This is a genomic window from Rhizobium sp. UGM030330-04, from assembly GCF_003208455.1.
Classification (GTDB): domain Bacteria; phylum Pseudomonadota; class Alphaproteobacteria; order Rhizobiales; family Rhizobiaceae; genus Agrobacterium; species Agrobacterium rhizogenes_A.
Map to the genome: position 1 here is coordinate 1 of NZ_QKML01000007.1, position 57,671 is coordinate 57,671.

Sequence of the window (57,671 nt, forward strand, 5' to 3'; positions counted from 1 at the left end):
CGGGCGATGCCGCCTACCGTCAGGCGCGTGCCTATCGCGACGCCATCCTGCTTGCCATTGCGCCCGCCACCAACCACGAGCAGGCCGTGCTTCTGCGCAAGAACAACCGAAGCGGCATCTCCGGTGTCAGACGTGTAGAGACGGCCGAAGGTGATGTCTGGCAAGCAACGCTGACGACCCGTGAAGGCCAGAAGAAGGAGAACTTCTCCATCGCCAGATTTGGCGAGGAAGCGGCAAAGTCGATGGCGATCACACGACGCCACAAATCGTTGACGGCGCTGCCGGTAACCTATCTCGCCTATGCCCATCACGCCGCGGAAGTGGCCGCCATCAATTTGGCCAAGAACTCACACCCGCTGACGATATAAGCCGGACGCGCATCACGGCGATACGGAAATTGAAGCACGCATCAGGGCGATCAACGACCAATTTGATGCGTCCCGCCCGAAGCGACTGCGGGTCCGGGTCAAAAGCTAACCGCAGCATTGGTCGCGTCCCTAAACACCCCAAGGTTTTCGCGTGTCGTGTCTAATGCTCTTGCCCTGACCGAGAAAATCCTCTCGATACCGTCCACTGTAGGCTTCAGTTTTGTAGTCGTGTCATAGTGGGAGGACGACACGAGTGAAAGTTGGATATAGCCACCTGGTGCGATGGTGAAGCTCGCCGTCCCTGCATTTCGCACCGAAGCGTAGTTCCGGTCGATGCAGCGCTTGCGGTGCAGATGTAATGTAGACGGTGCCGTAGTTGTCGGCCGGTACGCCTTCGAGCCTCTTGAGAGTCGGCGTCGTTGTGTCCGTGATCCCGGTGACCTGGGCTATGACGGACCGGACGCGAACACTGTGTTCGCGTTCTATTATCGTAGCGAATGCGACGAGGTTAACCGGAACAGTGTTGGTTGGACGTGTCCGTACCGTCCGGGGCAAGTCTTGGTCGTTGATGGTGAGGCCAAGGGTTGCGGGGTGTCGAACGAGGATGCCGACGTTGCTACCAGCTTGACATAGTCGCCGTTTGAGATGCTCCGCAGCGTAGTCGTTGTGACCGCTACCTTGTAGTTGGCTTGGCAATTGGCCGATGCCCCGGACAGGCACACATGGGCGTGTTGCAAAGAAATCCCAATAGCAGACATTGCGAGAGACGTGCATTATCAGAGAAGACAATCGTCGTAGCGACAAACCTACGGAGCGCATCACCTGCTCGGAACAGCCAAAACCTTCCGGACCGACATGGCCTGTCCGAAAGGTCGATTTCCAGCGCAGTCCGCTGCGCGTCTACACCGCCACCGGCGTGATCCAGCGCGGATCGGTGCTTTCGGCGCTGTCCACCACCGCTTCCACAAAGGCCACGCCTTTCAGCCCGTCATAGGCAAGCGGGATGTTGCGGCCGATTGCACCGGGCTCGCGGCCCGCCTTGCGGGCACGGATGGCTTCCGCGAAACCGGCATAGAGGTTGGCGAAGGCCTCCAGATATCCCTCCGGATGGCCGGGCGGAGTGCGGGTTCGAACCTTCGCATCTTCGGAAAGATCATCCGCGCCCCGCTTGATGGTCTGCACACGCCCGTTAAGCGGCGTATAGACGAGTTCGTTCGGCTGTTCCTGAAACCATTGCAGCGAACCGGTCGCGCCGAAAACCCGCAGACGCACGCCGTTGGAATTGCCGAGCGCCACCTGCGACGACCACAGGAGCCCCCGCGCGCCGCCCTCATAACGCATCATCACATGGGCATTGTCATCCAGCGCCCGCCCCACCACGAAAGTGGCGAGATCGGCGGTGAGCGACTGCAGTTTCAGCCCGGTCACGAAGCCAGCCAAATGATAGGCATGGGTGCCGATATCGCCGATGGAGCCGCCGCGGCCGTTCTTTTTCGGGTCGGTACGCCATGCCGCCTGGGCATTGCCCTGCTGTTCGATGGCCGTCGCCATCCATTCCAGCGGATATTCCACCTGCACGGTTCGAACCTCGCCGATCTCACCCGCCGCGACGCGCGCACGCGCTTCGTGCACCATCGGGTATCCGGAATAGGTATAGGTCACCCCAACGAAGCGGCCGCTTTCCCGCGACAGTTTTTCCAGCGCGATGGCGTCTTCCAGCGTCGCGGTCAGCGGTTTTTCGCAGATCACGTCGAAACCTGCCTCGATCAGCGCCTTCGCTATCGGATAGTGGGTGAAATTCGGTGTGCAGATTGCAACCGCATCGACACGATCCTCTCGGGCAGCCTCGCCGGCGATCAGGTCCTGATAGCTGCCATAGCTGCGGGCCGGGTCGAGTCCCTCATTGATGGCGAAGGCGCGGCCTCTTTCGGGATCGACATCGAAGGCCCCGGCCACAAGCAGCCATTTGCCGTCAAGGCGTGCGGCAAGACGGTGGATGTTGCCGATATAGGCTCCCTGACCGCCACCGATCATGCCCAGACGAAGTGGTCTTTCGATAGTCATTGTTCCTCCAGCCCCAGCATGGCGCGGTTGGCATTGCGGTTCGCGCCGGATTTGACGAAATCGTCAAAGGCGCGGTCCGAAACGCGGATGATGTGATCGGCGATGAAACGCGCGCCTTCAGACGCGCCGTCCTCCGGATTTTTGACGAAGCATTCCCACTCCAGCACCGCCCAGCCATCGAAGCCGTAGGTCGTCAGCTTGGTGAAGATCGCCCCGAAATCGACCTGCCCGTCGCCGGGGCTGCGGAAGCGGCCGGCCCTTTTGGACCAGGGCTGATAACCGCCATAGGCGCCTGATTTTCCGTCTGGACGAAACTCGGCATCCTTGACGTGGAAGGCTTTTATCCGCTCGTGGTAATGGTCGATGAAGGCGAGATAATCCATTCCCTGCAGAACCAGATGCGAGGGATCATACATCAGGTTCGCCCGCGGATGCTCCTTGACCTTGTCGAGAAACATCTCCCAGCTGTGGCCGTCATGCAGGTCTTCGCTGGGATGGATTTCATAACAGACGTCCACGCCATGGGCGTCGAAGTCATCGAGAATCGGTGTCCAGCGGCGCGCAAGCTCGTCAAAGCCTTCTTCCACCAGCCCTTCGGGCCATTGCGGATAGGGATAAAGATAGGGCCATAAAAGCGCCCCGGGAAAAGTCACATGGCGGTCGATGCCGAGACGCTTTGAGGCGCGGGCGGCAAAGCGCAGCTGTTCCTCGGCCCATGCCCGACGCTTTGCGGGATAGCCGCGCACATGCTCCGGCGCAAAACTGTCCATGATCGCGTCATGGGCAGGGTGCACCGCCACAAGCTGCCCGGTGATGTGGGAGGCGAGTTCGGTGATCTCCAGCCCATGCTCGCCGAGCATGCCCTTCAGATCATCACAATAGGCATCGCTTTCCGCCGCCTGTTTCATGTCGATCAGGCGCGTATCCCAGGTGGGAATCTGCACGCCCTTGAAGCCCTTGGCCGAGGCCCACGCCGCCAGCGAGGCAAGCGAATTATAGGGCGCCTCATCCGCGGCGAACTGCGCCAGGAAGACGCCTGGCCCCTTGATGGTCCGCATCATCTTATTCCTCCAGCTTTTTCGCCGGCACCGGCGCGTCGTCGTAACCGCCATAGACCGACTGATCGAAGGGGATAACCGCGCCCGTCATCATGCCGCTGTCGTCGGAGGACATCCACAGGATAGCGCGGGCCACTTCGAGCGGATCGAGGATGCGCCCGAACGGCTTGGCCGCCGCCGCACGGTCGATGAAATCGGGATCGCCGGTCTCGGAAAGGACAAGCTTGCGCTCGTGATCGGAATTCATCCAGCCGATATCGAGCTGGTTCACATGGATACGGTGGCGCATCAGCGAAAAGCCGGCATGGCGGGTGACGGTGGCAAGCGCGCCCTTGGACGCCGCATAGGGCGCAAGGAAAGGCTGGCCTGTCAGACCCGACATTGATCCGACATTAACGACACGACCCTCGATCCCCTCGCGGATCATCACCTTTGCCGCATCCTGAATGAGAAAGAATGGCGCACGCGTGTTGACCGCGAACATCCGGTCGAAAAGCTCGGGCGTCGTGTTGAGCATATTGCCGCGATCCGTCAGGCCCGCCGCGTTAACGAGGATATCGACCCGACCGAAGCGTTTGTCCGTCGCCGGAATGATGCTGCGGACATCATCGATATCGCCGAGATCGGCCGCCACCATCTCAACCGGCACGCCGGATTTCTGTGTGATGGCATCCGCGACCGCCTGTCCTTTTTCCACACCGCGCCCGACAATGACGATCCCCGCCGCGCCCGCCTGCGCAAACACCTGCGCAACCGCTGCGCCCAGACCCTGGGTTCCGCCGGTAACAACGGCGATCTTTCCTTCAATACGGTTCATTTCACGACCTCATATCCAGCGGCGTCCATCACGCGCAGCAATTCCTGGTGCCCCTTTCGGGCCATGTCCAGCGGCGGGTTCCTGACCGGGTCCTGCTCCGCCTCGACCACGAACCAGCCCTCGTAACCTTTCGACGCCAGCGCCTTGACGATCGCCTCGAAATCCAGGCTGCCATCGCCCGGCACGGTAAAGGCGCCCTTGATGACGGCATCGAGGAAACTCTCCCGGCTCCTGTCCAGCCCATCGACAACCTCACGCCTGATATCCTTGGTGTGGACATGGGTAACGCGTGCATGATGGTTTTCGATGACACGCATGACATCGCCGCCGGCAAAGGCCATGTGCCCGGCATCGAACAGCAGGGGCACGGAGGAGTGCTTCATGAAGAGATCGAGTTCCGGCTCGGTCTCCACCACGGCCGCCATATGGTGATGGTAAGAAATCGGCATGCCCTTCGCCGCGCACCAGTCGGCAAAGTCGGACATCTTGCGGCCATAGGCCGCCATGCCGGCCTCGTCGAGCCGGGGCTTCGTGGCAAGCGGAGCGGAGCGCACGCCCTGAATGGAGCGCGTCGTTTCACCATAAACGATGCAGGGCGCACCGGCGGCGATGAAGAATTCCATCTGCTGCGCGATGCGGTCTTTCTCCGCCTCGATGTCGCCATCCAGCAGCAGGCCGGAAAACCAGCCGCCGCATACCGATATGCCGTAGCGGTCGAGGATCGGCCCAAGCTCCGCCATATCCATCGGAAACCGGCGCCCGGTCTCCATTCCGGTAAAGCCGGCTTCGCTTGCCTGCCGCAGGCATTCCTCAAGGCTCACATCATCGGAAAGCTCGGCAAGATCGTCATTCCACCAGGCAATCGGCGCGATACCAAGTCTTGCTTTCATCTCAGACCCCCACTCGCTGCGCCTTGCGGATGTTTTCCTGCGCGGCGCGGGCGGCACGCACTGTCTCGAAACTGGAGACGGAGGGAACACCGACATCCCAGTCGGCGTCGCCCGGCACCCATTTCCACGCATCGGAAACGATGGAAATGACGGTCACGCCATCGTTGCCCTGCGCCCAGATCATCGCGTCTTCAAGATCGGCAAGGCTTTCGGCCCTGCGCGCATGGGCGCCCATGGCTTCCGCATGTTTGACGAAATCGACATGCAGCGGATTTTCCCTGTCCCTGACGCGGCAATCTGCCAGCAGATTGTTGAAGCCGGGAACGCCCTTGGCCTGCTGCAAACGGTTGATGACGGCATAGCCGCCATTATCGCAGACCACCACGATCATCCGGTGCCCGGTAAGCGCGGCTGAATAAATATCCGAGTTCATCATCATATAGGTGCCATCCCCCAGCATGACGATTGGAACGCCGCCGGTACCGCCCGGCCCTTCCTGCGCCATGGAGCAGCCCCAGCCGGCAGCGATTTCATAACCCATGCAGGAAAAACCGAATTCGCAATCGAACGTATTCGGGTTCTTGACCCGCCAGCCCTTGGTCACCTCACCCGGCGTTCCGCCCGCCGCCGCAATCAGCGTATCTTCGGGACGCGCCACCCGGTTCAGCACGCCAACCACCTGCGCATAGGAAGGAACCGGCGCATTGGTGATGCGTTGGTGTTCGTCGAGCAGATTATCCCATTCGGCAAACAGCGTTTTGGCCCGCTGCATATGGGCGGCATCGGCCTTGTAGGCGCCGAGCGCGTGGTCCAGTTCCTCGATTGTCTCCAGCGCATCGCCGACCACGGAAAGCGCCCGGTGTTTCACCGCATCGAAGCGGGCGGCGTTGACGGAAATGAACTGCGCATCGCAGGAGAAAGCCGTCCAGGAACCCGTGGTGAAATCCTGAAGCCGGGTACCGATCGCCAGCACGACATCCGCATCCTTGGCCAGCGCATTCGCCGATGTCGATCCGACGATGCCGATCGGCCCGGCATGGACCGGATGGTGATGGGTGAGCGCGCCCTTGCCGGCGATGGTTTCGACCACGGGAATGCCGCGCTTTGCAGCGAAATCGGCAAGGCGCTCTTCCGCCAGCGAATAACGCACGCCGCCGCCGGAAATGATGAGCGGACGTTTCGCCTGCGCCAGCAGCCGGGCGGCAGTCGCCACGGCGTCACGGTCAGGACGCGGCCGAGGAATTTTCCAGACCTTCGGTTCAAAAAAGACTGCCGGATAATCAAAAGCGATTTCCTGCGTATCCTGCGCAAGACCGATGAAAGCCGGGCCGCAATCGGCCGGATCGAGCATGGTTGCGACCGCCTGCGGCAGCGATTGCAGCAATTGTTCCGGCAGCACGATCCTGTCCCAGTAACGCACCACGGATTTGAACGCGTCATTGACGGTCAGTGTCGGATCGCCGAAATGCTCGACCTGCTGCAGAACCGGGTCCGGCAGGCGGCTTGCGAAGGTATCGCCCGCAATGAGGAGAACGGGCAGCCGGTTGGCCATGGCGACGCCGGCGGCGGTCACCATGTTCAACGCTCCCGGCCCGATCGAAGTCGCAGCGACCATGATCTGCCTGCGCCGCTTTGCCTTGGCAAAGCCGATTGCGGCAAGCGCCATGGATTGTTCGTTCTGCCCGCGCCAGGTCGGCAACTGGTCCTGCACCGTCTCCAGAGCTTCGGAAAGGCATGTGACATTGCCGTGCCCGAAAATGGCGAACACGCCCGCAAACAGGGGAACGCGCTCTCCGTCGATCTCGGTAAACTGGTTGCACAGGTAACGTACTAGCGCCTGGGCCATGGTCAGGCGTAAGGTCTTCGCGGTCATCTCGCCTCCTCCTGCGGATGGTTGTTGATATGTTTTTGGAATACATATTGACAAATTCTGTACTTTGCAATGATTATTGCCAAATACCTCGGGAGGAAAATTTCAATGCTGAGAATTGCAGTGCTTGGCGTGGGCCGTATCGGCCGCATGCATGCGGAAAACATCGTCGCTCATCCACGCGCGACATTGGCTGGTGTCTTTGATGTATACGAGCCCTCGGCGAAAGAAATTGCCGAAAAGCTTGATGTGACACGATTCGAGTCGGCCGAGGCGGTTTTTGCCTCGCCTGAGGTCGACGCCGTGCTGATCGCCACCTCAACCCCCACCCATGCGGATCTGCTGGAAAAGGCGGTTGCCGCCGGAAAACCGGTGCTCTGCGAAAAGCCCATCGATCTCTCCCTCGACCGCGTCAACGCCTGTGCAACAAAAATTGCCGGCAGCGGCGTACCGATCATGCTCGGCTTCGTCCGGCGTTTTGACAGCGGACACCGCGCCGTGCGTGAGGCCGTCGAAAACGGAACGATAGGCGATCTGCATCAGGTCGTCATCACCTCGCGCGACCCTGGCATGGCGCCCGCCGCCTATATCGAAATGTCGGGCGGCATTTTCCGCGACATGACGATCCATGATTTCGACATGGCCCGCTTCATTCTGGGTGAAGAGATCAGCCAAGTCTCCGCTACCGGTTCGCGGCTGGTCGATCCGGCGCTGATGGAAAAATGCGACGACTACGACACCGTGACCGTGGTGCTGAAAACCGCTTCGGGCAAACAATGCACGATCAGCAATTCGCGCCGCGCGGTTTATGGCTACGATCAGCGGGTGGAAGCCTTCGGAAGTGCCGGCATGGCGATTTCCGAAAACCGGACGCTCAATCACCTGCGCCTCCACACCGAAACCGGCACCGACCGGGCAGCACCGCTGATGAACTTCTTCATCGACCGTTATGCCGATGCTTTCGCAGCGGAAATCAGCGCCTTCGTCGATGCGGTGGAACAGGGCAAGGCACCGGAGGTCGGCTTCGAAGACGGCCGGCTGGCATTGCTTCTGGCCGAAGCGGCGATCCGCTCTGTCGCCGAGGGGCGCACCGTCAACACAAGCGAGATCGGATAAACCATGTACGCGAATTTTGGACTTTTCATCAATGGCCGCTGGCTTGCCGGTGCCGCAACGGGAGAGGTCGTCTCTCCGGTCACCGGCGCTGCGCTCGGCGAGGTGATGCTTGCCAGCGCCGATCAAACCCGCGATGCGATCGACGCGGCCGCTGCGGCCCTTCCGAAACTGCGCGCCATGGGCGGCTTCGCACGTGCCGAAGCGCTGCATCGCGCAGCCGACGAAATGTTGCGCCGTGCCGATGAGGGTGCGAAGATGATCTCGCTGGAGACCGGCAAACCGATTGCCCAGGCGGGTCGCGAATGGACGCTTTCCTGCGACCAGTTCCGCTGGTTCGCCGAAGAAGCGCGCCGCATCTATGGCCGCATCATCGACAGCCGGGTGCCCGGCGGACGATTTGAAGTGACACGCGAAGCAGTCGGCATCGTCGGCGCTTTCACCGCCTGGAATTTTCCGGCCGCCCTTCCGGCCCGCAAGCTCGCCCCGGCGCTCGCCGCCGGATGCCCCGTCGTGCTGCGCCCCTCATCCCAGACGCCGGGTGTCGCCATGGTCATGGTCGATTGCCTCAGGGCCGCCGGCTTTCCCGATGGCGCCGTCAACCTGGTTGTCGGTTCGACCGCCGATACCTATGGCCCGATCATGGCGGACAAGCGCGTGCGCAAGGTGTCGCTGACCGGCTCCACCCGGGTCGGCCAGCAAATGATCCGTGACGCCGCTGAGACCGTGAAAAAGGTCTCTATGGAACTGGGCGGCAATGCACCCCTCATCATTTATGACGATGCGGATCTCGACACCGCGCTCGATCTTGCGGTGCCCACCAAATTCGCCAATTGCGGCCAGGTCTGCGTCACGCCGGATCGCATCTTCGTCCACGAGAGCCTGCACGATGCCTTTGTCGATGGTTTCGTGGCCCGCGCGGCGAAGATCAAGCTTGGCGACGGGCTTGATGCCGATACAGGAATGGGTCCGCTCATCAATGCCGGTCGCCTTGAGGACATCGAGGCGGTGGTCGCCGACGCCGTGCGCGCCGGCGCGAAAATCGCCCATGGCGGCAAACGCCCATCGCAGCTGAACCACGGTTTCTTTTTCGAGCCCACCGTACTGACCGACGTGACGGACACGATGAAGGTTTTTGCCGAAGAAAATTTCGGTCCGATTGCCGCGATCACCCGCTTCAGCACCGAGGACGAGGTTCTGGAGCGGGCCAACGCCTCCGACATGGGCCTTTCCGCCTATGCCTTCACCCGTTCTCCGGACAGGGCACGGCGAACGGTAGCGGCACTGAAATCCGGCATGGTCGGCATCAACAGCTTCGCGCTCGCCGCATCCGAAGCGCCTTTCGGCGGCACCAACCATTCCGGCATGGGGCGCGAGGGTGGTATCGAGGGGATAAGCGATTATCTCGAAACCAAACTCGCCCAGATCGTCTTTTGAAGACGAATATTCTTGCAGGAGAAAATCATGCGGAAAAACAAGTTGAAGGAAATCTGGGCCGAGGGACGTCCGGTGCTGCATGGCTGGCTGTCCATTGCCAGCCCGTTCAGCGCCGAAATCATGGCGGCGCAGGACTATGACGCCATCTCCATCGACATCCAGCACGGCGCGGTTGACTACAAGGACGTGCTCGGCATGTTCCAGGCAATGCGCGCTTCGGACAAGGTTCTGATGGCGCGGGTGCCCTGGCTCGATCCGGCGTGGATATCCAAGGTTCTGGATGCCGGGGCTTATGGCATCATCTGCCCGATGATCAACAACCGGGCGCAGGCCGAGCAATTCGTTCGTTACATGCGCTACCCGCCGCTCGGGGAGCGCAGCTTCGGCCCCACCCGCGCCGTTTACGCAGCCGGCGGCAATTATGCCGCAGAAGCCAATGACGAAATCCTCGCCTTTGCGATGATCGAAACGGCAGAGGCGATGGACAATCTCGAGGAGATCGCTTCCACCCCCGGCCTCGACGGGATTTATGTCGGTCCCGCCGACCTGAGTTTCTCGCTTTCTAAAGGGCAACTGACACCTGCCTTTGACCGCGAGGAGCCCGAGGTCATTGACGCCATCAAGCGCATCCTCGATGCCTGCCACCGCAACGGCGTCAAGGCAGCCCTCCATTGCGGCACAGCGGATTACGCGGCACGCGCGGTGGAATGGGGTTTCGACATGACCACCGTATCAGGCGATTCCCGCCTGCTGGCTGCTGCAGCGACGGAATCGACCGCGACCTGGCGCAAGCTGGTGGAAAAGACGGCCAAAAAAACCGATGGCAAAGGGGGGTATTGAATGCCGAACCTTCTCGTGGCCGGAAAACTTCATCCTTCCGGCGAGGCCATGCTGCGCGACCTGCCGGCCCTCGGCTTCTCCGTCCGCTATATCGAAGACGTTTCCGAAGCCTCCTACGCTCCCTTCATCGAAGAAGCGGATGCCATCGTCATTCGCACACAGCCACTTTCGGCAGCCACCATTGCCAGGGCCGGACGGCTGAAAGTGGTGTCCCGCCATGGAGTGGGTTACGATAGCGTCGATCTTGCCGAACTCAACCGGCGCAACATCGCGCTCACCATCGTCGGCGACGTCAACTCCGTCTCCGTCGCCGAACATGCGATGATGCTGCTGCTGGCGGCGGCAAAGCGAGCCATACTCGCCGACCGCGCCGTCCGGGAGGCCGGACAGTGGAGCTGGCGCAACAGGCTGGAGCAGCAGGAAATATCCGGCAAGAACCTGCTCATCCTCGGTTATGGCCGGATCGGGCGGCATCTCGCCAGAATGGCTTCGGGTTTCGGCATGCATATCCGCGCCTATGACCCCTACCTGCTGCAATCGGGATGGCCCGAGGGGCCGACAAGACCCGTATCGCTGGAAGAGGGCCTGCCCTGGGCCGACTATATTTCCGTGCATATTCCCAAAGGGCCAAGCCCGGCAATCGGGGCCGCCGAAATCGCTCTGATGAAACCCGGTGTCGTCCTGTCAAACACGGCCCGTGGCGGTGTCGTTTGTGAAAAGGCGCTCAGCGAGGCACTTGCCTCGGGTCATGTCGGTGCGGCCGGGCTGGATGTCTTCGACGACGAGCCGCCGGAAAGCTCCTCCCCGCTGCTGTCGCAGTTCAATACCGTCCTGTCGCCGCATATTGCCGGGCTTACGACGGAATGCGGGGAGAGGATGGCCATCGCGTCCATCCAGAACGCCGTCAATTATCTGAAAGGGACGATCGATCCCGGCCTCATCGTCAATCCGGAATTTGCCCATGTCTGAAAAACCCGTTCTACGCGTCGGCCTCATCGGCACCGGCTTCATGGGCAAAGCCCATGTCTTCGGTTTCGCCTCTGCCCAGAAGGTCTTCGACCTCCCCTACCGGATCGAACTGCACACCGTTGCCGACATCACCGAAGATGCGGCTGCACGGGCAGCTGCGGATTTCGGCTTTGCGCATTCCACGGCGGACTGGCGCAGCATCATCGCCGATCCGGATATCGACCTCGTCGACATCACCGCGCCGAACGCCCTGCACAAGGAAATGGCGCTTGCCGCCATTGCTGCCGGCAAACATGTCTATTGCGAAAAGCCGCTGGCACCGCTTGCTGCGGATGCCGGCGAGATGGCCGCAGCCGCGGCTGCGCGTGGTGTCAAAACGCAGGTGGGCTTCAACTATCTCTGCAATCCCATGCTGCGGCTGGCGCGGGAAATGGTGGCGTCAGGTGAACTCGGCAAGATACGCGGTTATCGCGGTCTGCATGCCGAAGATTATATGGCCGACGCCGCAGGCACCTTCACCTTCCGCCACGATCCGGCCGGGGGCGGTGCGCTTGCCGATATCGGCTCGCACGCGCTTGCCGCAGCCGAATTCCTGCTTGGTCCGATAACCGAAGTGATGGGGGATTGCGTGACGCTGATTGCCGAGCGGCCGGATGGCAAGGGCGGTACACGCAAGGTGGAAGTGGACGATGTGGGGCGCGCCTTCCTGCGTTTCGCCAATGGCGCGCAGGGCTCGGTCGAAGGCAACTGGATCGCCACCGGCCGCAAGATGCAGCATGATTTCGAGATCTACGGCGACAAGGGTGCGCTTTATTTCACACAGGAGCGGTTCAACGAGCTGCATTTCTATTCCGCCGCTGACCCGGCCGGCCGCCGTGGCTTCCGCAAAATAGAGGCCTCTCCTGACCACGCGCCCTATGGCCGCTTCTGCGTCGCGCCCGGCCATCAGCTCGGCTTCAACGACCTGAAAGCCATCGAAATCGAGGGTTATCTCCGGGCGATCGCGGGACAGGTACCTGAGCCTTTCGGCTTCGCTGCCGGCCTGCGCATCCAGCGGCTGGTCGAGACGATCCAGCGCTCGTCATCCACAAGGCAATGGATGGATGTCGACGCCTGAAATCCCGGATTAAGCGGCGGGCTGCGGACCTTCATGCCTCTTGGAAAACCGCAATAAATATTGCAAGATCATGCCATGAAGCAACAACCGCAGCCCGTCGACCCTCCGAAAGATTACGAAGAACTGATCCGCCTCATCCATGATCGTCATGATCAGATGAGCAAGACCTATCAGCGGATTTCCGTTTATCTGACGCAGAACCCCAATGAAGTCGCCGTGCACTCGGTCAATACCATTGCCGAGCGGCACAACATCCACGCCTCCAGCTTCGTGCGGTTCGCGCAGTCGCTGGGCTACAAGGGTTTCAAGGAGCTGCAGGCGCTGTTCCAGAAACGGCTGGCGACGGCGGCTCCGGGTTTCGAGGCACGCGTGCGCGCGCTCGACGATGAATTGCAAAGCCGCGAGGACCGTTCGGAATATGGTTTCCTTCACGATCTTGTCGTCAGGGATATCGCCTCCCTTCAGGACCTGCTCGAACGCATCAGCGCCGAACAGCTCGGCACCGCCGCCGATCTGATCGAGGCCGCCGGTACAGTCTATCTCGTCGGCCAGCTGCGCTCCGCACCGGTGGCGGAGCTGCTGCGTTACATTCTCACCATGCTCGGCAAGCAATGTATCCTTCTCGATCCCGGCGGCGGGCTCGCCACCCATATGGCGCGGACGATGAAGACCGGTGACGTGCTGATCGCGGTGTCCTTCCGATTTTACGCGACGGAAGTGGTGAATATCGTCGAGGAGGCGGAAAGGATCGGTGTGCCGACCGTAGCGATTTCCGACAGTACCCTGTCGCCGCTGGCAAAATCGGCAAAGGTCCTGTTCTCGGTCCCCGAGCATGACTACAGCTTTTCCCGGTCTCTGGCAGCGCCGATGTGCCTTGCGCAGGCTCTGGCCGTCGCCGTTGCCGCGCGGGTTCAGAAGAACGAGACCGCGCCGCGCATTCCGACGGTGACCGGCCTCTAGGCACCCACACTCAAAGCCCTGTCACGCCGTCCCAGATCAGCTTCACCGCCACCAGCGCCACGGACACATAGGTCAGCGGATAAAAGATCGAGGCGCGCATGTGGCGCACCGTCCAGGCGCCAAGCCATGTGGAGACGATAGCCAACGGCACCATCAGGGCGGCGCGGCCGAGATTCTGCGCGCCGAAACCGCCGAGAGCCGCATAAGGCACGAGCTTCAGCACATTGGTGATGGCAAAGAACATCACATTGGTGCCGGTGAAAACCTTCGGGTCCATACGAAGCGGCAGCAGGTAGACCTGCAGCGGCGGCGAACCCGCATGGGCGACGAAACTGGTGTAACCCGCAAGCAGGCTCCAGAACCGTCCCGCCATCGGCCGCTCTTTCGCAACCGTCACCAGAACGCCCCTTGAAAGCACGACGCGCAGCACGAACACGGCCGAGACAAGGCCGACGATCAGGCGCACCACGGCATCCGAGGTGATCTCGGCGGTCATCCATCCAAGCCCGATGCCGAGAACGGCTGCCGGCAGAAGCTGGCGCATGATCCGCCAGTCGACCCATTTGCGCCAAGCGGCCACGCCGACCATGTCCATGACTACCAGAATGGGCAGCAGGATGGCGGCTGCCGTGACCGGTGACATCACCAGCGCCATCAGCGGCACGCCAAGCAGGCTCATGCCGCCGAGCCCGCCCTTGGAAAGCCCGACCAGCACGACGGCAAGCACGGTGACGCCCAGTTCCAGAGGAGAGTTGAAAAGGTTCAAGTGCATCTCCTCGGCATTGCCGCCGGCACCCCTGCCGGGGCACCGCGCGCATGGATATCAGCCCTTCCTGAGCCGGGCTTTTTGACGGTAGACATCAGCAACGACCGCGCTGACGATGATCAGTCCCTTGACGATCTCCTGATAGTAAGCATCCACACGCAGAAATGTGAAGCCCGACATCATCAGACCGAGGATCACCGTGCCGATAACGGTGCCGAAAATGCGCCCCCGCCCACCGGAAAGGGATGTGCCGCCGATCACCGCCGCAGCGATGGCGTCGAGTTCATACATCATGCCCATGCCGGCCTGCGCCGTTTCCGCACGGGCGGCGGTGACGATGCCAGCGAGGCCCGCGAGCAGGCCGGCAATGGCATAGACCTTGACCAGATGCAGCTGGACATTGATGCCGGACACCCGGGCCGCCTGCATGTTCGCGCCGATCGCATAGGTGAACTTGCCATAACGCGTATAGCGCAGAGCAATGTGGAAGGTAACGGCGACGAGCAGGAAGATGACGACAGGCCATGCCCCCGAGCCGATCGACGCGAAGCTCTCGGTCGGGAAGGAGATCGGCTGCCCCTTCGTATACCACTTGGCGATGCCGCGTGCGGTCACCATCATGCCCAGCGTGGCGATGAAGGGCGGTATTCCCGTCACCGCGATGAGCATGCCGTTAACGATGCCGGCGATCAGGCCGAGACCGAGGCCGACGGCCAGCGGCACCACCACGGGCATATCGGTGAGCGCCGGATAGATCGCCCGGGCGAAATCGCTGCTTTGCGCAAAACTCATGGCGATCATGGCCGTCATCGCCACCACCGAGCCCGAACTGAGGTCAATGCCGCCGGTGATGATGACCTGGGTGACCCCGACGGCGATGATGCCGACGACGGAGACCTGCAGGATCATGATCGTCAGGCGCTGCGGGCTGCCGAGAAAGCTCTGCCCCTGCACGAACCAGCCGAGCAACTCAAACACAAGTGCGACGCCGATCAGCACGGTCAGAATATTCAGTTCCTGCGGCAGCTTGCGCCTTTTCCGTTCGACCGGTTCGGTCTGTACGCTATCCATGATTTTTCCTCCCCGGCGTTACCGCCGTCGCAGCCTCAGCGGGCCGCCAGTTCCATGATTTTGACTTGGTCCGCTTCGGCGCGATCGAGAATCCCGGTCATATGCCCCTCATGCATCACGACAATCCGGTCGGACATGCCGAGAACCTCCGGCAGTTCCGACGAGATCATGATGACGGCGACACCTTCCTTCGCCAGACTGGAAATCAGGCGATGGATTTCTGCCTTGGCGCCGACATCGATGCCGCGCGTCGGCTCGTCGAGAATGAGGATTGCCGGTTTCGTCAGAAGCCAGCGGGCGATCAGCACCTTCTGCTGGTTGCCGCCGGACAGGTTTTCGATCCGCTCGTCGAGATCGGGCGTCTTGATACGCAGTGCCTTCTTCATGTCGTTGCACAGCACCGTCAAACCGCGCTCATCGACGTAACCCATCGCCGCATGGCCATTCTGGAGGGCCGCGATCTGCATGTTTTCAAGGATCGAGAGCGGCAGAAAACAGCCGGTTGCCTTGCGGTCTTCCGTCAGCAGCGCCATGCCCCTGCGCATCGCATCCGCTGGCGAATGGATCGTGACCGGGGCACCGTTGATGCGGATGGTCCCTTCGCTCGCCGGCACCACTCCGAAAATCGCTTCGGCGACGTTGGAACGGCCGGATCCCACCAGCCCCGCCACGCCGAGGATTTCGCCACGATGCAGATCGAAGGAAATACCGCGGAAAACGCCGGACAAGCCGAGATCGCGGACCTCGAGAACCACGTCGCCGATCGATGCCTCCTGCTTGGGAAACATGTTGGTGATCTCGCGTCCGACCATCATTTTTATGATGTCGTCGCGCGTGACATCGGTGCTCGCATGGGTTCCGACATATCGCCCGTCGCGGAACACCGAAAACTCGTCGGCGATCTCGAACAGCTCGTTCATCTTGTGGGTGATGTAGACGATGCCGATATTGCGTGACCGCAGGTCGCGGATGATATCGAAGAGATGCGCGACCTCGGACTCCGTGAGCGCGGATGTCGGCTCATCCATGATGAGCACGCTGGACTGGTAACTGACGGCCTTGGCGATTTCGACCATCTGCCGCTGCGCCACCGTCAGCGTGCTGACCTCCGCCGCCGGATCGATATTGATCTTCAGCTGGTTAAACAGCGCCTGCGTCTCCGCCAGCATTCTCGCATGGTCTATGAGGCCGAGACGGTTTTTCGGCTCGCGGCGGATCCAGATGTTCTCCGCCACGCTCATCCAGTCCATCAGCGCCAGCTCCTGATGGATCATGGCGATGCCGCGCTCCAGTGCATCACGCGGACTTTTGAGGCGGACATCCTCTCCCCGCAGCCTGACGGTGCCGGCATCCGGGCTGTAAATACCGGCGATGATCTTCATGAGCGTCGACTTGCCAGCGCCATTTTCGCCCATCAGCGCGTGCACGGAACCGGGGCGCAGCCGAAACTGCACATCATCCAGCGCAACGACACCCGGAAATTCCTTGCGCACCCCCTCGATTTCGAGAAGGTAGGGGCCGGCGGCCTGCTTGAAGCGTTCGATCGCCTCTAAGGTGGTTGTGGAAATCATATCTCACCCGTCCTTTATCCGGCCAGTGGCCGGGCCGTGATTTGCTGTGCCGGCGACCGAGGCAGTGCCCGGTCGCCGGCCACAAATCAGTTGTTGGACTTGTATTGAGCGACATTGGCAGGGGTGACGAGTTCAAAGGGCACATCGACCTTGTGCTCGAACTTTTCACCGCGTGCGATTTTAAGGACGGTATCGAGCGATCCTTCGCCCTGCCCCTTGGCGGACTGGTAGACGGTGACGTCAAGGTCGCCCGCTTCCATCGCCGCCAGCGCATCCTGCGTTGCGTCAACACCGGCGACGATGACATCCTTCATGCCGACGCCGGATGATTTCAACGCCTGGATCGCGCCGAGCGCCATCTCATCATTGTTTCCAAGCACGATGGTCGGCTTCATGCCGGATGTGATCCAGTTCGTCATCAGGTCCATGGCTGGGGTGCGCATCCAGTTCGCGGTCTGCGCGTCCAGTAACTTGATGTCCTTGCAGGCATCGCTTTTGAGGACACGTTCGGCCGCCGCGGTGCGGCCACGCTGGCCGGTGGTGCCGAGTTGCCCCATAAGAATGACCGCATCGCCCTTGCCGCTGGCAAGCTTGCAAACCTCGGTCGCCTGCAATTCGCCGGCCTGTTCCTCATTGGAACCGACCCATGCCTGCTTTTCCGGGAATTTTTCCATATTGGCCGGCAGCATGTTCACGAAGACCAGCGGGATACCCGCCTGATCGGCGATCTTCGACATCGCCCTGCCGGAATCCGCATCCACCAGCATGGTGATGATGCCATCAACGCCAGCCGCCACGAAGTTTTCGATCTGCGATTGCTGGCGGGCGATATCGCCCTGCGCATCTTCCATCTGGACTTCGACGCCGAGGTCCTTGGCATGGCGCTGAATGTTGTGACGCAATACGGTGAGATAATTGTCGTCGAAAAGCGACATTGCCACGCCGATCTTCTCGGCATGGGCAGCGTTTGCCATCAGGGCGCAGAATGCGGTTGTGATTACGATTTTTTTGATCACGAGATTTTCTCCTCCTCTTTTCCCCGCACGTGACGAATGTGTGCGATCACCCAAACCGGCGCCTCCCGGCCGTCTCCAGGCATGGCTTCGCCGGTGACGGATGCAGCAGCAAAATCCGCCTCAAGCGAAGTCATGTCCTGTCGATCAGTCGAAACGGCAGCACTGTTTGCGCGCAGCTTTAGTGCTGCGCCCGTCTCTCCCATGCGACCGGGTATTTTCCGGGCGCAGTTTCAACATAGCGGGATGGAATAGGATTCGCAACAAAAATTGCAGAATTTCTATACGGCAATAAAATTTCCAAAATCTCAGTCGTGGTCCACGGGGGCATCATCCACCGGAAGATGATTGGGGAGAGCGCCTGGCCCGGATGCCGCGGCTTCACCGACCGCACCGTGTGACTGGAGCGTTGTCGCATTTCCGGAGGGAAACCCGGGAGCCACTTTTCCTGGATATGCTCAATATCGCTTTTTGGGGAACGGCAGTTGAAAGCGGCACCGTCAGGCCGCAAAACTCACTCGACGAAAATCCGCACGCTCGAGGCGCGGCCATCGGCATCGATCACCGTGAGGGTGGAAAACCCTTGCCCCTCGGGTCGCCACTCGCTGTTGCGGCGATGGGAAGCGTCGGGCAGAGGCATGCCATTCGCGAGCCAGCGGAAAGGAGCACGCCCGCCTTGCAGCTTCAGCACCAGCGGTGAAATGCCCGACTGGCCGGAAAGCTCAACCCTTGCTCCTTCCGGCGGATAAACGATACGCGGGGCGCTTTCGCGTCTCGAGGCCGAAAGCAGGCCGCTTGCGGTCAGGGTGAAACGCCGCTGGTTGGCGGGAAGGTCGGTGACGGCAACGCGTGCGACACCGGCGGGTGCGCCGGGCATCGGCGTGATCGCTACACCGGATTTTGCGAAGGCCTCAAACAGGATCGGGGCCGCTGTCGCGTAACCGGCAATACCCGGCACCGCGCCATTATCAGCCCGGCCGACCCAGACACCGATCACGTGCCGCCCGTCATAGCCCACCGACCAAGCATCACGGTAACCGTAACTCGTACCTGTCTTGTAGGCGATGCCACGCTGTTTCATGCCAAGCGGCGGCAGCACGCCGGAGAGTATGTCAGAGACATTCCAGATCGCGGCATCGGAAAACAGCCGGTCACCGGCAAGGCGCTCAGGGATTGAGCGGACGCCGTCGCCCAACCGCACGGGATCACCGCTGCCGGCAAGCCCGGCATAAAGCTGCACCAGATCAACAAGCGAAATACCCGCACCGCCAAGCGCAATAGCAAGTCCGGGCGCCTCGCTTGACGGCAGCACCAGCCGGACGCCCGCCCGCCGGAACCGCACTATCAGCGCCGATGGGCTGACGGCATCCAGCAGCTTGACGGCGGGTACGTTGAGCGACAGTTGCAGGGCCTGCCGGATGCTCACATCGCCCTGATAATGCATATCGAAATTGCGCGGCCGATAACCGGAAAAATCCGCCGGGCGATCCTCGATGATGGTTTCCTGCCCGACAAGACCGTCTTCAAAGGCAAGGCCATAGATGAACGGCTTCAGGGTGGAGCCCGGCGAGCGCACCGCCCGGCTCATCTCGACGAAACCACGCCTCGCCGTATCGAGATAATCCGCCGAGCCGACCTCCGCGAGAATATCGCCGGTCTGCGCATCGGCCATGACGATCGCGACGGAAACCTTGTCGCCGAGCTTTTCCGCCGCATGGCGGGCAACCCTCTCGAGTTCCCGCTGGATCGGCAGTTTCAGCGTCGAGCGCGCCTCTGTGATATTCGGAAATTTCGCCCGCGCGGCGACGGCCATATGCGGCGCATAAGCCGGCAGGTCGCGCCGGCTGGCGGGCACGGCGGAAAGAGACGCCCGCTCCGCTTCCCCTTCGCCCACCACGCGCTCGACGGCAAGCCGTTGCAGCACCCGCTCGCGCGCCTGCCTTGCCGCTTCCGGAAAACGGTCCGGACGACGTTTCTCCGGCAGCTGCGGCAGCGCCACCAGCAGGGCCGCCTCCGCCGTATCGAGCCGGCCCGGCTCCTTGCCGAACCAGGCGAGGCTTGCGGCCCTGACGCCTTCGAGATTGCCGCCATAGGGCGCGATATTCAGATAGAGATCGAGGATATCAGCCTTGTCGAGCCGTCTTTCGATCTGGAGCGCCCGCATGGCCTGCAGCAATTTTGCCGAGAATGAGCGGTCGGCGCGCGGCTCGATCAGCCGCGCCACCTGCATGGAAAGAGTCGAAGCGCCGGAGACGATCCGGCCGTTGCTGGCCAGTTGCCAGGCGGAGCGCATAAGCGCCCATGGGTCGACCCCGTGATGATCGTAGAACCGCTGGTCCTCATAAGCGACCAGCATGCGCAGGAACTGCGGATCGACATCGGCTGCAGTCGTTTTCAGCCGCCAGCGGCCATCCGCTGTCGCAAAGGCGCGCAACAGCTTGCCGTCGCGGTCCAACACCTCGAAGGATCGTTGCTGCGCAGCCTCCAGCGGCGGCGGATAGGCCTTGTCCAGTGCATCAAGACCGAAGGCCGCGCCGCCGAGAAGCAGCGCGGCTGACACGATGCCGACGATGATCGCCTTGCGTCGCCTCATGGGGTTGCCGAGCGCACCTCCATGCGGCCGGTTGCCGTGCGGGCGGCAAATTGCGGCCGATACATATCTTCAACAGAGGCTGCCGGATGGTCATAGGTGCCCGGAGTAACGGCGCGGACGACATAGGCAAGCGTGATCTCCGAACTGTCGCCGGCCGAGCGGTCGAAGGCCGCCACGAAGCGGTCGTAGCGGAATTCGGTATGGGCCGCTTCCGTTTCCGGCAACCAGTCGAAATTCGAAAGCGCTGCCGAATTGACGAGGCTCGGATTGTCGATTTCGAAACCGGAGGGCAGCAGATCCGTCACGAGAATGCGCGACTGCCAGTTATTTTGCGGCACGACGTTCAGCACCGCGACATAACGCTCGTTTTGCGTGACCTCGCTCGGGTTCACCTCCTCGCCATCCATGGAATAATAGGTGCGGGTGATGGTGAAGCCTTCGCCGCCCGCCGCAAGCGGTTGAGCCGGCGGCGCGACCGTGGTGACAACGGCCGTGACCGGATCGGCCGAGGCATTGGCGATCTTCAATGGAGCGGCCAGCAATTCATCGCCGCTCATCCGCTTGCCGAAACCGCCGGTCTGCAGGTCGCCGTTCACGTCGAGGCGGATATCCTTGTCCTCGCCTTTGACGGCACGGGCGGCCAGCAGCATCCAGGCCTGTTCCTGGGTGCTGGTATAGGGCTTCTTTTCCCATTCCTTGGCCACCGCACCGGCAAGCTGCGGCACGACGGCCGGAACCGGACGGCTTTCGGCCGCAAGCGCCAGCGTCGCCGCGCCGTCGCGCAGCGCAGAGCCGTAGTCCGCGCGCGAGAAGCTGACATTGGTGGCACGGCTTGCCATATCGAGCGAAGCGCCGAACACGGCCTTCGAACGGGCCTGATCGCCATAAAGCGAAAGGGCGGCGGCAACCTGCGCCTTGGCGAGCGGCGTCGGGAAATCGGCAAGCGCCGTATCGGCGTAATAACGCAGATCGTTGATCGCCGCCTTGCGGTTGCGCGCCAGCACATAAAGCGAATAGGCGATCTCGTTACCACGATCCTTGACGTTGCTGTCATAGGACAGACCGTTCTGCAGATTGTTCAGCGCCTGCACCATGGCCGCTTCGGGAACATCATAATTCTGCTCGCGGGCGCGGGTCAGGAAGTCGCTGATATAGGCATCAAGCCACAGATCGCCGTAACCCGGCGACCAGAGGCCAAAGCTGCCGGAACTCGACTGGAAGGACAGCACCCGGTAAATCGCCTCCTGCACCCGCTTGCGGGTATCGGGGTCTTCGGCCATGCCGCTGTCCTTCGTCAGCTCCGAAAGGTAGAGCAACGGCAGAGCGCGGCTCGTCGTCTGCTCGGCGCAGCCGTAAGGATATTTGTCCAGCATCATCACCAACGCCGGAATATCAAAGGCAGGCGAGCGCGTTACGTTGACGGCGACCGAAGAGCCGAGAAGCATGCTGTCGGCCAGAAGATCGCCGTTGATCGTCAGACTGCTGTTCGGCGCGATCTTGATTTCGCGCCGCGTTGTGACAGGCAGAACGGCCGGGCGCACCGGAACATTCAGAACCTGCTCCAGCGAGACACCCGCAGCATTGGAAACCTTGATGGTGATTGCGCCATTGCCGGGCTGTTCGCCCGTCAGCGGAACCGTCAGCGACGACTTACCGCCCTTTTGCAGCGCCAAGGTCTGCGACATCTCTCCCTGATCAACCGTCAAGGCCGTGTTGCTCGTCACGTCCAGCCGGTAGTCGCCGGCCTCGCCATCGGTATTGGCGATATCGAGCCGCAATTGCGAGACATCACCGGGGGCGAGGAATTTCGGCGCGCTGGCCGTGACCACGACGGGATCGCGGATGACGGCATCGGAGACCGCGTGGCCAACACCCGTCTTCGTCCAGGCCACCGCCATGATGCGCGCTGTACCGTTGAACTGCGGAATATCGAAGCTCACCGTCGCCTTGCCGTTAGCGTCGAGTTCGACCGGACCGGCAAAGAAGGCCACCAGCTTTTCGGTGGGCGGGCTGCCCTGAAGGGCGGCGCCTGCGCCATCACCGCCGGTGCGCAACCGGCCGGTGGTACCAAGCGAACCGTCAATCAGGCGGCCATAAAGGTCGCGGATTTCAAGCCCCAGCCGGCGCTGGCCGAAATACCATTCATCCGGCTTCGGCGGCTCATAGCGGGTGAGGTTCAGGATGCCGACATCCACGGCCGCAACGATGGCATAGGCTTTTTCGCCGACACCAGCGCCCGCAACCGTGATCGGAATTTCAAGCGGCTGGCGCGGCAGCGTCTTCTGCGGCGCGCCGAGGGTGACGGCAAGCTTGCGCTCGGCCGGATCGACGGCAAGCCATTTGATGCCGATGGCGCGCATCGGCATGCGGCTTTCCTGCGCATCGCCGGGCCGGAACAGCGTGGCGGTGACGTAAGCGCCCGCACCCCATTCCTCGGTGACCGGAATGTCGATTTCGCCGCCATCCGCGCCGATCTCGGCATTCTGAACGGAAATCAGCTTCTCGGAACCGGACGTGATCATCAGCTCGCCGGCAAAACGTGAGGAAACCTTGAGTTTCGCCGTATCACCGATCTTGTAGCTCTGTTTGTCCAGCGCGATTTCCAGCGCATCCGGCGTTTCGGTCGAGCTTGCCTCGACATAAAAACCGGCATCGAATTCAACGCTGGAAACCGGTGCGCCATTACCAGCACCCTCCACTTCCAGCCGGTAGCGGCCCCAGGTGACGGGCACGGAAATCTCGCCGCCATTGGCATCGACGGACAAGCTGCCGGCTTCCTGCTGTTTGGTATATTCCACCGGCTCGTAACGCCAGGAATTGCCCTGACGATACCATTGATAGTTCCGCTCGACCTTGATGAGCTTCCAGTTGAGGCCGCTCATCGCCTGTTTTACGCCATCGGCATCAACGCCGATGATGTGGAAACGACCGACGGAATTCTGGGCGAGATCGCCGGAAAATTGCGGCTTGATGCCGATGACAGAGGCTTCCGCCTTGATAGGCAGCGTCAGCGAGCGCTCCACGGCACGCCCACCCGCCTCCTGCATACGCACGGTGATGTTGGCGGAAAGCAGCTGCGTGGTGGAGGGCAGGTCGGTCAGATCGACATTGAAGCTCGCCTTGCCCTCTTCATCCAGAACCGGCAGATCGGCAAGCGTGGTGCGGTTTTCTTCTTCGCTTTCCTCATCGGCCAGACCAAAGAAATAACCTTCGAAATTGGCGCTGGTACGCGTCGGCTTGATCGCGACCTCGCCTTCCAGCGTCAGGCCGGCTGCGGGCGCGCCATAGAGATAACGGCCATCGACGTCGATTGCCGTTTCCGCAGCCGGGTCGATCTGTTTTGCCTTGCTGGAAAGATCGAACTCGGTGCGATCAGGCACGAAATCATCAACGAGGAAGCTCTTTTCGCTGATGGCAGCCGTCTTCGGGTCGGTATGGATGCGCAGCGTCCAGGTGCCGCGCATGGCATTTGCCTGCAACGGCAGATCAACCGCATGGCCGCCCAGCGCCTTGCCGTCGCTGACGAAACGCCGGTCCTCGACACCGTCAGGGCGAGAGAAGATGAAAGTGAGCGGCAGGTCCTCAATTGCCTTGCCGTCGACATCGCGGGCAAGCGCTGCGGCATGCACGGTCTCGCCGGCGCGGTAGATACCGCGTTCGGTCCAGCTGAACACATCGATCGCGCCGGGTGCTGCACGCCCCGTCACGCCACGATCCGAGAGATCGAAGCCAGCGCGGGTCATGTCGAGGAACACATAGTCCTTGTCGCCGTTGCGCGCCGTCAGGATTGCCGGTGCCTGCGCGGCGGTGCCGCGCATCAGGCCGGCGGAAAATACCGCGCGGCCGTCCGCATCGGTCTTTGCGGTGCCAAGCACCTCGTTATTCTTGGCGAGCAACTGCAAATCCACGTCCGCGAGCGGCTTCGCGCTGCCGAGTGCACGGACAAAGACGTTGAGCCCGTCGGTTCCGGCATAGGTGGTGATGCCGGTATCGGAGACCAGGAACCATTGCGTGGCGCGCGAGTCCCAGGTTTCCGGCGCGGTGCCGGGCGGCACGGCGGTCAGCACATAGATGCCAGGCTTGCGTTCCGGCAAGGCCTCATCCACCGGGAAGCTCGTCACCACATCCTTGTTGAGGTCGGGCTGGATATCGATCGAACCCTGCCAGACGAGTTCGCCGATCTCGTTTTCGATGCGGTCGGCATTGTAGCCGTCCATCTGCGTCAGAAACTGCGAATTCGCGAGCAGCGAGGTGATGTTGCGGTCACCGACGCGATAGAGCTTCAGATCGGCCTTGTCGGCATTAACAGAGACAATGGGGATGCCGCGGCGCACCGTGCCCGGCAGCACGAAATTCTCACCCGTGAAGCGCACGGTGGCGGCACGGTCGCGCACGTAAATGTCGAGGTCGACCTGCTTTTCCAGCGGCTCGTCCACAGAAGACGGCAGGCCGGCGCGAAACGCGATCTTGTAGCGCTGGCCATGAGTCAGGCCTTCCACACAAATTTCGCTGCCCTTCGCCTCGATGGCCTTTGGCGCTGCCCCATCCAGCGTGATGAAGGAGGAATAATCGACGCCGTTCTTCACCAGCGGTTCGGAAAACTGCACGCAGGCGCGCGGGCTGACGCTATCCGTATCCACCGTATTGTTGATGACGCGGAACCCTTGACGCGCGCGTAGGTCGACATAAGCCGCCTTGGTCTGCGCATTGTCGGTGAGCGCAAGGCTCTCCTTATAGGCACTGAGCGCTGCGCGATAATTCTGGGTTCTTTCGAAAGCCTTCGCCAGCCGGTTCAGGGCCTCGGTACGGGCGCTGACCGTGCGGCTCAGCTGATAGGCGTTGATGGCGGCGGACGCCGCCTGCCCGGCAATCGAATAATTATCAGTGACCTGCGCCGCCTTTTCCGACAGTTCGGCCCAGAGAGCGCCGTCATCAGGTGTGATCGCAAGGGCCTGCTTGTAGGTCGAGACCGCATTGGGAACATTGCCCGCGGCCGCCTGCTGCCGCGCCGTCTGCACGAGGGCTTCCACGCCCTGTCCGCCCTCACCGTCATTTGCCGCAAGGCCGGATTTCAGCCGGCGCGCTTCCTGCTGCAGGCTGTCAGTGACGAAGGACAGGCGCTGCGGTGCGCCGATATCGGCTTCCGTGGCCACCTCGACGATCTTGCCGGCAACTGCGCCGGGGAAGGCATTCAGCTGATTGAAATCCGATTTGAGGAAGCACCATTTCACCTTGGGATTGTAGGTGAAGGCCTTGCAAGCGGTATCGCCCACGCAAATCTCGCCGCATTGTTCCAGCGAGACATTCTGCTCCGTTCGAAGATCGAAGCCGAAATAATCGCCGTTTTGGGTGGTAACGACCTTGCGGGATGGCTCCGCCGCCATGGCCGGCGGAAAAATGAGGGCGGTTGTGACCGCAACCAGCGAAATCCGGACGAGCGCGCGCAACGACATCAGTATTCTCCCCGCAACAGACATGTCGGGCGGGACTCTGGTCAAATCCACGCATGGTTGTCAACGCATCTTCGTCAATTCACAACATGACAATCGATACGGGCGAGCGGACGGGAAGATTAGTCTTCTATTTTGCGCGCCTCGGAAATCAGCATGATTGGCACGCCGTCACGGATCGGATAGGCAAGCCTTGCGCTCTCGGAGACGAGTTCATTGCGGGCGCGGTCATAGGAAAGGCGCCCCTTCGTCAGGGGACAGACCAGCAGCTCCAGCAACTTCGGATCGACATTGCTCATCCTGTCATCCATGGCGGCGATCCTATTGCAGCACGTTGCCGCCCTCACCCGATCCTTGGGCAAGGACGATCTCGGTGATGGCGATCAATGTTTCGGCCCGCGTCTTCAGATCAGGCGCTTCCAGGAGCGCCTGTTTTTCCGCCGGCCCGAAGGGAGACATCATGGAAAGCGAATTGACAAGAACACGGTTGCCCGCCCTTTCCACGCTTTCCCAATCCGCCTCCAGCTGGTTGGCATCCAGAAACGCCCGGAAAACCCGCAGCAGGTTTTCCCGATCCACCGCCTCTTCATCATATTCACCGGAGAGATCGGCGATGAAAGGCGCATGACGGAAGTTGCGATAGGGCTTGCCGGCCTCCACCTCTTCCAGCAGGCGGAAACGGCATACCCCGGTGAGCGAGATGATGTAGCGGCCATCGCCGGTTTCGGAAAAGGAGGTAATGCGGCCGAGACATCCGACCGCGCTCAGAGGTCCGCCCTCAAGCCCTGCCTCTATGACGTGAAGGGCCGGCTGCACCATGCCGATGAGCCGGTGGCCCGCCAGCGCCGTGTCGATCATGGCAAGATATCGCGGCTCGAAAATATTGAGCGGAAGATGACCCTCCGGCAGGAGCAGCGCACCCGGCAGCGGAAAGACCGGCACGGTTTCCGGCAGGTCGTCGTTCTTCATATATCTCGCATTTCCGACGTGCATGGGATCAAGCCCCCTGTTCACTGCTGCCCGGCTGGCGGATCAACCGCCATGGCCGGGATATGCCCGCATTACGAAAACAGTATCGCCGAAAGCTTCCGGCGGCCAGCGACGGTTGCCGGATCCTTGAAGCCCCAGGCCTCGAAAAACTCCAGAAGCTGGCGGCGCGCGCCGTCATCGTCGAAGGTCCGGTCCTTGCGCATGACGTAGAGCAGATGGTCCGCCGCCTCATCACGCCGCCCCTGTGCATTCAGCACCTTGGCAAGCTTCACCCGCGCCTCGTGATGATCGGGATTGAGCGCCAGATCGCTTTCCAGCGCCACCGGGTCGCCGATCTTCCGGGCTTCCTCATATTGAGCGATCTTTTTCGAAACGAGCTGAATACCCGCATCTTCACCCAGTTCCGCAGGCAGGGAAGAGAGCAGTTCGCTGGCCCGCTCATATTGACCGGCAGCGATCATGCATTCGGCAATACCGGCAATTGCCCCCGGATTTTCCGGATCGGCCTGCATGACGGCGCCGAACAGCTGTGCTGCGCCGTTAAAATCGCCATCCGCCAGAAGCTGCTTCGCCTCGGTCAGAATGGCCTCGATCTCGGCTTTCGGATCGCCCGCGTCAGGCCCGGCAATCTTGTCGATGAACTGCTTGATCTGGCTTTCCGGCACAGCGCCCATGAAACCGTCCACCGGCCGGCCATCGGCAAAGGCGACGATGGCGGGAATGGACTGGATGCCGAGCTGGCCCGGAATGGACGGGTGATCGTCGATGTTCAGCTTCACGAGCTTCACACGGCCATTCGCCTCGTTGACAACCTTTTCCAGCACCGGCGTCAGCTGCTTGCACGGACCGCACCAGGGCGCCCAGAAATCCACCAGAACCGGCTGGCGGCGCGATTCCTCGAGAACATCCCTGGAGAAGGCAGCCGTCGTGGTGTCCTTGATGTGACCGGAGGCCGCACCGTTCAGATCCCCGCTATATTGCGCGCTCGCAGACATCTGTCCGCCATAGGAACTGCCGTAAGGATTGTTCGTGCCGCTCATGCCGGTCTCCCGTAATCTCTGTCGTATTGTCTTGGTTGAAGCAAAGATCGTATCTCACTCGCTGACTTTCAAGACAAGCGGCGCATGTCCGGTCGCCTCGAGAAAGCGAATAAGATCCTTCGACGCGATCGTCGTGGTCTGGTCGTTGGAAAGCGGATGGCCATTGACCAGTTCGTTTTCCAGAAGGCCACTATCAAGCACGAAGGTGACCTGCCGGCCGGTGTCGTTGATGGCGCCGAATACCGTCACCGATCCCGGCACCACGCCCAGATATTCGAGCATTTTTTCCGGCCTGCCGAAAGAAACGCGGCTTGCGGCACCTATCGTCTTGTGAACGCTCTTGAGATCAACGACCGCGTTTTCCTCGACAGTCAGAACGAAATATTGATCCTTCTTGTCCTTCACGAAAAGGTTCTTCGTGTGACCTCCCGGAATGAGATCGCGCAGCGACTGGGATTCAGCGACGGTAAATACCGGCTCATGCTGTTTGGTGGTGTGGGAAATGCCGAGCCCGTCCAGAAACCCGAACAGATCCGTTGCCGTCTTGGGAGAATTCTCCGCCATATTCTGCCGCCCGCCTTTGCCGATTGCGATATCATTACATTCCTGATTAAGGGCGCAACCGGCGCTTGGCAACGCACGAAAAAACAGGAGGATGAAAAACTCTCAATCATTTCCGCCGCTTGTCGCATTTTTCAAAGAAATTTTCGCGTTTTTGTCATTTCCCTGTTGCATTCCAAAATCGATTGAGCGATATAGCGCCCGTCGCCGCAACGTGGTGACCTACGGTTCAGCGAACTACCCCGGACCGGTGGATTTGAGCGGGTGTAGCTCAGGGGTAGAGCACAACCTTGCCAAGGTTGGGGTCGAGGGTTCAAATCCCTTCGCCCGCTCCAAATTTTCCAGAGACAGATTTCCAGTAAGACACGCGCCTTTCATGGCGGATCGTGTCGCGCCTGCAAACTTCGTCACTCACTACCGCTCCTGCAGCAGAGCAGACGTGAAATTATCGCGCGTGCGGAACTTATATCATGAATGGCCGTTTCAGACGCGAGGCTCCCAACCTCGGTTCCCCTCTGAATTGCCCGCCCTGAGCGGGCATTTTTTTGCGACGAACGCCGTGTGAAATAACACAGTCTCCTGTACATCATCCCACGACTAAAACCGACGTCTCAATCGAATGCGGCTGAAAACACCTGTTCGAATCAGCCCGGAATGCGCTGTTCTGAGAACATCGCCTCCTGCCGGCGCGGCATCCGAAACGCAGGAAAGCCCGTCAGGCCCGCCTATTCGCCGTTAAATTGGCGAAGGCAGCCGTCCACGGCAACAATATGCTCGCCATGATCTTGCCATAATTCAATCAATGTGCTTTTGTTCACCCGCCCTTGTGGGAGGGGGTAGAGGTTGAGACCCGCTGGCTGCATTTTGGCAGTAAGCGGGTTTCCCTTTTTTTGGCGACCGCCAATCGCAGGGATGCCACGAGAGGCTTTGCGTACCTTCGCAGACACACAAAGACACGGGCAGGCACTCGCCGTTTTTCTCGATATGTTGGATGAAAATGGTAGCGGGAGAGGGACTTGAACCCCCGACACGCGGATTATGATTCCGCTGCTCTAACCACCTGAGCTACCCCGCCACAGGGGAAACGTGACAGTCATGTGACTGGCCGCTCCATCAGGATGTGCGGCTTATAAGGTGCCGCTCCCCAAAGTGTCAAGCGCAAGATGCGCAAAAAATTCGCTTTCCACGAGAGCGGGGATAACAAGGCGTGCGAGCGGTTTTCGTGTGAAATCCCGCCCGCATTCTTTCATTGAGAGCGCGTTTGAGATTTCAGGTCGATCGGACCTGAAATCTCCATGATCCGGCGGCGAAACCTGCGTGGTTCAGGCTGCGACCGGCTTTTCCAGAAGCGCCTTGAGAGAAGCTTCCGCTTCCGCCGAACGTTCCGAACGTTCAATGAAGCCACCGCCCCAGACGCGGGCGTCAGCACCAGGTGCGGAATAGAGCACGCAGGCCTGGCCGGGGGCAACACCGGCCTCGCCGGTCATCAGATCGACATAGATGCCGTTTTCGTCGGCATGCAGCATCGCTTCCGTCGGCGGGCGTGTGGAGCGCACCTTGGCAAAGCAGGCAAAGCCCTTGCCGGCGTCAGTCGCCAGTTCGGCATCGCCCAGCCAGTTCATGTCGCGAAGATAGACACGGCGGGTTTCCAGCGCCTCGCGCGGGCCGACAATGACCCGGCGTCCGCGTGCATCGAGGTGCACCACGTAAAGCGGCTCGCCCGTCGCAACGCCAATACCGCGGCGCTGGCCGATTGTATAATGCACGATGCCATCGTGGCGGCCGAGCACGCGCCCGTCGAGATGCACGATATCGCCCGCCAGAGCCGCATTCGGCTTCAGCTTGTTGATGATATCGGTATATTTGCCCTGCGGTACGAAACAGATGTCCTGACTGTCGGCCTTTTTGGCCACGACAAGCCCCATATCTTCCGCCAGCGCCCGCGTTTCGGCCTTGGAGAGGCCGCCAAGCGGAAAGCGCAGATAGTCGATCTGCTCCTGCGTGGTTGCAAACAGGAACCAGCTCTGATCACGGTCGCTGTCAATCGGCCGATAAAGCGCACGCCGCCCCGGCTGGCCGGAAACGGGATTGGGGCGCGAGCGGATGTAATGGCCGGTCGCCAGCGCATCGGCGCCCAGTTCCTGCGCGGTGGCGAGCAGATCGGCGAATTTTACCGTCTGGTTGCAGGCCACGCAGGGGATCGGCGTTTCGCCCATCGCATAGGCTTCGGCAAAGGGATTGATGACGGTTTCACGAAACCGCGCTTCATAATCCAGCACGTAGTGGGGAATACCGAGCGTTTCGGAGACCCTGCGCGCATCGTCGATATCCTGCCCCGCGCAACAGGAGCCGGCGCGGTGCACGGCAGCGCCGTGGTCGTAAAGCTGGAGCGTAATGCCGAGGACATCATAGCCCTCGCGCTTGAGGATGCCGGCCACCACGGAAGAATCGACGCCACCGGACATGGCGACAACGATCCGGGTATCTTCCGGCCTCTTGTCAAAATCGAGCGTATTCACGTTTTTTCCCATCGTCAGTCATAACGGGGGTAAAGGCCCCGCCGCCTGTCGGTCATCCGCAACGCGGGCACCAGCCGAAAATCGGACTGTTCTGGCTCACTATCCTGCGGATTTAAGGGCTGCATATAGAAAGGAATGGCCGCGCACGCAAGTACGGGGCGGAAAACCGCCCCGCAAAGCCACCAGATTCGGGCTGGGACCGGCCGTCAGGCGCCGGCCGTCTTCTGACCGCTGCTGCCGAACCACCTGTCGCGCTCCCGCCACAGGGCTGGCAGGGCCAGCAATCCGATAGCGGTGAAGGCAATCAGCGTCTTGTTGAGCTGCGACAGCTCCGCCGTGCGGCCATCCAGATAATAGACGCCATAAACGATCGCCACGTGCCAGACATAGACCTGCAGCGAATGGCGGCCGAGCAATTGCAGGAACTTCAGCGACAGCACCCAGATGACGCCCTCCGCAATGGAGCGCACGAGCGGGCGGTGGTGCTTCGGGCCTGCGATCACCAGCCAGGTCAGGCCAATGCCGACGGCGAGGAAGTTGATGAGATAGACCGGGCCGAAATCGGCGCGGATTTCCATGGTGGAAAATTTGCCCATCATGAATTCCGGCATCAGGCCCCAGGCGGTGGCGATGCGCAGCGGCATGAAGAACAGGCAGATGACGAGCGCCGCCTTCGGCAGCCAGGTATGCTCAGGCGAGAAGATCGCCTTCCACGGAATACGGTTCTGCGCCGTCATCGCGCCCATCACCAGCGCGGAATAGAACACCAGCTGCCAGCCGAGCAGGTTGAAGCTGACGCGGATACCCTGCTCGTCCGCACCCTTGACGAGTTCGTTGAGCGGGACTGTCACGATCTGCTGCAGGCCAAGCTGGCCCGCCATCCAGACCAGCAGGGAGCCGGCCATGACATAGGCCCACTTGCCATCCAGGCAGAGCTTCACCAGCACCGGCGCAAAGATCATGTAGACGATATATTGCGGCAGAATATCCATGAAAGTCGGCTGGAACAGGAAGGCCGCAATGGCGGCAAGACGCAGGGGATCGTCAAACGACGTCATGCCCAGCCAGTTGTACCAGATATAGGGTGCATGCGGGATGACCATGCGGAAGAACAGCACGGCAATGACAAGACCCATCGCATAGCGATAAAGCTCCATTGCCCGGTTCCAGATCATCTGCTTGCCGGCATCATAGCCGTATTTCATCATCTTGCGCGCATAGACCATGCCGATCAGCAGGCCGGACAGGAACACGAAGCCCTGCGCGTCCTCGACAAAGGCAAACTGCCGGTGATTGATCTCCACCAGCCAGAAGCCGCCGGCAAACACCAGATGGTTGATCAGCATGAAAACGAGGAAGTAACCACGCATCCCGTCGATCAGGTCAAAGCGTTTCATCTCGATAGCTCTCCGTTCTCGCAGGGCCTGCATTGCCCGGCCACCCAGCCCGGCTTGGGAGGGGCCGGGGATTGGATTGTCAACGCTGTTTTGCGCCTGAGGTTCCCTTTCCAAAGCGGTTTAGAACCGGCGCGAAAAGTCACATTGACGTGTATGCTCCGTGGTTAGGACGTCGGGACTGAATGTCGGATGAATGAAAAAAGGCAATTCGGTGGAGTATCCGAGCCATGCGCCGACGGGATACCTCCCGCAAAAGAGCGCAAACCCCTGCATGGCAGGGCAAAGCACGGATCATCATCTTTCGAGGCGGGAGATATCACCCGTTAGATTTATCAGTCGTTTTTTTCACCGCTGATCCGCTTTCATTTACCCATGACCGAACCGCGCGGACAAACGAAAGCCCGGAGGTCGCCAAACCTCCGGGCCATTTCGTCAATAAAGGTCAGTCCGGTTGTCTCAGGCCGCGGCCTGAATGGCGGCCACCTGCCAGTTGTCATTGCCGGGGCGGCGCACGAAGGTCCACATTTCCACCGCTTCGGACGGATGCTGTTCGTCACCCTCGATCACCTTGCCGGAGGTACGGTCACGCATCACGTCGATGGCGGAGTAGCGCATTGCCACCGTTGCGTAATCCTGCCCCTCTTCGTGCCAGGCTTCCGCGACATCGCCCTGCAGCAGCGTCACGTCGCGCACGTCGTTCTTCACACCGCTCGTGGCGTTGTCGCTCAGTTCCTCGGCCAGATAGGACATGGCTTCCGGCGTCGTCAGTTTGCGCAACGTGCCATAATCCTCGGCGGCATAAGCAGCCTGCACGTCCTCCAGCATTTTCTGGAAGATTTCGAGGTCACCCTGGGTGATACCGATTTCATCACCTTCCGACATGGCATTGGCATGAGGAGCCGGCTTCGCCGCAGCGGCTGTGGCCGCCGCACCACTGGCAGCACCCGCCAGTGCGCCGATCTTCGGAATCTTGAACGAAGACGCGGAAGCGCCTGCCTGCGAGCCGCCATTAAAGGACGAACCGGAGTGATCCGTGCGCTGCGATCCGCCGGCCGCACCATAAGCGGGCTGGCCCTGACGGCGCGATGCGAAGAAACGCATGGCGAGCATGACCAGAAGGCCGATCAGCGCCACCTGCAGCAGCATGCCGAAGAAACCGGCCATACCACCAAAACCGCCGCCCATGAGCATGCCGAACAGACCGCCCATCAACAGGCCGCCCATCAAGCCACCCATCATACCGCCGAACAGGCCGCGGTTCTGCTGCGGCGCCTGTGCGCCCGGACGGGCCGGCTGGGCTGCGCTCGGCGCTGCCTGATTGGTGTTCGGCGTCATGCTGCGGTTGATCGGCGCGGTCTGGCCGGGCGCGGTGCTGGTCGAAGGCGGAGCGGAATAGGTCCGCGTGCCGCGGCTGCCGAAGCCACCGCTCGCACGGCGTGCTTCTGCCATATCAACCGCCACGAAAGACACCGCGATACCAAGTGCGGCGACTGCGAACAAACCCTTGAAGCGCCGAAAGGCAGCAAACATCGTTATCTCCTGTTGGCCGCCCTCCCATGAGCGGCATGTCAGCAGGCGATATAGCAACTCATGATCATCATTTTTAGAGCACCTGCCTTAAATTTTTTGTGATATGCAACCAAAACGCGAGGCTGGCGGGCATTGCGGTAAAACCGGTGGCTGGAAAAACGAAAACCCGGCGCAGGGTCTCCCCTGCACCGGGCCTTATTGTCCCCTTGGGAGGAACGATAAGATCAGTCGACGTTGAAGGTCAGCGGCTTGACCTGGCGGATTGCCGGGTTGGCGCGCAGCTTGTCCAACACGTTTTCGGAAACCGGACCATCCACATAAAGAAGCGCGATGGCGTCGCCGCCTTCCTTTTCACGGCCGAGCTGGAAGTTGGCGATGTTGACGCCCGCTTCGCCGAGCGTGGTGCCCATGAAGCCGATCATGCCGGGAACGTCGGTATTGGTGATGTAGATCATGTGCGATCCGACATCAGCATCCATGTTGATGTTCTTGATCTGGATAAAGCGCGGCTTGCCATCCGAGAACACCGTGCCGGCGACCGAGCGGATCTGGTTTTCCGTCTTGACCGTCAGCTTGATGTAGCCGTCGTAAACGCCGGTCTTGTCGCGCTTGACTTCGGAAAGGATGATGCCCTTTTCCTTGATCATGACCGGGGCGGAAACCATGTTCACATCCGCAACCTGGCTGCGGATAAGGCCGGCCAGCAGGGCGCTGGTCAACGCCTTCGTGTTCATGCTGGCGGTTGCGCCATCATAAAGGATTTCGATTTCCTTGGTGGCGCTTTCCTGCACCTGACCGACGAAGGAGCCGAGAACATCCGCCAGACGGATGAACGGCTTCAGGCGCGGTGCTTCCTCAGCCGTGATCGACGGCATGTTGATGGCGTTGGAAACCGCACCCTTGACGAGGTAGTCCGACATCTGCTCGGCAACCTGAAGGGCGACGTTTTCCTGTGCTTCCGTGGTCGAAGCACCGAGATGCGGTGTGCAGACGACGTTCGGCAGGCCGAAAAGCGGGCTTTCGGTGGCAGGCTCGACTTCGAACACGTCAAAGCCGGCACCGGCAACGTGGCCGGACTTGATGGCTTCGGCAAGGGCTGCTTCATCCACCAGACCGCCGCGGGCGCAGTTGACGATACGCACGCCCTTCTTGGTCTTGGCCAGGTTTTCGGCATTGAGGATGCCGCGCGTCTTGTCAGTCATCGGCACGTGCAGGGTGATGAAATCCGCCTGCGCCAGCAACTCGTCCAGTTCAACCTTGGTCACGCCCATTTCCTGCGCACGCTCGGGCGACAGGAAGGGGTCATAGGCCAGAACATGCATCTTGAGGCCGAGTGCACGCGAGCAGACGATGGAGCCGATATTGCCGGCGCCGATAACGCCAAGCGTCTTGCCGGTGATCTCGACACCCATGAATTTCGACTTTTCCCACTTGCCGGCCTGCGTGGAGCTGTCGGCGGCAGGAAGCTGGCGCGCAACGGCGAACATCAGCGCAATCGCATGTTCGGCTGTCGTGATGGAGTTGCCGAAGGGCGTGTTCATGACGATGATACCGCGGCGCGAGGCGGCCGGAATATCGACATTATCGACGCCGATGCCGGCGCGGCCGATGACCTTGAGGTTGGTCGCAGCCTCGATCAGCTTTTCGGTCGCCTTGGTGGCAGAACGGATGGCAAGACCATCGTAGTTACCGATGATTTCGGCAAGCTTGTCCTTGTCCTTGCCGAGCTTCGGCTGGAAATCGACTTCGACGCCACGATCGCGGAAGATCTGGACGGCGGTTTCCGACAGTTCGTCGGATACGAGTACGCGAGGTGCCATGGTTCACGGGCTCCTTGAAAGCGGTGCAGTTTTGAAAGCGGGGAATATACGGCCCTGCATCAACGCAGGGCCGGTATCAAAATCAGGCGGCAGCCTTGGAAAGTGCTGCCTTCTGCGTCTGGTAGGCCCAGGCAAGCCAGGGCATGACGGCTTCCATGTCCGCCGTCTCGATGGTGGCGCCGGCCCAGATACGCAGACCGGACGGTGCGTCACGGTAGGCGCCGATATCGAGAGCGACATTTTCCTTTTCGAGCAGGGCGACGACGCCCTTGGCGAAATCGGCCTGTGCGGCGGCATCCAGCGCCTGCACTTCGGGATCGACGATCTTCAGGCAGACGGAGGTGTTGGAGCGGGTTTCCGGCTTGACGGCCAGGTTGGCGATCCAGTCATTCTTCTCGATGAAGTCGTAGATAACCTTGGCATTGGCATCGGCACGGCCGATCAGCGTCTTGAGGCCACCGAGGTTCTTCGCCCACAGCAGCGCGTCGATATAATCTTCAACGCAGAGCATGGACGGCGTGTTGATGGTTTCGCCGGTGAAGATGCCTTCGATCAGCTTGCCACCAGAGACCATGCGGAAGATTTTCGGCAGCGGCCATGCCGGCGCGTAGCTCAAGAGACGCTCGACAGCGCGCGGCGACAGAATGATGACGCCATGGCCGCCCTCGCCGCCCAGAACCTTCTGCCAGGAGAAGGTGACGACGTCGAGTTTCGTAAAGTCCATATCCTGTGCGAAGGCCGACGAGGTGGCGTCGCAGATGGTCAGGCCCTTGCGGTCCGCCGGGATGAAATCGGCATTGGGAACGCGAACACCAGAGGTCGTACCGTTCCAGGTGAAAACCACGTCACGGTCGAAATCGACTTCGGCAAGGTTCGGCAACAGGCCGTAATCAGCCTCGAACTTGCGGACGTCCTTCAGCTTCAGCTGCTTGACGACGTCGGTGACCCAGCCAGCGCCGAAGCTTTCCCAGGCGAGCATGTCGACGCCGCGCTCACCGAGCAGCGACCAGAGCGCCATTTCAACGGCGCCGGTGTCGGATGCGGGAACGATGCCGATGCGATAATCGGCAGGAACAGCAAGAATTTCACGGGTGAGATCGATGGCCTGCTTCAGCTTGGCTTTGCCAACCTTGGCGCGATGCGAGCGACCGAGCGGCGCATCGGAGAGAGCTTCCAGCGACCAACCGGGACGCTTCGAGCAGGGACCAGAGGAAAAATGCGTATTGCCCGGACGGACGTCCGGCTTCACGATATCTGTCATTTAACTACCCTTTCAGATAGGCGCCTCTCGTTAGGGAGAGGTGTCCTGACGCCGTTGCTATTCCTGTCGCCGATCCCAGTCAAGCGGAATATGTCGCTACGCAGAAGAATCTTGGTCCATATGCGTCATGCCCCGTGTCCGATACCGGCAAAACAAAACCGCCCGCACCCAAAGGATGCGGACGGTCTGAAGCTAACAGCGGGGCGTGACGTTTATTTATAAACGGCAGGCTGCAGCGGAATATCGGCAGGCGGCATGTATTGTGCCGTATCGCAGCCGTTGAAGACATAACGGCCACCGACACGCACTTCATGCGAATAAAGGCCCTTGTCGCGGCCCGGACCGCCACCGTTCTCATAGGCGAACATGTCGCCCTTGTTGATGTGGCGGAAACGATAGCCGATATCGGCCTTCAGGTTACAGGTGACGTCAATCGACGCACCGGCCATCAGGGCGTAAGCGAAGCGCCATTTGCCCTTGCCGCCATGTTCGGTGGTCGGGTCGCAGCCGAGACCGTTGGTGCTGCAGGAGGTATTGCGCAGCTTGTCCCACTTGACGTAGGAACCGCCGATACCGCCACCGACATAAGGCGTAACGCGGCCATAGGTGCCGAGATCGACATAGGCGTTCGCCATCAGCGTATAAGCTTGCAGCGAGCTAAGGTCCGTCGAGACACAGGGACCGGTGACCGAGCCGCAGCCGCCCACCGTGGAGCCGCGGAAATCCGACTTGCCCATGTAGTCGAAGGTCACGTCACTGCGGAAATAGTTGTTGAACTGATAACCGACACCGGCACCGATGATGTAGCTGTCCTTGATCTTTGCAGTTTCGAAATCCTGCAGATATCCACCCGGCCCACCCTGATAATAATGGGCGCCGCGCAGCTTGTTGAAGGAATAACCGACGTCGCCGCGAAGATACCAGCCGCTTGCCTGAGTGATCTGCACTTCAGGTGCCTCGACATAGGCAGGCGCCGGTTCGGCCTGATAAAGATCGGCGCCGACGGCGCTTGTGCCGGTCAGCAGAACGGCCAGAAATCCGGCCAGGGCGTTTTTCATGACTTCCACTCCAGAAGAGGCACATGCGTTGCAGCAGCTGCCAGTGAACTGTTCAGTCACGGAGAGTGGCGTAAAATGGTTAAGTCCCGATTAACCACGATCATTCACTATATTTATTAGGAAATACTCAAAGAAAAAGCCGGCTGGGAAGCCGGCTTTTGACCATTCTATTTGGCACTGCTCACGCGGCCGAGCGGGCATTGGAGATAACGCCGACGAGATCGTTGACGATCTTCTCCACCTTGGCGCTGTCGTCCCCCTCCGCCATGACGCGGATCAGCGGCTCCGTGCCGGAAGGACGGATGACGAGGCGGCCATTATTGGCCAATGCGCTTTCCGCATCCGCGATCGCCTGCTGCACGACCGGATTTTCCAGCGGCTTGCCGCCGGAGATGCGGACGTTCTTCAAAAGCTGCGGCACCGGCTCGAACTTGCGGCACACTTCGCTGACCGTGAGGCCGGAGCGCTTGACCTTGGCGAGAACCTGCAGGGCCGCGACGAGACCGTCACCTGTGGTACCGTAATCCGACAGAACGATATGGCCGGACTGCTCACCGCCGACATTGAAATTGTGGTTGCGCATATGCTCGACGACATAGCGGTCACCGACCTTGGTGCGGGCAAGGGTAAGGCCCTTGTCGCCAAGGAAGCGCTCCAGCCCGAGATTGGACATGACGGTCGCGACAATGCCGCCACCGCGCAGCGTGTTGTCGGCCGCCCAGCTATCTGCAATGACAGCCATCAGCTGATCGCCATCGACGATCTCGCCACGTTCGTCGACAATGATGACGCGGTCCGCATCACCATCCAGCGCAATGCCGATATCGGCGCGCACTTCATGCACTTTCTTCTGCAGGGCTTCAGGGTGGGTGGAGCCACATTCGAGATTGATATTGATGCCGTTCGGTTCATTACCGATGGTGACGACTTCCGCACCCAGTTCCCAGAGTGCTGCGGGCGCCACCTTGTAAGCGGCACCATTGGCGCAGTCGATGGCGATCCTCAGCCCGCTCAGCGTCACATCACGCGGCAGGGTGCGTTTTACGAATTCGATATAACGATAGATGTCGCCATCCACACGCTTGGCACGGCCGATTTCGCTCGGCTTGGCAAGCTGGGCATAGATATCCTTGTCGAGAAGATTCTCGATTTCCAGTTCCAGCTCGTCGGAAAGCTTGTATCCGTCCGGTCCGAAAAGCTTGATGCCGTTATCGGAAAAGGGGTTGTGCGAGGCCGAGATCATCACGCCGATATCGGCGCGCAGCGACCGGGTCAGCATGGCGACGGCCGGCGTCGGAATGGGGCCGAGCAGGAAGACATCGAGGCCGGCTGCGGTGAAGCCGGCGACCAGCGCGTTTTCGAGCATATAGCCGGAAAGCCGCGTATCCTTGCCGATTACGACGCGGTGGCGATGGTGACCACGGCGAAAAATCGTCCCGACCGCAATGCCCACACGCATTGCGAGGTCTGGTGTCATCGGGAAGACGTTCGATTGTCCACGGATACCATCGGTACCGAAATAACGGCGTGCCATTTGAACTCCAAATCTCTTGGGCATTCCGGCAAAGCTGAAAACAGCCGGAAGCGTTTTTTGGCTAGATGCCACAAACCACGATAAACAGCACGTAAATTACCGCAAAAATGGCTTATATCTTGTTACCAAACTGAAAAGGCCATCCGGAGAACCGGATGGCCTTTTACAATCACTCGCCCGGCGCTGACAGTCAGTGCGGCTGCGGCTCCATGCCACCTTCGGCCTCGCCGTCGCCCTTGGCTTCGCCATCACCCTTCGCTTCGCTCGGGCCATCCTTCTTGGTGCCGGCCTTCGGCACCGCCGAACCGCGACTGCCGGGAGAATCGTCGCCCAGGTCACGGGCAGGCTTCTCACCCTTCAGCAGAGCCTTGATCTCGTCACCCGTCAGGGTTTCGTATTCAAGGAGGCCCTCGGCAATCGCGACGAAACCGTCGTGGTTTTCCGTCAGGATGCGGCGTGCCTCGGCATAAGCCTCATCGATCAGGCGGCGAACTTCGGTATCGATCGTCTGGGCCGTCGCCTCGGAGACATTCTTCGACTGCGAGACGGAATGGCCGAGGAAGACTTCCTGCTGATTTTCACCATAGGACACCTGGCCGAGCGCATCGGAGAAGCCCCATTGCGTGACCATGGCACGGGCAAGCTTGGTGGCCTGCTCGATATCCGAAGACGCGCCCGAGGTGATGTTCTCCTTGCCGAAGGTCAATTCCTCGGCAACGCGTCCACCCATCATGATCACGAGACGCGACACCATCCACTTGTAGCTCATGGAGTAGCGGTCGCCTTCCGGCAGCTGCATGACCATGCCAAGCGCACGGCCACGCGGAATGATCGTCGCCTTGTGCAACGGATCAGCCACGGCAACCTTCAGCGCGGTGATGGCATGGCCGGCTTCGTGATAAGCGGTCAGTTTCTTTTCGGCTTCGGTCATGGCGGAGGAGCGGCGCTCCGCACCCATCATGATCTTGTCCTTGGCGTCCTCGAACTCCTGCATGGTGACCACGCGCTTGTTGCGGCGGGCGGCCATGAGGGCGGCTTCGTTGACGAGGTTCATCAGATCCGCGCCCGAAAAACCGGGAGTGCCGCGGGCCAGAACCTTGAGGTCGACGTTGGGCGCCAGCGGCACGTTGCGGATATGCACCTTGAGGATACGCTCGCGGCCAACGATGTCAGGGTTCGGCACGACGACCTGACGGTCGAAGCGGCCCGGACGCAGAAGTGCGGGGTCAAGAACATCAGGACGGTTGGTGGCGGCAATGAGGATGATGCCCTCATTCGCCTCGAAGCCGTCCATTTCGACCAGCAGCTGGTTCAGCGTCTGTTCGCGTTCATCGTTACCACCGCCGAGACCGGCGCCACGATGGCGACCGACGGCGTCGATTTCATCGATGAAGATGATGCAGGGCGCATTCTTCTTGGCCTGCTCGAACATGTCACGCACACGGCTTGCACCGACGCCGACGAACATTTCCACGAAGTCCGAGCCGGAAATGGTGAAGAACGGCACGTTGGCTTCGCCGGCGACGGAGCGCGCCAGAAGGGTCTTACCCGTGCCGGGCGGGCCGACGAGCAGCACACCACGCGGAATTTTACCGCCGAGGCGCTGGAATTTCTGCGGATCGCGCAGGAATTCAACAATTTCCTCAAGGTCCTGCTTGGCTTCGTCCACGCCGGCGACATCGTCAAACGTCACGCGGCCATGGGCTTCCGTCAGGAGCTTGGCCTTGGACTTGCCAAAGCCCATCGCACCACGCGAACCGCCCTGCATCTGCCGCATGAAGAACAGCCAGACGCCAAGGATGAGGAACATCGGCAGAAGCGTGCCGAGATAGCTCAGGAAACCGGAGGAGCCGTCGCTTTCGGGACGCGCCACGATGGTCACGTTCTTGCTCTGCAAGCGCTCCATCAGGCTATCGTCAATGACGGGGGAATAGGTCTGAAAGGCCGTGCCGTTTTCGGTATAGGTTCCGAGAACCCGGTTACCGGTGACGGTCACGTCGCGAACTCGCCCGGAATCCACATCGCGAAGAAACTGGGAGTACGGAATTTCCCGTGAACCCGTTTGCGTCGGCGACGTCTGGAACATGCTGAACAACGCGATCAGCAAGAGGGCGATCACGGCCCACAAGGCGAAATTTCTGAAATTTGGGTTCATCGAACTCCCCGAACTCACACGGGCATGTCTGCTGCCCGCTATTACGTGCCCCTAACATAAGGACGACATCTGCCGTTGCCAAGGCGAAGGGCGTTATCTGATGCGTTTTGGTGTAAAAACTATTCCATGGCAATTCACGAAAAAGAGGCCGGATTTAAACCGGGGGCTGTGGATATGTGGCGCGCCCGCACAAAACAGCGATTGCATTTGCCAACTCAAGGTCGAAGCGCGGCAAAAAAAGATCGAATGGTGCGAGCCTCGGCCTGATATTCACACCCTCTGTCAGGTATGTCGCGTAAGGGGGCGCTGCGGCGATTTGCGGCAGGCCGGCCATGGCCGGTTTAGCCACCCCGACGGGTGCCGACGGAAAAAGCACTTCCGCTCCCGGGGCATCGTCTACCCTGCCCGCCGTGACAAGGATTGGAAACGCCGATCCGTTTGTCACAAGAAAGCGATCATCCCAAAGCCCCTGCCCATGCGCCTCAATCTGAAGCTCCGGCAGGTTTCGCTGCTCGCGGAAAATATAAAGCCCGTCGCGTCGGCGGTCGAGCAGAACACGGCCAACCGTCATCCGCCCGTTTTCACGGGTTTTGAGAAAACGCAGAACCCGCTCCATGCTGCTTGCAGCCGGAAAATAGGCCCGTCCGCCCAGCGTGGCGATGAGCGCCGCCAGTCCATGCCTGAATTCGGAACGATCGGGCGCCACGCTGTTCGCGGGTATCCCGGCAAGCACGGCATGGAAGACCTGCACATGCCCGCGCAGGAAATCGGCCGTCTTTTCAGAGAGCTTCCGTCGTTTGATGGCAGCTTCCGCATCAAGACAAGCAGCAGAACCGGGAAGCGCCTGCCTTACCCGTACGCGCTCGTACCCGGTATTTTCATTGCTGGGATCGTCCACCCAGCTTTGCGAGCGTGACAGTATGTAATCGCGGATCGCCTGTCTTTCACAGGCAAGAAACGGCCGCATTATCCAGTGGCGGCCATCGTATAGAACCGCATCCGCCATGCCGGAAAGGCCGAGATTATCACCTCCGGCGTTCCGGGCGGCACGCATCGCCACGGTTTCGCGCTGGTCACCGATCGTGTGCCCCGTCATCACAAGGTCGGCGCCGATCTCATCGGCAACTTCGGCGATCAGACGATAGCGGGCAAGGCGGGAGGCTTCGGAAAGACCTGAAGCGGGTTTGGCGCCCTCCCACCGGCGCGTAACATGGGAAACGCCGAGTTCAAGGCAAAGCGCGGCGACCTGGCGGGCCTCCGCGGCTGATTCCACTCTCAGCGCGTGGTCGATGGTGACGGCGGAAAGTCGTAGCCGGTCACAGCCCGCCTCCGCAATTGCCTGATGCAGTGCCAGCAACAAGCCCGTGGAATCGCTGCCGCCTGAAATTGCAACGAGAATATGGGAAGGTTTGCGGAGAGTTGCGACAAAGGACCTTGCCGCCGGAAGCGGCGCAACTGTCATTTCGCCTGGAATGCGGGCATCAACCGGCATGGAAACACCGCCGCGATGGCAGGAAAGGGATCAGCAGCTCAGCCGCTTCTGTTCGCTCGCAACCTTGTTCAAAACGGTCTTGGAAGCATTGGGATAACGCTTCGGCACCTCGCGCAGCGTGGCGCAGGCGGTTTCGGTATTATCGAGAGCGGCAAGCGACATGCCGAGCTTCATCAGCATTTCGGGAGCCTTGGGGGATTTGCCATAGGCCTGATGGCCGTTCAGAAAGGTTTTTGCGGCTTCGTTGAACTTGCCCTGCGAATATTGCGCCTCGCCCAGCCAGAAGCTCGCATCCGCTGCCTTGGTGCCCTTGGGGTAGCCCTGCAGATATTGCTGGAAACCCTGTTCCGCCAGCTTGTAGTCGCCGGAAAGGACGTGGCCATAAGCGGCCTGGTAAATATCACTTTCGCTGGTCAGCGCCGCCGTGTTGACCGGATCGGCCTTGCGGGTGCCGTTACCGGTGGTCACACCGGGAAGGCTGCCGGACGAATTGTTGGCGTTCTGGTTGAGAGTGCCGCCAACGGGCATTCCCCGGGAATCGAGTTCGATGGAACCGAGCGTCGTTTCTCCCGGAGCACTTGTCGGCGCATTGGACGGAACAGACGGCGAAACGGAAGCGCCACCCTCGGGTGGCGTTTCGATGATGGTTGCAACGTCGTCGGTCGGCGGCGTGCCCGGACTGACCGGACTGGCCTCCGCCTTCTTTTTCGGCGCCGTCGGGCTTGCGCCCTTGGCGCCGGCATTGCCGCTTTCCAGTTCCTGGAAGCGGAATTCATTGTCTTCCTGCGCCTTGCGGATCGTTTCCTGCATCTGCAGAAGCTGGAAGCTCATTTCCTCGATACGGCCGTTGAGCTGCCGGATCTGTTCTTCAAGTTGCTGAACCCGATAGGCTTCATTGGCCTGAACCCGGACGACCGGGGCCTGTTGAGAGTTGATCGTGCCGAAGCTACCCCCCGCACCGAACAGCGGACCCGAAACGGCGATGCCGCTCAAGCCGGTGCAGGCTGCAAGCCCCAGCATTCCCGCCACGACAAGTTTCTTCATCTCATTCGTCCTGCCTTAACTGATTTGCGCCGGAATGACGCAAGCCGGATTCTTTCCATATCAACTGAAAAAGCAACTTAACTTCGGCCAAACTATGAAAAAAACAAAAGGCGGCCCGAAGACCGCCTTTCATTCACGTTCACAAATGCGTCAGGCGATTACATGCCCGCGCCACCGAGAACCGTCACGGCGCGGCGGTTCTGCGACCAGCAGGAAATGTCGTCGCAAACGGCGACCGGACGTTCCTTGCCGTAGGAGATCGTCTTCATGCGGTTTGCCGGAACACCCTGGGACGCCAGGAAGTCACGGGTTGCAGCGGCACGACGGGCGCCGAGCGCCAGGTTGTATTCACGCGTACCGCGCTCGTCGGCATGGCCTTCAACGGTGATGGCGTAGTTCGGGTAACGGGCGAGCCATTGCGCCTGGCGCTGCAGGGTCTGCTGGGCGTCGGCGCGGATCGAGGTCGAGTCCGTATCGAAGAAGATGCGGTCGCCGACGTTTACCGTGAAGTCCTGCTGGGAGCCCGGCGTTGCGGAGCCCGCGCCACCAAGGCCGAGTTCACCGGCGTTGTTCGGCATGTTCTTCTTCGCGCAGCCTGCAAGGGCAAGCGCGAGCGTCATGGCGATGACAGCCGGGTTACGGGCCAGTTTCTGCATGGGGCTGAGTGCCGAAATATGTGTACGGCTCATCGCCGGTCTCTCCTTGGAATTTCAATAACGTTGCCAGACACTAACGGATCGCAGTTAATAGCCGGCAAACGCTTATGGTTAACAGAAAGGAAATGTCCCACTTTTTTGCTCCCTCACAACACTTTGCGGCAAGAAAGAGGCGCTTTCCCGTATGGCATGCGTAAAACATGACGGCGCCGGTTCGTACCGGCGCCGTCATGGCAGTCATATCAGTCCAGAAGCGGCGACCATGCCGGATCCGAAGCGAAGGTCGGCGTCTTGATGAGCTGTTCGTTATAGCCCGTCAGGTCGATCGAATAGAGCTGCGGACCGCCGGCACCGGCGTTCTGGCGGAAGAACATGAGCACCCGGCCATTCGGCGCCCAGGTCGGGCCTTCATTGTGGAAGCCACTGGTCAGGATGCGTTCGCCCGAACCGTCGGTCTTCATCACGCCGATCGAGAACTTGCCGCCCGATTGCTTGGTGAAGGCGATCAGATCGCCGCGCGGCGACCAGACCGGCGTGGAATAGGAACCATCGCCGAAGGAAACACGCTGCTGGCCGGAGCCATCGGCATTCATGACGTAGATCTGCTGGCGGCCGCCGCGGTCGCTTTCGAAGGCGACGCGCTGACCGTCAGGCGAATAGGACGGCGCCGTATCGATGGCCGACGTGTTCGTCAGCCGCGTCGTGGTGCGAGAGCGCAGGTCCATCGTGTAGATATTGGCATTGCCATCCTGCTGCAAGCTCATGATGACCTTCTGGCCATCCGGAGAGAAGCGCGGCGAGAAGGTCATGCCGGGGAAATTGCCGACCACTTCGCGCTGTCCGGTTTCCAGCTGCAACAGGTAAACGCGCGGCTGCTGGCCTTCGAAGGACATGTAGGTCACTTCCTGGCGGTTCGGCGAGAAACGCGGCGTCAGAACGATGTCGTTCGAATTGGTGAGGTTGCGGACGTTGAAACCGTCCTGGTCCATGATCGACAGCTGGCGCTTGCGGGCCGTCTTCGGGCCGCTTTCGGAGACGAAAACGACACGGGTGTCGAAGTAGCCCTTTTCACCGGTGATACGCTCATAGATGGCATCGGCGATGATGTGGGCGACACGGCGCCAGTTTTCCGGCTGGGTAAAGAACTGCTGGCCGGTCATCTGCTGGTTGGCGAACGTATCCCACAGGCGGAATTCGGCGCGCAGGCGGCCATCGCTTTCGCGCGTCACACGACCGGTCACGAGCGCCTGGGCGTTGATGACCTTCCAGTCCTCGAAACGCGGCTGCTGATCCGGATTGCTGATCTTTTCGATAAAGGCGCTTTTATTGACCGGCGCGAAGAGACCGGAACGCTGCAGGTCGGCGGCGATGACCGCGGAAACCTGCGCGCCGATGCCGTCGCTCGACATGAAGTCGGTGATGGCGATGGGCAGCGGCTCGACATTGCCCTTGTTGATGTTGATTTCCACCCGCGCAAAAGCCGGTGCGGAGAAAACCGACATGAGGGCCGCGACAGCGAGCACCAGCCGGATCGGCGAAAATATCTTCATGTTGCCAGGCCTTTCAGCATTCATAGCAATTCACTGGGATCGAAGTTCACGACGACTTCGTTCCATGCATCATATTTGTCGGCAGGAAGGTTCGTGAACGGAGCAGAACGCATGATGGCGCGATAGGCTCCGCCGGAAAGAGCACGGCGCGTTCCTTCGGAACCGCCCGTGGCCTCGATCTCGGGCCGACCGATGATGGAACCATCACGGTCGAGCTTCATGGTCACCCGGACGCGAACGTCCGAGGCATCCGCCATGCCGGGAATGATCTGCCAGTTCTTCTGGATCGCGCCACGCAGCGCATCCATTTCCGTCTGGCTGAGCGTAGAGCCGCCCGTTGTTTTCTTGCCGCCAAGCGACGCCGTCTGCGTCGACCGCTTCGCCCCGCCACCGGAGGGCGCCTGCTTGTTCAAAAGCGCGGCGATATCGTCGGCGTTGAAATCGCTTTCCTTGGACGAAGCGGATTTCGCCGTCTCCTGCTTCTTCTCGCCCGGCTTCTTGTCAGAAGGTTTGTCGGTGGACTTTGCCTGATCGGGCTTGGTCTCGGCCGGCTTTTCAGCGGGCTTCTGCTCTGCAGGCTTGGTTTCTGCCTGCTTCGGCTCTTCCGGCTTCGGCGGCTCGGGGCGGGAGTTCGGGCGCGGCACGTTCTGCGGCACGGGGATTTCGGCCGGCTCCTGCGTGGCCGGCGGCGGTTCTTCCGCCTTGGTTTCCTGCGGCGGCGGTTCCGTCTTCGGCTGCGGCGCGATTTCCGGCTTGGTCTGCGGCAAGGCGGCCATTTCCTGCGGCTTGGGAGCCGAGGTTTCTTCCTTGACGATTTCCTTTATTTCATTCGCCTTGGTATCGACGACCGGCTGCGGCTTTTCCTGCTTTGGCGGGGCAGCGGCGCTGATATTGTCATTGGGCTTTGTCGTCGGCGTCGGCGGCGCCTCTATATCGGCCGTGTTATTACCGATATTCTGGGCGTTTTCGATGATATCAGGGCGTGTAGTCGGAACAGGAGCCGATTTTTCGGCCTTCGGAGCGTTCTTGTCGCCCTGCTGGATCTGGGTCAATTCCTCGATCGGCACCAGTTCCACAGGCAGGGCTTCGGCCTGCGACACGTCGAGCGGTTCCGGCGAGCCCAGGGAAACAAGGGCAAAGGCCAGAAGCGACGCGTGCACGATCGCGGATGTGGTAAGGCTGCCCTTCATCGTTTTACGTCAATTGTCCTGTTTCTGCTGAGTCACAAGGCCGATATTCTTGAAGCCCGCCGCCTGGATGCGCGCCATCACATCGGCAACGACGCCGTAAGCGGCAACGGAATCCGCACGCACGAAAATGCGCTCGTTATAACCAGTCGTGGCAATCGCCTGCAGCTTGTCGGCCACTTCAGCCGCCTGGATTTCGGTTTCCTGCAAATGGATCTGACCATTGGCATTGACGGAAATCGTGATCGGCTGCGTGTCCGAATTCAGCGCATTGGCGGAGGTCTGCGGCAGATCGATCGGCACGCCGACCGTCATCATCGGCGCGGCCACCATGAAGATGATAAGCAGCACAAGCATGACGTCGACCAGCGGCGTCACGTTGATCTCGCTGATCGCGCCGCCTTTGCGCCGTCCGCCACGCCCACCCCGGCGTCCACCGGAACCGCCGCCGCTGCCACCTGCTGACATACCCATACCATCTACTCCATTTTGCCTTGCGGCAAATTACTGCACAGCATGCATACCGGGCCGCTTACTGGGCGGCCTGCCGTGTCTGAAGTTTTTCATCGATCTGGCGCGACAGGATCGCGGAGAACTCGTCGGCGAAACCTTCCATACGGGCGGAAAGCTTGTGCGCGTCGGCCGTGAACTTGTTGTAGGCGATAACCGCCGGAATAGCCGCGACAAGGCCGATGGCCGTTGCCAGAAGCGCTTCAGCGATACCGGGCGCCACAACAGCAAGGTTGGTCGACTTCGAACCGGCAATAGCCTGGAACGAGGTCATGATACCCACAACCGTACCGAAGAGGCCGATGAAGGGACCGGCCGAACCGATGGTCGCCAGCGAACCGAGGCGGGCCTCGTATTGTTCGCCTTCACGCGCAATCGTCACGTCCATTGCCCGGTCGATGCGCATCTGCAGACCGATGGGCGAACGCGCGCCGCGCTCGAATGATTTTTTCCATTCCCGCATGGCGGAAACGAAAATAGCCGCAAGACCGCCATTCTGGCGTTCCGCCAGCGTGCGATAAAGCTCCTCGAGCGACTGGCCCGACCAGAACACCTGTTCGAACTGGTCGAACTGCCGCTTTGCCTTGCCGAAGCTCACATATTTGTCGAATACGATCGCCCACGTCCAGACCGAGGCGGCGATAAGTCCGATCATCACGAGCTTCACGATGAGGCCCGCCTGCATAAACAGTGCCCAGAGACTTACATCGTGCGTCGCCGCTGCCAAACCTGCCTGTTCCATAAATATCCAATCCCCGAATCCAAACGCCCGGTACGGGACCGGGCGATTCAAACGCGTGTTAACGCTCGAAGTCATGCGGCCGCAGCCGTTAACCCCTTTGCCATACCCCGATACTTGCCAGTAAGCCTTACTTGCCAATAAATTTGGTGAAAGGAAGGCGTGCGCCGCACAAATGCCAGTTGCTAAAGTAAGACACCATTATGGTTAAAGGAGTGTTACAGCCGGGGCACGCCGGGTGGATTTACTGAACCCGGCCGCCAATTACTTCAGGAATTTTTCCGCCACCGTCTCGGGAAGGCGCCTTGGCCGGCCATTGGCATTGATGACGGCGATGATGACCTTGGCGGCGACCAGCAGTGTTTCACCACGCCGGATTTCCTGATTGAGCACCATTTTTGCGCCGCCAGCCTTTTCGGTAACGGTGGTGATGGTCAACACGTCATCCATCCGCGCCGGGGTCTTGAAATCGATCTCCATGCGATGAACGACGAAGACAAGGCCCTCCTCGTCAGCGGTCAGAAGCGCGCTCTGCTCGCAGCCGAGGCAACGCAGATAATCGGTACGGCCGCGCTCGAGGAAATGCAGGTAGCGCGCGTGATACACGAGACCGGAAAAATCCGTATCCTCATAATAGACGCGCTGTGTCAGGCGGTGCCCATGTTCGATGAGTTCGCCGGAAAGCGGAACTACAAGCTCGCTCATAATGTCTCCTTGGTAAGTGCGTCCGCATCGATGCCACCTTCGCGGACGATGAGATGCTCATGGCGCGGCGGCAGCACCTCAATGCGGTCTGCAATAAAACGAGGCCTGAGATCGTGCTCCAGCAGAGTGGAGGATTGCGCGCGCAACCAGCGGAACTCCACCTCGACACCGTCCAGCACCCGGTGAGCGATGTCGCTTTCATGAAAGGGAAACGGCTGATGAAGCGACACCAGATAATAAAACGCCAGCTCATGCGCGGCATAATCGCCGTAAGCAAAAAAATTCTCGGCGGACCATAAAAGGCGTTCGACCGAACAATCTCGCTCAAGCTCCTCGCCGATTTCGCGGATGATGGTTTCCTCCGAGCTTTCGCCGATTTCCGCCCGTCCGCCCGGCAGGGCCCAGTAACTGTCCGTTGTGCCGCGCTGAGCGAGAACATGGCCGTTCTGGAAGATCAACGCCGCCACGCGCATGCTGAAAAGCTGCGGCTTGCGGTCCAGCCGGATCATGTGGCGTTCGGGGGCAAAAGTCATTTATCGTCCAGATCGCCGTCATGCCAGACGAGATGTCTTGTGGTCTGGGGCAGGTGTTCTATTTCGTCGGCGATGAAATAGGGCGGAATATCCAGTTCCGTCAACGCCTCACGCGTTGCCGCAACCCAGCGGAATTCCAGTTCGTTGTCGCCATCCTGAACCCGGTGGATGATGTCTGTCGGATGAAAGGCCAGCGTCTCCGGCAGGTCCATCAGGTAATAAAAGCCGAGTTCGTGCCAGTCCTTGCCTTCATAATGGAAGAAATTTTCGACCGCCCAGAGCAGCCGCCCGACCTTGGCCTCGACGCCAAGCTCCTCCACCATTTCACGCGCCAGCGTTTCCTCGGAGCGTTCGCCCATTTCGGCGCGACCGCCCGGAAAGGTCCAGAATTTTTCATGCGACGCCCGGTGCACCAGCACATGGCCATCACGAAACGCCAGACCCGCAACGCGCATCTGGAAGATGCGCTTCGGCTTGAATTTCATGCGGATGCGAGTGTCCTGGCTTTTGTTATCATGCGTCATCATGCTGGCCTGTGGGCTGGAAACATCAAATCATCTTCCGTCCACCCTAACCCATCCATCTCTTCTTTTCTCGCCTTTGCATCATCTCCCACAATGAATTCATCCAATTGCGGCGGCTTTATCGCCGTGCCGGACAGCATGGCATGCGCCTGCCCGCGATGATGCGTCTGATGCTGGAAAAGATGGGAGAGGACATCGTCGCAACGATCCTGCTGGATACGCGCGCCACGATGGATATTGACCGTGGCCACGAGGCCGCCTTCATCGAGCCCATCGACAAAGGCGATCAGCACCTCGTCAAGTTCCGTCTGGGCGCTGTGCAGTTCCGCCATGGTGGCGAAGGGCTCCTCTTCGGCAAAGGCCGCCAGACCAAGCGTTCCACCCTGCAGGGCATCGATATAGAAGCGGTCAACGGTGTAGATGTGGTTCAGCGTCGCCCTGAGAGTGGGGAAAAAACTGACGCGCGGAGCGATGAACGCCTCCTGCGAAAGCTGCAGACAGGCCTGATGCAGTCGAAAATTGGCCAGCCGGTTGTTGCGAGCGAGTTTGCGGAAAATCCGCAGCGGATCGTAAGGCATCGACATCCCTCCTTGAGTACCGGATGACGGCGTTGTTCAATCAGCCCGCTCAAGCTCCGGTCTGCTTTTCAGAACCTTTGTGCCATCTTCCTGTTCGATCAGAAAAGCGGGCTCGTCCTTGCTCGGTTTCCGCTTGATCGTGGAGCCGGCGATTGTGCGCTCAATCGTCCTCCAGCGTCAGCCGGAACTGCGCGGCCTCGAGATCCTTCGGCGGCTGCATGCCGAGATGTTTCCAGGCGGTTGCGGTCAGAATACGCCCGCGTGGCGTGCGCTGGATGAAACCCTGCTGGATCATATAGGGTTCGATGATGTCCTCAATGGCATCGCGCGGCTCAGACAGGCCCGCCGCGATGGTTTCGATGCCAACGGGACCGCCGCCAAAATTGACGGCGATCATGGTGAGATAACGCATATCCAGCTGGTCGAGGCCCATATTGTCGACTAGAAGCCGCGTCAAAGCCTCGTCAGCAATCTCACGCGTGACGGCTTCCGCCCGCGCCACTTCCGCGAAATCGCGCACACGGCGCAATAACCGTCCGGCAATGCGTGGCGTGCCACGAGCGCGCCTTGCCACCTCACGCGCGCCCTCATCGGTCATGTTCAGCCCCATCAGCCGCGCCCCGCGCCGGACGATCAGTTCCAGCTCGTCGACGGTGTAAAAAGCCAGCCGGACGGGAATGCCGAAACGGTCGCGCAGCGGTGTCGTCAGCAGGCCAAGGCGGGTCGTGGCGGCAACAAGGGTGAATTTGGAGAGGTCGATCTTTACCGAGCGCGCCGCCGGCCCCTCGCCGATGATGAGGTCGAGCTGGAAATCCTCCATGGCGGGGTAGAGGATTTCTTCCACCGCTGGGTTGAGGCGGTGAATTTCGTCGATGAAGAGGACATCGCGTTCTTCCAGATTCGTCAGAAGCGCTGCAAGATCGCCTGCCTTGGCAATGACCGGCCCCGAGGTGGACTTGAAGTTGACGCCAAGCTCCTTGGCCATGATCTGCGCCAGCGTCGTCTTGCCGAGACCGGGCGGGCCGACGAACAGCACGTGATCCAGCGCCTCGCCACGGTTCTTGGCGGCCTCGATGAACACCTTGAGATTGGCGCGGGCCTCCGCCTGGCCGGTAAAATCATCCAGCGACTGCGGGCGCAGCGTGGTGTCGATATCCTCACCGCGCTTTTCCGGGGTAATCAGTCTTTCCGCATCGCTCATTCAGGGCATTCCATTGTTATAGCCGAATTCATCAGGTAACCGCCGCCGCTATATCATGACTATCGCAACAAGGCGCTTCACGAAATTCAGGATATGCATGGGCTCCACGTGCGCCTGACAAGCCGTTCTTACCGCGAAAGCTCCTTTAGCCCCAGCCGGATCAGCTTGGCGCTATCGCCGCCCTCACCGCCATTCTTCAGCGCGGCGGCAACCGCATTGGCGGCCTGGTCACGCGAATAGCCGAGATTAGTGAGCGCTGAGACGGCATCTGCCACCGGCGCGGAAGCAACGCCTTCGCCAAGCTCCTGCTTGAGCCCGATGGACGCCGAAGCCTCTCCCGCAAAGGCGGGTGCCTTGTTGCGAAGTTCGGTCACAAGACGCACGGCCACCTTCGGCCCGACGCCGGGTGCGCGTGAGATCATCGTTTTGTCCTGTAGCGCAATGGCATTGGCGAGTTCGGATGGCGAGAGCGTGGAAAGGACGGCCAAGGCCACTTTCGAGCCCACACCCTGCACGCTCTGCAGCAGATTGAACCATTCCCGCTCCAGTGCCGAGAGAAAGCCGAACAGTTTCAGCTGATCCTCACGCACATAGGTTTCGATGAACAGCACCACCGCCTCCCCGACGGAGCCGATTTTCGACAGCGTGCGCGCCGAACAATAGGCGACGTAACAAACGCCGTGCACATCCACCAGCACGTAATCCGCGCCGATTTCCTCGATGCTGCCCTTCAATTTTCCGATCATGATGCCGCCCGCTCAGTAAGACTTATATTCAACCGGCCGCCAGCAGCCGCCGCATCCTGTCACCACCGCGATTATGGGCGTGGCAGATGGCGATGGCGAGCGCGTCCGCCGCATCGTTACCCTTGAATTCGGCCTTCGGCATCAGGATTTTCAGCATCATGTGAATTTGCTGCTTTTCGCCGTGCCCGACGCCTATGACGGCCTTCTTGACCGCATTCGGCGCATATTCGAAGACCGGCAAGCCAGCGCGTGCCGGCACCAGCATGGCGATGCCGCGCGCCTGACCGAGTTTCAGCGTGGCGACAGCATCCTTGTTCACGAAGGTCTGCTCCACCGCCGCCTCATCGGGCTGATGGCTGTGCACGATGTCCGCCAGCCCGTCATGCAGCTGGCATAGCCGGGAGGCGAGATCCATATCGCCATCCGACGTCACCGTGCCGGAAGCGACAAACCGCAGGCTGTTGCCGAGGGTGTCGATGACACCCCAGCCGGTGCGCCGCAGCCCGGGATCGATGCCGATGATTCGAATCGTCTTTTGCATGAGTTACCTTATCTTTCCGGCTGCGACCCTGCCAGCGATAAGTGAACAAAACGACAACATTGATCAAATTTGCAGTGCAGCATTTACCTCTGCTTAAACCGCGTACCGCATTGTTCCCCACAAAATCAAAAAAGGGGAGCTGCGGACATGATGATCCGCAGCACAATATGTTCGCCATATCAGCCGTCCGATGGCGCCATCCGTGATGGCGCGGGAACTGATCCGGCATTGGGGGCTGCATCGGCCATGCTGAACCGTTTTCATTCCATATCCACCAAGGTGCTGGTGATTTTCCTGGCACTTATGGCGATCTCCACCGGCGCTCTGACGCTTCTCGGCTATCAAAGCAGCAGCGGCGTTCTCGAGGAACAGGCGTCGAAATCCATGGAGAGCATTCTCGTCTTTCGCGGCGACATGCTCCAGGAGCGTCTTGAGCAGCTGAAAACGCAGGCGGATTCCATCGCCAAGATCGAATCCCTGCAGATGGCTGTCGTCTCCATGCGCAGCGGCTGGGCGACCGTGCAGAAGAATTCCGGTGATGCGAAGGCGGAACTGCAGCGCGTCTTCGTCAAGGAAAACCCATTCGGCGACAGGGAAAAACTGATCAAACCGGAAAGCCCGAGCGGCTTTTATTATTCCACCCATGAAAAAACCCAGACGGATATAGCCGGTTATCTTCAGGGAACACCGTTCAGCGACGTTCTCTTCATCGATCCCGCCGGCACGGTCTATTATTCCTATCTGAAGGGACGAGCTTTCGGGGAGACCGTCAAGGACGGCACCTTCGCGGAAAGCGGCCTCGGTACGGCCTTCGCGCAAGGCGCGGCGAACGCCGAAAAGGCGGTCAACGATGTTGCGCAGACCAGTTTCTCCGGCCTGCGGATCGATGCGGCGACGAAAGAAGCCGGTATTTATTTCGGCGTTCCGGTCGTCAAATTCGGTGCGTTCAAGGGCATCGTCCTCTTCCAGGTCAAGGAAGGCGTTTTCAGCCAGATTCTGACGAAAGGCGTCGTAGCGGGCAGTTCGGAACAATCCGCGATCATATCCGCCGATGGCAAGGTTCTTGGCGTTGAGGGCGACAGGCTGATCAGCCTCGACCCGGCCATCTACGATTTCCACGGCGACGCCCTGAACGCGGCGGGCATGACCATCGCCAAGATCGACCGCGCGGATGGCGAAGCCAATGCCTATGCCCGCCCCTTCTCTTTCTCCGGTGAAAAATACCTCGCGGTGGAAAGCATGTTGCGCAGCGAGTTGAACGCCGGCTCCATCTCGATTGCCGGCACGCTTGCCGTGATCGGCCTTTGCGTTCTCGCCGCCATGTGCGCGACGACGGCCTTTTTCGCACGCCGTCTTTTCGCCCCACTGGAAAAGCTTGCCGGCCTGACCGGCGAGGTAGCCGCCGGCCGTCTCGATGCCGAAATCGGCAATCAGGATCGGAAGGACGAAATTGGCCGCATGGCGCGTGCGCTCGGCAGTTTCCGTGAAAAACTCATCCTGCAGCGGGAGATGGAAGAAACCGCATCGCGCACCCGGGAAGAAGCCGAAACGGCCCGGCGCGCGCATCTTGCGGAACGGGAGGCAGAGGCCGGCACCCTGCAGATGGTCGTGCAGTCGCTGGATGAGGGGCTCGATCGGCTGGCGAATGGCAATCTCGCCTATCGCATAGATACCGTTTTCCCCGATGATCTCGAAAGCCTGCGCCACAACTTCAACACCGCGCTTGCCCGGCTCAGTGAAACCATGGAGGCCATTGGCGGCAATTCGGCCGCCGTTCGTGGCGGCTCCGAGGAGATGCGGGTGGGGGCAGACCAGCTGGCGGAACGCACCGAGCGGCAGGCAGCCTCCATCACCGAAACGGCAAGCGCCATCAAGGCAATCACGGAAGCCGTCCGCGACCAGATCGAACGCGCCGAACAGGCAACGCGGATCGCCCGCGACGCCAGCACGGAGGCAACGGCTTCGAGCCGCGTGATGGAGCAGACCATCGCCGCCATGGAGGCGATCCAGACCTCATCGCGCCAGATCAACCAGATCATCGGCGTTATCGATGAAATCGCCTTCCAGACCAACCTTCTCGCGCTCAATGCCGGTGTGGAGGCCGCGCGTGCCGGCGACGCAGGCAAGGGTTTTGCCGTCGTGGCGCAGGAAGTGCGCGAACTGGCGCAGCGTTCGGCCGCCGCCGCAAAGGAAATCACCAGCCTTCTGAAGCGCTCCACAGACGAGGTTTCCGCCGGCGTGGCGCTAGTGGAAAAGGCAGGTGCTTCGCTGACCGGCATCGGCATACACGTGCAGACCATCAGCACGCGTATCGAAGAAATCATGGAGTCTACCCGCGAGGAGGCGCACACGCTTTCGGAAATCAACAGCACCGTCACCAGCCTCGACACCATGACCCAGCAGAACGCCGCCATGGTGGAGGAAACGACGGCCGCCATTCACAATCTCGCCTCCGAGGCGGGTGAAATGGACGGCAGGCTCGGGCAGTTCATATTGGCTTCGGAGAACGAAGCCGCAGGATATCGCGAAAACAGGCAATTCAGGCGGGCGGGTTAAGACCGGTCCAGCCGACAAAATACCGGGGCCTCTTCGGAGGCCCCAATTTTTTTGAACCATCCTTCAATTCTGCGCGACTTCTCTGGTAAATCGGGACACGCGCCTTACATCCGCAGCAAAGATTTAAATTTCGCAGGAGCGTCGGATGATCCCCTTTTCCATTCTCGACCTGTCGCCGATCGGCGAAGGCGAGAGCGTCAGCGAGGCGCTTGAAAATTCCCGCCGAATGGCGATCAAGGCCGAGGAACACGGCTATAACCGCATCTGGCTGGCGGAACACCATGGCATGCCGGGCATTGCCAGTGCCGCAACATCACTCGTCATCGCCCATGTGGGCGCGGCCACGAAACATATCCGCGTCGGTTCCGGCGGCATCATGCTGCCCAACCACTCCCCCCTTGTCATTGCCGAACAGTTCGGCACGCTTGCCGCGCTCCTTCCCGGCCGTGTCGATCTCGGGCTTGGCCGTGCGCCCGGAACCGACATGCGCACAGCGCGGGCGCTGCGCCGCAATCTGGATGCCGGTGCGGAAAACTTCCCGCAGGACATCATCGAACTGCAGCGTTACCTCGGCCCGCCTCAGCAGGATCAGGCAATCCTCGCCGTGCCGGGCATGAATTCCAACGTGCCACTGTGGCTGCTCGGCTCCAGCACCTATAGCGCGCATCTCGCCGCAGCCCTTGGCCTGCCCTACTCCTTCGCCTCACATTTTGCCCCGGATATGCTGATGGAGGCGATCCATATCTATCGCGAGCGCTTCCAGCCCTCCGAGGTGCTGGACAAGCCCTATGTGATGGTGGGTGTGATGGGTGTCGGTGCCGATACGGACGAGGAGGCGCAACATCTCTTCACCTCGTCGCAGCAGCAATTCGTGAACCTGCGCCGCAATGTGCGCACGCAGTTCCCCAGGCCGGTGCACAGCATGGACGGCTACTGGAACGAAATGGAGCGGTTCTCGGTGGAACATACCCTGCGTTTCGCCGCCGTCGGTTCACCCGAAACGATCGAACGCCATCTCGACGGTTTCCTGGCGGAAACACAGGCGGACGAGCTGATCGTCTCGATGCCGATCCACGACATCGAAAAGCGGCTGCGATCGGTGGAAATTTTTGCCGACGTGCGGACCTCCATCAAAAAGGCCGCTTAGCGTTTTCAGGCACTCCGGACGGAAACCGGGTGCCACCTATCTTTGATAGTGCTCTAGGCAAAAAAGCCCCGGAGCGGATCGCTGCCGGGGCTTTTTCTGAAACATGTAACGTCAGGCGGAAAGCCTGGCG

48 protein-coding genes, 2 tRNA genes and 1 pseudogene (1 of these 51 running past the window's edge) are annotated in these 57,671 nt (G+C 60.6%); 10 read left to right on the top strand and 41 right to left on the bottom strand.

The features are described from left to right. A pseudogene (locus tag N434_RS12060) lies at positions 1-368 on the top strand (hypothetical protein); the annotation flags it as partial. A gap of 900 nt (positions 369-1,268) precedes the next feature. Here N434_RS12060 and N434_RS12065 read toward each other — a convergent pair. The 5 genes from N434_RS12065 to iolD are packed head-to-tail and all read right to left on the bottom strand — an operon-like array spanning position 1,269 to position 7,070. Beyond that, complete coding sequence (locus tag N434_RS12065; RefSeq protein WP_286172219.1) at positions 1,269-2,432, bottom strand: Gfo/Idh/MocA family protein; 1,164 nt, start codon at positions 2,430-2,432, stop codon at positions 1,269-1,271. After that, positions 2,429-3,490 (bottom strand): sugar phosphate isomerase/epimerase family protein, encoded by a 1,062-nt coding sequence (locus N434_RS12070; RefSeq protein WP_110758027.1) that lies wholly within the window; start codon positions 3,488-3,490, stop codon positions 2,429-2,431. Before N434_RS12070 ends, N434_RS12065 begins: the two co-directional genes overlap by 4 nt. A gap of 4 nt (positions 3,491-3,494) precedes the next feature. Beyond that, entirely contained in the window at positions 3,495-4,307 is an 813-nt protein-coding gene (locus N434_RS12075) for an SDR family oxidoreductase (protein WP_110758028.1), read from the bottom strand. Further along, complete coding sequence (gene iolE / locus N434_RS12080) at positions 4,304-5,197, bottom strand: myo-inosose-2 dehydratase (RefSeq protein ID WP_110758030.1); 894 nt, start codon at positions 5,195-5,197, stop codon at positions 4,304-4,306. The genes N434_RS12075 and iolE overlap by 4 nt, the downstream gene beginning before the upstream one ends. Before the next feature lies 1 nt (position 5,198). Next, positions 5,199-7,070: a 3D-(3,5/4)-trihydroxycyclohexane-1,2-dione acylhydrolase (decyclizing) gene (iolD, locus tag N434_RS12085; protein ID WP_110758032.1), complete on the bottom strand. Its 1,872-nt coding sequence runs from the start codon at positions 7,068-7,070 to the stop codon at positions 5,199-5,201. A gap of 105 nt (positions 7,071-7,175) precedes the next feature. Between iolD and iolG the strand changes: the two genes are divergently transcribed. The 6 genes from iolG (at position 7,176) to N434_RS12115 (ending at position 13,503) form a co-directional block, all read left to right on the top strand. Then, positions 7,176-8,183, top strand: a complete 1,008-nt coding sequence (gene iolG / locus N434_RS12090; RefSeq protein ID WP_110758034.1) for an inositol 2-dehydrogenase — start codon at positions 7,176-7,178, stop codon at positions 8,181-8,183. A 3-nt stretch (positions 8,184-8,186) separates the two neighbouring features. Beyond that, on the top strand, positions 8,187-9,617 hold the full coding sequence (locus tag N434_RS12095; protein ID WP_110758035.1) for an NAD-dependent succinate-semialdehyde dehydrogenase: 1,431 nt from the start codon (positions 8,187-8,189) through the stop codon (positions 9,615-9,617). Positions 9,618-9,644: 27 nt separating this feature from the next. After that, complete coding sequence (locus tag N434_RS12100; protein ID WP_110758333.1) at positions 9,645-10,457, top strand: HpcH/HpaI aldolase family protein; 813 nt, start codon at positions 9,645-9,647, stop codon at positions 10,455-10,457. Continuing rightward, on the top strand, positions 10,458-11,426 hold the full coding sequence (locus N434_RS12105) for a hydroxyacid dehydrogenase (RefSeq protein ID WP_110758037.1): 969 nt from the start codon (positions 10,458-10,460) through the stop codon (positions 11,424-11,426). After that, entirely contained in the window at positions 11,419-12,543 is a 1,125-nt protein-coding gene (locus N434_RS12110) for a Gfo/Idh/MocA family protein (RefSeq protein ID WP_110758038.1), read from the top strand. Before N434_RS12105 ends, N434_RS12110 begins: the two co-directional genes overlap by 8 nt. A gap of 75 nt (positions 12,544-12,618) precedes the next feature. Further along, positions 12,619-13,503 (top strand): MurR/RpiR family transcriptional regulator, encoded by an 885-nt coding sequence (locus N434_RS12115; protein WP_110758040.1) that lies wholly within the window; start codon positions 12,619-12,621, stop codon positions 13,501-13,503. A gap of 10 nt (positions 13,504-13,513) precedes the next feature. Here the strand turns inward: N434_RS12115 and N434_RS12120 are convergent, their stop codons facing one another. The 11 genes from N434_RS12120 to N434_RS12170 all read right to left on the bottom strand — a co-directional run bounded on the left by N434_RS12120 (position 13,514) and on the right by N434_RS12170 (position 28,561). Beyond that, a complete protein-coding gene (locus N434_RS12120) occupies positions 13,514-14,269 on the bottom strand; it encodes a sulfite exporter TauE/SafE family protein (RefSeq protein WP_236774974.1) in 756 nt (251 codons plus the stop codon). Between the two features lie 57 nt (positions 14,270-14,326). Further along, on the bottom strand, positions 14,327-15,340 hold the full coding sequence (locus N434_RS12125; protein WP_046799878.1) for an ABC transporter permease: 1,014 nt from the start codon (positions 15,338-15,340) through the stop codon (positions 14,327-14,329). A gap of 35 nt (positions 15,341-15,375) precedes the next feature. Then, positions 15,376-16,911, bottom strand: coding sequence for a sugar ABC transporter ATP-binding protein (locus N434_RS12130; RefSeq protein ID WP_110758043.1), 1,536 nt, complete (start codon positions 16,909-16,911; stop codon positions 15,376-15,378). An 86-nt stretch (positions 16,912-16,997) separates the two neighbouring features. Further along, on the bottom strand, positions 16,998-17,924 hold the full coding sequence (locus N434_RS12135; protein ID WP_065117463.1) for a substrate-binding domain-containing protein: 927 nt from the start codon (positions 17,922-17,924) through the stop codon (positions 16,998-17,000). Further along, positions 17,924-18,061, bottom strand: a complete 138-nt coding sequence (locus tag N434_RS25780) for a hypothetical protein (RefSeq protein ID WP_161991342.1) — start codon at positions 18,059-18,061, stop codon at positions 17,924-17,926. Before N434_RS25780 ends, N434_RS12135 begins: the two co-directional genes overlap by 1 nt. A gap of 377 nt (positions 18,062-18,438) precedes the next feature. Then, a complete protein-coding gene (gene pbpC, locus N434_RS12145) occupies positions 18,439-20,517 on the bottom strand; it encodes a penicillin-binding protein 1C (protein WP_181423958.1) in 2,079 nt (692 codons plus the stop codon). After that, entirely contained in the window at positions 20,514-25,970 is a 5,457-nt protein-coding gene (locus N434_RS12150; RefSeq protein WP_110758046.1) for an alpha-2-macroglobulin family protein, read from the bottom strand. Before N434_RS12150 ends, pbpC begins: the two co-directional genes overlap by 4 nt. Before the next feature lie 119 nt (positions 25,971-26,089). Continuing rightward, the gene (locus tag N434_RS12155; RefSeq protein WP_065117419.1) at positions 26,090-26,278 is read right to left on the bottom strand and encodes a Trm112 family protein; all 189 of its coding nucleotides are present in this window, start codon (positions 26,276-26,278) and stop codon (positions 26,090-26,092) included. Positions 26,279-26,288: 10 nt separating this feature from the next. Beyond that, a complete protein-coding gene (locus N434_RS12160; protein ID WP_174034657.1) occupies positions 26,289-26,960 on the bottom strand; it encodes an LON peptidase substrate-binding domain-containing protein in 672 nt (223 codons plus the stop codon). A 68-nt stretch (positions 26,961-27,028) separates the two neighbouring features. Continuing rightward, entirely contained in the window at positions 27,029-27,997 is a 969-nt protein-coding gene (trxA, locus tag N434_RS12165; protein WP_110758049.1) for a thioredoxin, read from the bottom strand. Positions 27,998-28,051: 54 nt separating this feature from the next. Beyond that, on the bottom strand, positions 28,052-28,561 hold the full coding sequence (locus N434_RS12170) for a prolyl-tRNA synthetase associated domain-containing protein (protein ID WP_065117416.1): 510 nt from the start codon (positions 28,559-28,561) through the stop codon (positions 28,052-28,054). 257 nt (positions 28,562-28,818) lie between these two features. Between N434_RS12170 and N434_RS12175 the strand changes: the two genes are divergently transcribed. Beyond that, positions 28,819-28,893: transfer RNA gene (locus N434_RS12175), tRNA-Gly, on the top strand. A 663-nt stretch (positions 28,894-29,556) separates the two neighbouring features. On the opposite strand, the gene N434_RS12180 is transcribed toward N434_RS12175, so the two are convergent. The 24 genes from N434_RS12180 to ruvC form a co-directional block, all read right to left on the bottom strand. Then, positions 29,557-29,633 (bottom strand) — tRNA-Met (locus N434_RS12180). Positions 29,634-29,880: 247 nt separating this feature from the next. Beyond that, positions 29,881-31,077, bottom strand: coding sequence for a tRNA 2-thiouridine(34) synthase MnmA (gene mnmA / locus N434_RS12185; protein ID WP_110758337.1), 1,197 nt, complete (start codon positions 31,075-31,077; stop codon positions 29,881-29,883). Positions 31,078-31,283: 206 nt separating this feature from the next. Beyond that, positions 31,284-32,474, bottom strand: a complete 1,191-nt coding sequence (locus tag N434_RS12190; protein ID WP_110758050.1) for an OpgC family protein — start codon at positions 32,472-32,474, stop codon at positions 31,284-31,286. A gap of 456 nt (positions 32,475-32,930) precedes the next feature. Continuing rightward, positions 32,931-34,004 (bottom strand): Tim44 domain-containing protein, encoded by a 1,074-nt coding sequence (locus N434_RS12195; RefSeq protein WP_110758052.1) that lies wholly within the window; start codon positions 34,002-34,004, stop codon positions 32,931-32,933. 224 nt (positions 34,005-34,228) lie between these two features. Further along, a complete protein-coding gene (gene serA / locus N434_RS12200; RefSeq protein ID WP_065117412.1) occupies positions 34,229-35,824 on the bottom strand; it encodes a phosphoglycerate dehydrogenase in 1,596 nt (531 codons plus the stop codon). Positions 35,825-35,906: 82 nt separating this feature from the next. After that, positions 35,907-37,085 (bottom strand): phosphoserine transaminase, encoded by a 1,179-nt coding sequence (locus N434_RS12205; RefSeq protein WP_110758053.1) that lies wholly within the window; start codon positions 37,083-37,085, stop codon positions 35,907-35,909. Between the two features lie 212 nt (positions 37,086-37,297). Then, on the bottom strand, positions 37,298-38,143 hold the full coding sequence (locus N434_RS12210) for an outer membrane protein (RefSeq protein WP_110758055.1): 846 nt from the start codon (positions 38,141-38,143) through the stop codon (positions 37,298-37,300). Positions 38,144-38,324: 181 nt separating this feature from the next. Further along, positions 38,325-39,677 (bottom strand): phosphoglucosamine mutase, encoded by a 1,353-nt coding sequence (gene glmM, locus N434_RS12215; RefSeq protein ID WP_110758057.1) that lies wholly within the window; start codon positions 39,675-39,677, stop codon positions 38,325-38,327. Positions 39,678-39,867: 190 nt separating this feature from the next. After that, positions 39,868-41,832 (bottom strand): ATP-dependent zinc metalloprotease FtsH, encoded by a 1,965-nt coding sequence (ftsH, locus tag N434_RS12220; RefSeq protein WP_110758059.1) that lies wholly within the window; start codon positions 41,830-41,832, stop codon positions 39,868-39,870. Positions 41,833-41,986: 154 nt separating this feature from the next. Continuing rightward, the gene (tilS, locus tag N434_RS12225; RefSeq protein WP_110758061.1) at positions 41,987-43,324 is read right to left on the bottom strand and encodes a tRNA lysidine(34) synthetase TilS; all 1,338 of its coding nucleotides are present in this window, start codon (positions 43,322-43,324) and stop codon (positions 41,987-41,989) included. 30 nt (positions 43,325-43,354) lie between these two features. Then, entirely contained in the window at positions 43,355-44,368 is a 1,014-nt protein-coding gene (ybgF, locus tag N434_RS12230) for a tol-pal system protein YbgF (protein WP_181423959.1), read from the bottom strand. Between the two features lie 158 nt (positions 44,369-44,526). Further along, positions 44,527-45,057 (bottom strand): peptidoglycan-associated lipoprotein Pal, encoded by a 531-nt coding sequence (gene pal / locus N434_RS12235; protein WP_065117406.1) that lies wholly within the window; start codon positions 45,055-45,057, stop codon positions 44,527-44,529. A gap of 209 nt (positions 45,058-45,266) precedes the next feature. Next, entirely contained in the window at positions 45,267-46,574 is a 1,308-nt protein-coding gene (gene tolB, locus N434_RS12240; RefSeq protein WP_065117462.1) for a Tol-Pal system beta propeller repeat protein TolB, read from the bottom strand. A 20-nt stretch (positions 46,575-46,594) separates the two neighbouring features. Beyond that, positions 46,595-47,764, bottom strand: coding sequence for a cell envelope integrity protein TolA (tolA, locus tag N434_RS12245; RefSeq protein ID WP_110758062.1), 1,170 nt, complete (start codon positions 47,762-47,764; stop codon positions 46,595-46,597). A 9-nt stretch (positions 47,765-47,773) separates the two neighbouring features. Continuing rightward, positions 47,774-48,235 carry a protein TolR gene (tolR, locus tag N434_RS12250; protein WP_003506238.1) on the bottom strand — a complete coding sequence of 154 codons (462 nt, stop codon included), beginning with the start codon at positions 48,233-48,235 and terminating at the stop codon, positions 47,774-47,776. A gap of 58 nt (positions 48,236-48,293) precedes the next feature. After that, entirely contained in the window at positions 48,294-49,013 is a 720-nt protein-coding gene (tolQ, locus tag N434_RS12255) for a protein TolQ (RefSeq protein ID WP_003497570.1), read from the bottom strand. 261 nt (positions 49,014-49,274) lie between these two features. After that, a complete protein-coding gene (gene ybgC / locus N434_RS12260) occupies positions 49,275-49,715 on the bottom strand; it encodes a tol-pal system-associated acyl-CoA thioesterase (RefSeq protein ID WP_080829202.1) in 441 nt (146 codons plus the stop codon). After that, positions 49,712-50,248 carry an NUDIX hydrolase gene (locus N434_RS12265; RefSeq protein ID WP_110758064.1) on the bottom strand — a complete coding sequence of 179 codons (537 nt, stop codon included), beginning with the start codon at positions 50,246-50,248 and terminating at the stop codon, positions 49,712-49,714. The genes ybgC and N434_RS12265 overlap by 4 nt, the downstream gene beginning before the upstream one ends. After that, the gene (locus N434_RS12270) at positions 50,245-50,772 is read right to left on the bottom strand and encodes an NUDIX hydrolase (RefSeq protein WP_110758342.1); all 528 of its coding nucleotides are present in this window, start codon (positions 50,770-50,772) and stop codon (positions 50,245-50,247) included. Before N434_RS12270 ends, N434_RS12265 begins: the two co-directional genes overlap by 4 nt. Next, complete coding sequence (locus N434_RS12275) at positions 50,772-51,350, bottom strand: DinB family protein (protein WP_110758340.1); 579 nt, start codon at positions 51,348-51,350, stop codon at positions 50,772-50,774. The genes N434_RS12270 and N434_RS12275 overlap by 1 nt, the downstream gene beginning before the upstream one ends. Before the next feature lie 36 nt (positions 51,351-51,386). Next, positions 51,387-51,515: an HVA1 family protein gene (locus N434_RS26200; protein WP_181423965.1), complete on the bottom strand. Its 129-nt coding sequence runs from the start codon at positions 51,513-51,515 to the stop codon at positions 51,387-51,389. Beyond that, complete coding sequence (gene ruvB / locus N434_RS12280) at positions 51,511-52,551, bottom strand: Holliday junction branch migration DNA helicase RuvB (protein ID WP_077985282.1); 1,041 nt, start codon at positions 52,549-52,551, stop codon at positions 51,511-51,513. The genes N434_RS26200 and ruvB overlap by 5 nt, the downstream gene beginning before the upstream one ends. Positions 52,552-52,679: 128 nt before the next feature. Next, the gene (ruvA, locus tag N434_RS12285) at positions 52,680-53,297 is read right to left on the bottom strand and encodes a Holliday junction branch migration protein RuvA (protein ID WP_003523218.1); all 618 of its coding nucleotides are present in this window, start codon (positions 53,295-53,297) and stop codon (positions 52,680-52,682) included. A gap of 28 nt (positions 53,298-53,325) precedes the next feature. Next, positions 53,326-53,838: a crossover junction endodeoxyribonuclease RuvC gene (ruvC, locus tag N434_RS12290; protein WP_003523217.1), complete on the bottom strand. Its 513-nt coding sequence runs from the start codon at positions 53,836-53,838 to the stop codon at positions 53,326-53,328. 246 nt (positions 53,839-54,084) lie between these two features. On the opposite strand from ruvC, the gene N434_RS12295 reads away from it, so the two are divergent. Continuing rightward, positions 54,085-56,394 carry a methyl-accepting chemotaxis protein gene (locus N434_RS12295; protein ID WP_110758343.1) on the top strand — a complete coding sequence of 770 codons (2,310 nt, stop codon included), beginning with the start codon at positions 54,085-54,087 and terminating at the stop codon, positions 56,392-56,394. Between the two features lie 145 nt (positions 56,395-56,539). Continuing rightward, positions 56,540-57,541 carry an LLM class flavin-dependent oxidoreductase gene (locus tag N434_RS12300; protein ID WP_110758065.1) on the top strand — a complete coding sequence of 334 codons (1,002 nt, stop codon included), beginning with the start codon at positions 56,540-56,542 and terminating at the stop codon, positions 57,539-57,541. A 111-nt stretch (positions 57,542-57,652) separates the two neighbouring features. Here the strand turns inward: N434_RS12300 and N434_RS12305 are convergent, their stop codons facing one another. Next, positions 57,653-57,671: the end of a YebC/PmpR family DNA-binding transcriptional regulator gene (locus N434_RS12305; RefSeq protein ID WP_110758067.1), read on the bottom strand. 728 nt of this gene lie beyond the right edge of the window; 19 of the gene's 747 nt are visible here — the last part of the coding sequence; the start codon falls outside the window, past its right edge; its stop codon occupies positions 57,653-57,655.

Coding starts and splice junctions, on each gene's coding strand:
- N434_RS12110 (WP_110758038.1), top strand. CDS start 11,419: ATGTCTGAAAAACCCGTTCTACGCGTCGGCCTCATCGGCACCGGCTTC.
- ruvC (WP_003523217.1), bottom strand. CDS start 53,838: ATGCAAAAGACGATTCGAATCATCGGCATCGATCCCGGGCTGCGGCGC.
- N434_RS12160 (WP_174034657.1), bottom strand. CDS start 26,960: ATGCACGTCGGAAATGCGAGATATATGAAGAACGACGACCTGCCGGAA.
- tolR (WP_003506238.1), bottom strand. CDS start 48,235: ATGGGTATGTCAGCAGGTGGCAGCGGCGGCGGTTCCGGTGGACGCCGG.
- N434_RS12300 (WP_110758065.1), top strand. CDS start 56,540: ATGATCCCCTTTTCCATTCTCGACCTGTCGCCGATCGGCGAAGGCGAG.
- N434_RS12170 (WP_065117416.1), bottom strand. CDS start 28,561: ATGGCGGAGAATTCTCCCAAGACGGCAACGGATCTGTTCGGGTTTCTG.
- tolA (WP_110758062.1), bottom strand. CDS start 47,764: ATGAAGGGCAGCCTTACCACATCCGCGATCGTGCACGCGTCGCTTCTG.
- N434_RS12190 (WP_110758050.1), bottom strand. CDS start 32,474: ATGAAACGCTTTGACCTGATCGACGGGATGCGTGGTTACTTCCTCGTT.
- N434_RS12295 (WP_110758343.1), top strand. CDS start 54,085: ATGCTGAACCGTTTTCATTCCATATCCACCAAGGTGCTGGTGATTTTC.
- N434_RS12125 (WP_046799878.1), bottom strand. CDS start 15,340: ATGGATAGCGTACAGACCGAACCGGTCGAACGGAAAAGGCGCAAGCTG.
- glmM (WP_110758057.1), bottom strand. CDS start 39,677: ATGGCACGCCGTTATTTCGGTACCGATGGTATCCGTGGACAATCGAAC.
- N434_RS12270 (WP_110758342.1), bottom strand. CDS start 50,772: ATGACGCATGATAACAAAAGCCAGGACACTCGCATCCGCATGAAATTC.
- N434_RS12195 (WP_110758052.1), bottom strand. CDS start 34,004: ATGTTTGCTGCCTTTCGGCGCTTCAAGGGTTTGTTCGCAGTCGCCGCA.
- iolD (WP_110758032.1), bottom strand. CDS start 7,070: ATGACCGCGAAGACCTTACGCCTGACCATGGCCCAGGCGCTAGTACGT.
- N434_RS12075 (WP_110758028.1), bottom strand. CDS start 4,307: ATGAACCGTATTGAAGGAAAGATCGCCGTTGTTACCGGCGGAACCCAG.
- N434_RS12095 (WP_110758035.1), top strand. CDS start 8,187: ATGTACGCGAATTTTGGACTTTTCATCAATGGCCGCTGGCTTGCCGGT.
- ftsH (WP_110758059.1), bottom strand. CDS start 41,832: ATGAACCCAAATTTCAGAAATTTCGCCTTGTGGGCCGTGATCGCCCTC.
- serA (WP_065117412.1), bottom strand. CDS start 35,824: ATGGCACCTCGCGTACTCGTATCCGACGAACTGTCGGAAACCGCCGTC.
- N434_RS12070 (WP_110758027.1), bottom strand. CDS start 3,490: ATGCGGACCATCAAGGGGCCAGGCGTCTTCCTGGCGCAGTTCGCCGCG.
- tilS (WP_110758061.1), bottom strand. CDS start 43,324: ATGCCGGTTGATGCCCGCATTCCAGGCGAAATGACAGTTGCGCCGCTT.
- ybgF (WP_181423959.1), bottom strand. CDS start 44,368: ATGAAGAAACTTGTCGTGGCGGGAATGCTGGGGCTTGCAGCCTGCACC.
- N434_RS12150 (WP_110758046.1), bottom strand. CDS start 25,970: ATGTCGTTGCGCGCGCTCGTCCGGATTTCGCTGGTTGCGGTCACAACC.
- ybgC (WP_080829202.1), bottom strand. CDS start 49,715: ATGAGCGAGCTTGTAGTTCCGCTTTCCGGCGAACTCATCGAACATGGG.
- N434_RS12210 (WP_110758055.1), bottom strand. CDS start 38,143: ATGAAAAACGCCCTGGCCGGATTTCTGGCCGTTCTGCTGACCGGCACA.
- N434_RS12065 (WP_286172219.1), bottom strand. CDS start 2,432: ATGACTATCGAAAGACCACTTCGTCTGGGCATGATCGGTGGCGGTCAG.
- N434_RS12265 (WP_110758064.1), bottom strand. CDS start 50,248: ATGACTTTTGCCCCCGAACGCCACATGATCCGGCTGGACCGCAAGCCG.
- pbpC (WP_181423958.1), bottom strand. CDS start 20,517: ATGAGGCGACGCAAGGCGATCATCGTCGGCATCGTGTCAGCCGCGCTG.
- ruvA (WP_003523218.1), bottom strand. CDS start 53,297: ATGATCGGAAAATTGAAGGGCAGCATCGAGGAAATCGGCGCGGATTAC.
- tolQ (WP_003497570.1), bottom strand. CDS start 49,013: ATGGAACAGGCAGGTTTGGCAGCGGCGACGCACGATGTAAGTCTCTGG.
- N434_RS25780 (WP_161991342.1), bottom strand. CDS start 18,061: ATGACTTCGCTTGAGGCGGATTTTGCTGCTGCATCCGTCACCGGCGAA.
- N434_RS12115 (WP_110758040.1), top strand. CDS start 12,619: ATGAAGCAACAACCGCAGCCCGTCGACCCTCCGAAAGATTACGAAGAA.
- ruvB (WP_077985282.1), bottom strand. CDS start 52,551: ATGAGCGATGCGGAAAGACTGATTACCCCGGAAAAGCGCGGTGAGGAT.
- N434_RS12130 (WP_110758043.1), bottom strand. CDS start 16,911: ATGATTTCCACAACCACCTTAGAGGCGATCGAACGCTTCAAGCAGGCC.
- N434_RS12205 (WP_110758053.1), bottom strand. CDS start 37,085: ATGACAGATATCGTGAAGCCGGACGTCCGTCCGGGCAATACGCATTTT.
- iolG (WP_110758034.1), top strand. CDS start 7,176: ATGCTGAGAATTGCAGTGCTTGGCGTGGGCCGTATCGGCCGCATGCAT.
- N434_RS12100 (WP_110758333.1), top strand. CDS start 9,645: ATGCGGAAAAACAAGTTGAAGGAAATCTGGGCCGAGGGACGTCCGGTG.
- pal (WP_065117406.1), bottom strand. CDS start 45,057: ATGAGCCGTACACATATTTCGGCACTCAGCCCCATGCAGAAACTGGCC.
- N434_RS12155 (WP_065117419.1), bottom strand. CDS start 26,278: ATGGATGACAGGATGAGCAATGTCGATCCGAAGTTGCTGGAGCTGCTG.
- iolE (WP_110758030.1), bottom strand. CDS start 5,197: ATGAAAGCAAGACTTGGTATCGCGCCGATTGCCTGGTGGAATGACGAT.
- N434_RS12105 (WP_110758037.1), top strand. CDS start 10,458: ATGCCGAACCTTCTCGTGGCCGGAAAACTTCATCCTTCCGGCGAGGCC.
- tolB (WP_065117462.1), bottom strand. CDS start 46,574: ATGAAGATATTTTCGCCGATCCGGCTGGTGCTCGCTGTCGCGGCCCTC.
- trxA (WP_110758049.1), bottom strand. CDS start 27,997: ATGAGCGGCACGAACAATCCTTACGGCAGTTCCTATGGCGGACAGATG.
- N434_RS12275 (WP_110758340.1), bottom strand. CDS start 51,350: ATGCCTTACGATCCGCTGCGGATTTTCCGCAAACTCGCTCGCAACAAC.